The 57671-nt window shown below is 61.5% G+C and carries 43 protein-coding genes, 2 tRNA genes and 3 rRNA genes (2 of these 48 only partly in view); 34 read left to right on the top strand and 14 right to left on the bottom strand.

Translation table 11 applies throughout. The annotated features are described in order from the left end of the window. Positions 1-608: the 3' portion of a ChaN family lipoprotein gene (locus AC3RCM_RS23630; protein ID WP_492629177.1), read on the top strand. 277 nt of this gene lie to the left of the window's left edge; the window shows 608 of its 885 coding nt (coding positions 278-885); its start codon lies beyond the left edge, outside the window; the stop codon is at positions 606-608. A 180-nt stretch (positions 609-788) separates the two neighbouring features. On the opposite strand, the gene AC3RCM_RS23625 is transcribed toward AC3RCM_RS23630, so the two are convergent. Continuing rightward, on the bottom strand, positions 789-1067 hold the full coding sequence (locus tag AC3RCM_RS23625) for a TfoX/Sxy family protein (protein ID WP_010955337.1): 279 nt from the start codon (positions 1065-1067) through the stop codon (positions 789-791). Positions 1068-1225: 158 nt separating this feature from the next. Further along, positions 1226-2788 (bottom strand): bifunctional aminoglycoside phosphotransferase/ATP-binding protein, encoded by a 1563-nt coding sequence (locus tag AC3RCM_RS23620; RefSeq protein WP_198747994.1) that lies wholly within the window; start codon positions 2786-2788, stop codon positions 1226-1228. Between the two features lie 115 nt (positions 2789-2903). Here AC3RCM_RS23620 and mrcB point away from each other — a divergent pair, with 115 nt between their 5' ends. From mrcB to yfiB, 20 genes are all read left to right on the top strand, one after another. Then, positions 2904-5225 (top strand): penicillin-binding protein 1B, encoded by a 2322-nt coding sequence (gene mrcB / locus AC3RCM_RS23615; protein WP_064491451.1) that lies wholly within the window; start codon positions 2904-2906, stop codon positions 5223-5225. A gap of 15 nt (positions 5226-5240) precedes the next feature. After that, complete coding sequence (locus AC3RCM_RS23610) at positions 5241-6041, top strand: tetratricopeptide repeat protein (RefSeq protein ID WP_492629176.1); 801 nt, start codon at positions 5241-5243, stop codon at positions 6039-6041. After that, the gene (locus AC3RCM_RS23605; RefSeq protein ID WP_003250034.1) at positions 6041-6373 is read left to right on the top strand and encodes a YqcC family protein; all 333 of its coding nucleotides are present in this window, start codon (positions 6041-6043) and stop codon (positions 6371-6373) included. The genes AC3RCM_RS23610 and AC3RCM_RS23605 overlap by 1 nt, the downstream gene beginning before the upstream one ends. A gap of 408 nt (positions 6374-6781) precedes the next feature. Next, on the top strand, positions 6782-8506 hold the full coding sequence (locus tag AC3RCM_RS23600; RefSeq protein WP_064491454.1) for an acetolactate synthase 3 large subunit: 1725 nt from the start codon (positions 6782-6784) through the stop codon (positions 8504-8506). 1 nt (position 8507) lies between these two features. Further along, positions 8508-8999 (top strand): acetolactate synthase small subunit, encoded by a 492-nt coding sequence (ilvN, locus tag AC3RCM_RS23595; RefSeq protein ID WP_003250040.1) that lies wholly within the window; start codon positions 8508-8510, stop codon positions 8997-8999. A 56-nt stretch (positions 9000-9055) separates the two neighbouring features. Further along, the gene (gene ilvC / locus AC3RCM_RS23590) at positions 9056-10072 is read left to right on the top strand and encodes a ketol-acid reductoisomerase (RefSeq protein ID WP_003250043.1); all 1017 of its coding nucleotides are present in this window, start codon (positions 9056-9058) and stop codon (positions 10070-10072) included. A gap of 150 nt (positions 10073-10222) precedes the next feature. Beyond that, positions 10223-11074 (top strand): CDP-diacylglycerol--serine O-phosphatidyltransferase, encoded by an 852-nt coding sequence (pssA, locus tag AC3RCM_RS23585; protein WP_003250045.1) that lies wholly within the window; start codon positions 10223-10225, stop codon positions 11072-11074. A gap of 79 nt (positions 11075-11153) precedes the next feature. Further along, positions 11154-12167, top strand: coding sequence for a protein-methionine-sulfoxide reductase catalytic subunit MsrP (gene msrP / locus AC3RCM_RS23580; RefSeq protein WP_104887047.1), 1014 nt, complete (start codon positions 11154-11156; stop codon positions 12165-12167). Continuing rightward, on the top strand, positions 12167-12778 hold the full coding sequence (gene msrQ / locus AC3RCM_RS23575; RefSeq protein ID WP_064491452.1) for a protein-methionine-sulfoxide reductase heme-binding subunit MsrQ: 612 nt from the start codon (positions 12167-12169) through the stop codon (positions 12776-12778). Before msrP ends, msrQ begins: the two co-directional genes overlap by 1 nt. Before the next feature lie 964 nt (positions 12779-13742). Beyond that, positions 13743-15279 (top strand): 16S ribosomal RNA (locus AC3RCM_RS23570). A gap of 77 nt (positions 15280-15356) precedes the next feature. After that, positions 15357-15433 (top strand) — tRNA-Ile (locus AC3RCM_RS23565). A 6-nt stretch (positions 15434-15439) separates the two neighbouring features. Then, positions 15440-15515 (top strand) — tRNA-Ala (locus AC3RCM_RS23560). Positions 15516-15749: 234 nt separating this feature from the next. Continuing rightward, positions 15750-18642 (top strand): 23S ribosomal RNA (locus AC3RCM_RS23555). A gap of 131 nt (positions 18643-18773) precedes the next feature. Further along, positions 18774-18889, top strand: a 5S ribosomal RNA gene (gene rrf / locus AC3RCM_RS23550). The 16S, 23S and 5S rRNA genes sit together here with 2 tRNA genes alongside, the layout of an rRNA operon. Before the next feature lie 188 nt (positions 18890-19077). After that, positions 19078-22560 (top strand): exodeoxyribonuclease V subunit gamma, encoded by a 3483-nt coding sequence (gene recC / locus AC3RCM_RS23545; RefSeq protein WP_064491014.1) that lies wholly within the window; start codon positions 19078-19080, stop codon positions 22558-22560. Further along, complete coding sequence (gene recB, locus AC3RCM_RS23540; RefSeq protein WP_104887048.1) at positions 22557-26231, top strand: exodeoxyribonuclease V subunit beta; 3675 nt, start codon at positions 22557-22559, stop codon at positions 26229-26231. The genes recC and recB overlap by 4 nt, the downstream gene beginning before the upstream one ends. Further along, entirely contained in the window at positions 26228-28303 is a 2076-nt protein-coding gene (recD, locus tag AC3RCM_RS23535; protein WP_492629175.1) for an exodeoxyribonuclease V subunit alpha, read from the top strand. Before recB ends, recD begins: the two co-directional genes overlap by 4 nt. A 100-nt stretch (positions 28304-28403) precedes the next feature. Beyond that, positions 28404-28970, top strand: a complete 567-nt coding sequence (gene yfiR, locus AC3RCM_RS23530; protein WP_064491011.1) for a regulatory sequestration protein YfiR — start codon at positions 28404-28406, stop codon at positions 28968-28970. Further along, positions 28967-30238, top strand: a complete 1272-nt coding sequence (gene dgcN / locus AC3RCM_RS23525; protein ID WP_104962573.1) for a diguanylate cyclase DgcN/YfiN — start codon at positions 28967-28969, stop codon at positions 30236-30238. The genes yfiR and dgcN overlap by 4 nt, the downstream gene beginning before the upstream one ends. 4 nt (positions 30239-30242) lie before the next feature. Next, on the top strand, positions 30243-30734 hold the full coding sequence (gene yfiB / locus AC3RCM_RS23520) for an outer membrane lipoprotein YfiB (RefSeq protein WP_049587103.1): 492 nt from the start codon (positions 30243-30245) through the stop codon (positions 30732-30734). 665 nt (positions 30735-31399) lie between these two features. On the opposite strand, the gene AC3RCM_RS23515 is transcribed toward yfiB, so the two are convergent. Then, positions 31400-32350: a LysR family transcriptional regulator gene (locus tag AC3RCM_RS23515; protein WP_064491009.1), complete on the bottom strand. Its 951-nt coding sequence runs from the start codon at positions 32348-32350 to the stop codon at positions 31400-31402. Between the two features lie 132 nt (positions 32351-32482). Between AC3RCM_RS23515 and AC3RCM_RS23510 the strand changes: the two genes are divergently transcribed. Both AC3RCM_RS23510 and mmsB read left to right on the top strand, forming a co-directional pair. Next, the gene (locus AC3RCM_RS23510) at positions 32483-34009 is read left to right on the top strand and encodes a CoA-acylating methylmalonate-semialdehyde dehydrogenase (RefSeq protein WP_003251574.1); all 1527 of its coding nucleotides are present in this window, start codon (positions 32483-32485) and stop codon (positions 34007-34009) included. Between the two features lie 10 nt (positions 34010-34019). After that, positions 34020-34907, top strand: coding sequence for a 3-hydroxyisobutyrate dehydrogenase (mmsB, locus tag AC3RCM_RS23505; protein ID WP_010955321.1), 888 nt, complete (start codon positions 34020-34022; stop codon positions 34905-34907). 192 nt (positions 34908-35099) lie between these two features. On the opposite strand, the gene AC3RCM_RS23500 is transcribed toward mmsB, so the two are convergent. Both AC3RCM_RS23500 and AC3RCM_RS23495 read right to left on the bottom strand, forming a co-directional pair. Next, positions 35100-35444, bottom strand: a complete 345-nt coding sequence (locus AC3RCM_RS23500) for a cupin domain-containing protein (RefSeq protein WP_003251579.1) — start codon at positions 35442-35444, stop codon at positions 35100-35102. A 141-nt stretch (positions 35445-35585) separates the two neighbouring features. Further along, positions 35586-36467 (bottom strand): LysR family transcriptional regulator, encoded by an 882-nt coding sequence (locus tag AC3RCM_RS23495; protein ID WP_104962562.1) that lies wholly within the window; start codon positions 36465-36467, stop codon positions 35586-35588. Positions 36468-36544: 77 nt separating this feature from the next. On the opposite strand from AC3RCM_RS23495, the gene AC3RCM_RS23490 reads away from it, so the two are divergent. Continuing rightward, the gene (locus AC3RCM_RS23490; RefSeq protein WP_492629174.1) at positions 36545-37309 is read left to right on the top strand and encodes a sulfite exporter TauE/SafE family protein; all 765 of its coding nucleotides are present in this window, start codon (positions 36545-36547) and stop codon (positions 37307-37309) included. Here the strand turns inward: AC3RCM_RS23490 and AC3RCM_RS23485 are convergent. Next, positions 37299-37613 (bottom strand): putative quinol monooxygenase, encoded by a 315-nt coding sequence (locus AC3RCM_RS23485; RefSeq protein WP_064491006.1) that lies wholly within the window; start codon positions 37611-37613, stop codon positions 37299-37301. The two genes, AC3RCM_RS23490 and AC3RCM_RS23485, sit on opposite strands and share 11 nt — an antisense overlap. Before the next feature lie 163 nt (positions 37614-37776). On the opposite strand from AC3RCM_RS23485, the gene mdaB reads away from it, so the two are divergent. The 3 genes from mdaB (at position 37777) to ggt (ending at position 41232) form a co-directional block, all read left to right on the top strand. After that, complete coding sequence (mdaB, locus tag AC3RCM_RS23480; protein WP_049587100.1) at positions 37777-38367, top strand: NADPH:quinone oxidoreductase MdaB; 591 nt, start codon at positions 37777-37779, stop codon at positions 38365-38367. A gap of 183 nt (positions 38368-38550) precedes the next feature. Next, positions 38551-39447, top strand: a complete 897-nt coding sequence (locus tag AC3RCM_RS23475; protein ID WP_010955316.1) for a LysR family transcriptional regulator — start codon at positions 38551-38553, stop codon at positions 39445-39447. A 117-nt stretch (positions 39448-39564) separates the two neighbouring features. Next, positions 39565-41232 carry a gamma-glutamyltransferase gene (ggt, locus tag AC3RCM_RS23470; RefSeq protein ID WP_010955315.1) on the top strand — a complete coding sequence of 556 codons (1668 nt, stop codon included), beginning with the start codon at positions 39565-39567 and terminating at the stop codon, positions 41230-41232. A 139-nt stretch (positions 41233-41371) separates the two neighbouring features. Here ggt and AC3RCM_RS23465 read toward each other — a convergent pair whose 3' ends face one another. Next, positions 41372-43291 carry a methyl-accepting chemotaxis protein gene (locus AC3RCM_RS23465; protein WP_492629173.1) on the bottom strand — a complete coding sequence of 640 codons (1920 nt, stop codon included), beginning with the start codon at positions 43289-43291 and terminating at the stop codon, positions 41372-41374. Positions 43292-43462: 171 nt separating this feature from the next. After that, complete coding sequence (gene ypfJ, locus AC3RCM_RS23460; protein ID WP_020193242.1) at positions 43463-44347, bottom strand: KPN_02809 family neutral zinc metallopeptidase; 885 nt, start codon at positions 44345-44347, stop codon at positions 43463-43465. 200 nt (positions 44348-44547) lie between these two features. Between ypfJ and pcaH the strand changes: the two genes are divergently transcribed. After that, positions 44548-45267 carry a protocatechuate 3,4-dioxygenase subunit beta gene (pcaH, locus tag AC3RCM_RS23455; RefSeq protein WP_009682255.1) on the top strand — a complete coding sequence of 240 codons (720 nt, stop codon included), beginning with the start codon at positions 44548-44550 and terminating at the stop codon, positions 45265-45267. Positions 45268-45277: 10 nt separating this feature from the next. Further along, on the top strand, positions 45278-45883 hold the full coding sequence (gene pcaG / locus AC3RCM_RS23450) for a protocatechuate 3,4-dioxygenase subunit alpha (RefSeq protein ID WP_010955312.1): 606 nt from the start codon (positions 45278-45280) through the stop codon (positions 45881-45883). Positions 45884-46020: 137 nt separating this feature from the next. Here pcaG and trmA read toward each other — a convergent pair whose 3' ends face one another. The 3 genes from trmA to AC3RCM_RS23435 all read right to left on the bottom strand — a co-directional run bounded on the left by trmA (position 46021) and on the right by AC3RCM_RS23435 (position 49848). Continuing rightward, positions 46021-47106, bottom strand: a complete 1086-nt coding sequence (trmA, locus tag AC3RCM_RS23445) for a tRNA (uridine(54)-C5)-methyltransferase TrmA (protein WP_004575991.1) — start codon at positions 47104-47106, stop codon at positions 46021-46023. Continuing rightward, positions 47103-48398, bottom strand: coding sequence for an NCS2 family permease (locus AC3RCM_RS23440; RefSeq protein ID WP_492629172.1), 1296 nt, complete (start codon positions 48396-48398; stop codon positions 47103-47105). The genes trmA and AC3RCM_RS23440 overlap by 4 nt, the downstream gene beginning before the upstream one ends. 229 nt (positions 48399-48627) lie before the next feature. Beyond that, positions 48628-49848, bottom strand: coding sequence for an MFS transporter (locus AC3RCM_RS23435; protein WP_010955310.1), 1221 nt, complete (start codon positions 49846-49848; stop codon positions 48628-48630). A 343-nt stretch (positions 49849-50191) separates the two neighbouring features. On the opposite strand from AC3RCM_RS23435, the gene AC3RCM_RS23430 reads away from it, so the two are divergent. Genes AC3RCM_RS23430 through AC3RCM_RS23420 form a run of 3 tightly spaced genes read left to right on the top strand, consistent with a single transcriptional unit; the run spans position 50192 to position 52804 of the window. Beyond that, a complete protein-coding gene (locus AC3RCM_RS23430; protein WP_010955309.1) occupies positions 50192-51628 on the top strand; it encodes a cytochrome ubiquinol oxidase subunit I in 1437 nt (478 codons plus the stop codon). A 3-nt stretch (positions 51629-51631) separates the two neighbouring features. Next, positions 51632-52639 (top strand): cytochrome d ubiquinol oxidase subunit II, encoded by a 1008-nt coding sequence (gene cydB / locus AC3RCM_RS23425; RefSeq protein WP_492629171.1) that lies wholly within the window; start codon positions 51632-51634, stop codon positions 52637-52639. A 9-nt stretch (positions 52640-52648) separates the two neighbouring features. Beyond that, complete coding sequence (locus tag AC3RCM_RS23420; RefSeq protein WP_003251614.1) at positions 52649-52804, top strand: DUF2474 domain-containing protein; 156 nt, start codon at positions 52649-52651, stop codon at positions 52802-52804. A gap of 105 nt (positions 52805-52909) precedes the next feature. Here the strand turns inward: AC3RCM_RS23420 and AC3RCM_RS23415 are convergent, their stop codons facing one another. Together AC3RCM_RS23415 and AC3RCM_RS23410 are read right to left on the bottom strand one after the other, a co-directional pair. Further along, positions 52910-54034, bottom strand: coding sequence for a methyltransferase (locus AC3RCM_RS23415; protein WP_064491002.1), 1125 nt, complete (start codon positions 54032-54034; stop codon positions 52910-52912). 96 nt (positions 54035-54130) lie between these two features. Further along, the gene (locus AC3RCM_RS23410) at positions 54131-54838 is read right to left on the bottom strand and encodes an autoinducer binding domain-containing protein (RefSeq protein ID WP_064491001.1); all 708 of its coding nucleotides are present in this window, start codon (positions 54836-54838) and stop codon (positions 54131-54133) included. A gap of 215 nt (positions 54839-55053) precedes the next feature. On the opposite strand from AC3RCM_RS23410, the gene AC3RCM_RS23405 reads away from it, so the two are divergent. After that, entirely contained in the window at positions 55054-55830 is a 777-nt protein-coding gene (locus AC3RCM_RS23405; RefSeq protein WP_014592355.1) for a ferredoxin--NADP reductase, read from the top strand. 532 nt (positions 55831-56362) lie between these two features. Here AC3RCM_RS23405 and mscL read toward each other — a convergent pair. Continuing rightward, complete coding sequence (gene mscL, locus AC3RCM_RS23400) at positions 56363-56782, bottom strand: large-conductance mechanosensitive channel protein MscL (RefSeq protein WP_020193520.1); 420 nt, start codon at positions 56780-56782, stop codon at positions 56363-56365. Between the two features lie 176 nt (positions 56783-56958). On the opposite strand from mscL, the gene radA reads away from it, so the two are divergent. Further along, positions 56959-57671: the 5' portion of a DNA repair protein RadA gene (gene radA, locus AC3RCM_RS23395; protein ID WP_003251626.1), read on the top strand. Its footprint extends 658 nt past the window's final position; 713 of the gene's 1371 nt are visible here — the first part of the coding sequence; its start codon is at positions 56959-56961; the stop codon falls past the right edge of the window.

Here is a 57671-nt window from a genome sequence, read left to right as displayed (position 1 = left end):
AGCGCATTCAGGGCAGCCTGTTGCTGGAGATGCTGCAGCCCAGCCAGCAATCGCGGGTGGACAAGCTGGTGGGGCAGCCTTTGCCGGAAGACTTGCCCAAGGCACTGGCCTGGCAGGAGGGCTGGGATTGGCAGTTGTACGGGCCGATTGTCACCGAAGCCTTGCAGCATCGGGTGACGTTGCTGGCAGCCAACCTTTCGCCTGCCGAGATGCGTCAGGCCTATCGACAGCCGGCTCCGGTGCAGGGCGAAAAGTCCAATGCACCTGCGGTAAAGGCTGCCTTGCTGGAGCAGGTGCGCGCCGGGCATTGCGGGATGCTGCCGGAAAGCCAGTTACCGGCGATGCTGGCCGTTCAGCAGCAGCGCGACCGGCGCATGGCCGAGCGCTTGCAGGCGGCACCGCAACCGGCACTGCTGTTTGCCGGGGCTTACCATGTGCGCAAGGACCTGGGCATACCCTTGCATCTGGCTGACCTGGGGGCATCGGGGGAGAGCAAGGTATTGCTGCTGGCTGAGGTGGGCGAGCGAATCGAGCCTGGCGAGGCTGATTATGTGTGGTACACGGCAGCGATGCCGGAGCAGGATTATTGTGCGCAGCTGCGGCGCTGATCCTGAAAAGGCACAGGCAAAAAAAGACCCGGCAAATTGCCGGGTCAATAACCGTGATTAGCCTGATGAGGAGATAATCTGAGAGTCCGAACCAGGGGCTCTTAGCTTATCCAACCAGTCTCGCGACCAGTTGCGATAATCATAACAATTCTCATTTAGCCGTCAATCCCTTTACCCCGATTATTTGGGTTTTTTTTGCGTAGGGTTTTTCGCGTCCAATTGTTGGTTGAGTGCTTCCTTGCGTTCGAGCGGCAAATCGTTCCAGTGCATGTCCAGCAGGGCGCCTTCAATGGCATACAACAGCACCTTCGATGCACGGAACCCTCGTGTCTTCACGGCCTGGTACGCACCCACCGCGCCCAGGCGGCGCAAATCCGATGCACTGTGGATGCCGGCCGCATGCAGCCACTGCGCAGAAGTCTTGCCAAGGTTCTTCAGATGCTGCAATTCATCGTTCATCGAGCCTCCTTGCGATGGCTGAACGGGAATGGGGGGATAAATCGCGAGCAGGTCTGAGAGGAGTGTAGCGGGCGTTGGGAAATATGCGGCTTTTTGCCATCGGGGGATGAGCGGCCTGTGCCTGCCCCTTGGCGGGCAGGCACAGGAAGGTGACGAACTTACAGGCCAGGCAACCGCTGGCGAATCTGCTCGATCACCTGATCCATGCTGCCGGCAGCCTGGGTATCGACGCGGGTGCTGTGCACCAGCTCCTGCGCATCCAGCGCCTCACGGCTGGCCTGTTGGGCCTTGATCACCTCCAGCGTGGCATCCGACGGGTCGCTGTTTTCGGCCTGGCGCTGCTCCAGCCAACTGGCGATGACCGCCTCTGGCGCGTGGCAGTCGAGGATGAGGAACGGCACGCCGGTCTGGCTGGCAACGTCTGCCGCAGCCTGGCGTTGTTCACGCTTGAGGTAGGTGGCGTCCAGCACCACCGGGAAGCCGGCGCGCAGCACCGTCGCTGCTACCTCGTGCAGGCGCTGATAGGTCGCTGCGCTGGCGTCCTGGTCGTATATGCCGGTACTCAGCTGGCCGGCGTCGGCCTGCTGTTGTTCGCCGAACAGGCGCTTGCGCTCTACGTCCGAACGCACGCGCACTGCACCCAGGGCCTCGACCAGGCGCATGGCCACGTGACTTTTGCCCACCGCCGAAACACCATGGGTGATGGCCAGCAGGCGCGACGGGATGGCGCTGTAGCTTTCGGCCAGGTTGGCGTAGTTGCGGTAGGTGCGCAGGGTGGTGGCACGCTGCACGCCATCAGCGTCGGCCGGCATGCTGAACAGTGCGACCTTGGCCCGCACCAGCGCGCGATAGGCTTTGTAGAAGTTGAGCAGTTCCAGGCCTTCGTAGTCCCCCGTCAGTTCCAGGTACTGGCTGATGAAGCGCCGGGCCAGGCACTTCAGGCCGCGGTCTTCCAGGTCCATGGCCAGGAAGGCGGTGTCGGCGTAGACGTCGGTCAGTCGGAAAGGCTCGTTGAACTCGATGCAATCGAAGATCACCACCTTGCCATCGATCAAGGTGGCATTGCCCAGGTGGATGTCACCGTGGCACTCACGGATGAAGCCCTTGGCCTTGCGCTTTTCCAGCAGGCCATGCAGGCGCTCGAAGCTGCTGCGGGCCCAGGCCTGCAGGGCGTCGAGTTGCTGCAGATCGGCTTTGTCGCTGAGGAATGGGCGAATCTGCTCGAAGTTCTGCTCCACCGGGGCCATCACGCTGTCTGGCGTGCCCAGCGGGTGTTCCATCGGCACACGTGGGGCCTGCAGGTGAAACTCGGCAATCTGCCGGGCCATCTGGTCGATGTGCGTGGCGTTCAGTTCGCCATTGGCCTGCAGGGTGTTGAGCATCTGGCCCTGGGGGAACTGGCGCATCTTCAGCACATACTCGATGGCTTCACCTTCGCCACCGATCTGCGGTGCGTCGACGCTACCGGTGATCGGCAACACTTCCAGGTACAGGCCTTCGGTCAGGCGTTGGTTCAGGCGCAATTCTTCGTTACAGAAATGCTGGCGCTGGTCCAGTCCGGTGAAGTCCAGGAAGCCGAAATTCATCGGTTTCTTGATCTTGTAGGCGTATTCGCCAGTGAGCAGGACCCAGGAGATATGCGTCTCGATGAGCTGAAACCCCTCCACGGAGTGAGGGTACAGGGCAGGGTTCTGCAACGCAGTAATAAGAGCTTGGCTCACGGCAAATCCTTCCGGGGCAAGGGAATTCGAATGCGCCATTATGGTCAATGGTGCCGTCCCTGCCTACCGCCGGGCCGTCTGCCCAGCCTTTATAAAGTGCGTATAATCCGCCGCCATGACCCGAACCCGAAATCCCCGCACCCCTCAGAAACGCCCGACCGGCCGCTCCCGCGCCTGGCTGGGCTGGGCTTTGAAGCTCAGCCTGGTTGGCCTGGTGATCGTTGCCGGCTTCGCGGTTTACCTCGATGCCGTCGTCCAGGAAAAGTTCTCCGGCAAGCGCTGGACCATCCCGGCCAAAGTGTATGCCCGACCGCTGGAGCTGTTCACCGGCCAGAAGTTGAGCAAGAACGACTTCCTCACCGAGCTCGATGCGCTCGGCTACCGTCGCGAAAGCGCGGCCAACGGCCCGGGCGCTGCGTCCGTCAACGGCAATACCGTCGACCTCAATACCCGTGGCTTCCAGTTCTACGAGGGCATGGAACCGGCGCAGTTCGTCCGCGTGCGCTTCTCTGGCGATTACGTTGCGGGCCTTTCCGGTGCCAACGGCAAGGCGCTTGACGTGGTGCGGCTGGAGCCGCTGATGATCGGCGGCATCTATCCGAAAAATCTCGAAGACCGCATCCTGATCAAGATTGATCAGGTACCCAAATATCTGCTCGAAACCCTGGTGGCAACGGAGGACCGCGAGTTCTACAGCCACTTCGGCGTGTCGCCAAAGTCCATCGTCCGGGCCATGTGGGTCAACACGTCGTCCGGCTCGATGCGCCAGGGTGGCAGTACCCTGACCCAGCAGTTGGTGAAGAACTTCTACCTCAGCAGCGAGCGCAGCCTCAGCCGCAAGCTGACCGAGGCGATGATGGCGGTCCTGCTCGAACTGCACTACGACAAACGCGAAATCCTTGAGGCCTACCTCAACGAGGTGTTCGTCGGCCAGGACGGTCAGCGCGCGGTGCACGGCTTTGGTCTGGCTAGCCAGTTCTTCTTCAGCCAGCCGCTGTCCGAGCTGAAACTGCATCAGATCGCCCTGCTGGTGGGCATGGTCAAAGGCCCGTCCTACTACAACCCGCGGCGTCATCCCGAGCGGGCCCTGGCTCGCCGCAACCTGGTGCTCGACCTGGTGGCCGAACAGGGCGTGGCCAGCCAGGCAGAAGTCGATGCGGCGAAGAAAATGCCGTTGGGCGTGACCAAGCGTGGCAGCCTGGCCGACAGCTCGTTCCCAGCCTTCCTCGACCTGGTCAAGCGACAGTTGCGCCAGGACTACCGCGACGAAGACTTGACCGAAGAAGGCCTGCGCATCTTTACCAGCTTCGACCCGATCCTGCAGATGAAGGCCGAAACCTCGATGAGCGAGACCTTCAAGCGCCTGGCGGGCCGCAAGGGGGCAGACGATGTGGAAGCGGCGATGGTCGTGACCAACCCTGAGACCGGTGAAGTACAGGCGCTGATCGGTAGCCGCCAGGCAGGCTTCGCCGGCTTCAACCGAGCCATCGATGCTGTGCGGCCGATCGGCTCGTTGGTCAAGCCGTCGGTATACCTGACTGCGCTGGAGCAGCCGAGCAAGTACACCCTGACCAGTTGGGTGCAGGACGAGCCATTTTCGGTCAAAGGGGCTGACGGCCAGGTCTGGCGCCCGCAAAACTATGACCGCCGCCCGCATGGCACGATCTACCTGTACCAGGGGCTGGCCAACTCCTACAACCTGTCGACCGCCAAGCTCGGCCTGGAAGTGGGTGTGCCGAACGTGATCAAGACCATTGGTCGCTTGGGCGTGAATGTCGACTGGCCTGCGTTCCCGGCCATGTTGCTGGGGGCAGGTGGCATGTCGCCGATGCAGGTGGCAACCATGTACCAGACCATCGCCAACGGCGGCTTCAACACGCCGATGCGCGGCATCCGCAGCGTGCTCACCGCCGAGGGCGAGCCGCTCAAGCGCTACCCGTTCCAGATCCAGCAAACCTTCGACCCAGGTGCCATTTACCTGGTGCAGAACGCCATGCAACGCGTAATGCGCGAAGGTACAGGGCGCTCGGTGTACAACACCTTGCCACGCTCGCTGACCCTGGCGGGCAAGACCGGTACCAGTAACGACTCGCGTGACAGCTGGTTCTCCGGCTTCAGTCAGGATCTGCTGGCCGTGGTGTGGATGGGGCGTGACGATAACGGCAAGACACCGTTTACCGGCGCCACCGGCGCCTTGCAGGTGTGGACCAGCTTCATGAAGAAGGCCGACCCGCTGCCGCTGGATATGCCGCAACCGGACAACGTGGTGCAGGCCTGGATCGACCCCTACAGTGGCCATGGGTCTGATGCCAGCTGTCCGGGAGCGGTGCAGATGCCGTATATTCGCGGGAGCGAACCGCCCGCCGGCGCGACCTGTGGCGGCGAGGAAAATCCGGCTGAGTCGGTCATGGACTGGGTCAAAGGCTGGATGAATTAAGCACAGGCTGCATTGATGAGGTGTGATGTGAACAAGTGGCTGTTTCCTGCCGTGACGGCGTTGGCTGTGCTCCAGGGGTGCTCCAGCGTCCCGCGTGGCAATATTCCGGTGGTCGATTCGAGCACCCGCGTGTCCAACAGCGAACGCGTGACGGCCAACCGCTCGGCGGGTGGCTATAACGCCGGCACCGCCCAGGCGCAGACGCTGCTGGAGGATTCCGGTGTCACCGTGATGATCCCGCAGGGCGCAGGCGCATCGGGCATCCAGACGTTCCCGGCGTCCAATGGCGCTGCGCCGATCAGTACCTCGCCGATCACGCCTGGGCCGATCAGTACAGGGCCTGTCAGTTCGGCACCGATGACCACCAATCCCAACCCGATTGCCGATGAACCCTTCGACATTGCCGCGATGAACAGCACCCCGCAAAGCGCCAGTGCGCCAACCGGTATTCCGCGCAGCGCCGCCGCCGGTGGCCTGTCGGCCGACGAGCAGCTGGACGGTCCTGTGCTGGCACTGTTGACCACTGCGCAGACGCAGCAGGGCAGCGGCGACTTCAACGGCGCCGCTTCGAGCCTTGAACGTGCCCAGCGCATTGCTCCGCGTGAGCCGCAGGTGCTGTATCGCCTGGCCCAGGTGCGCCTTTCGCAAGGTGATGCGGCGCAGGCCGAGCAGTTGGCGCGCCGCGCCCTGACTTACGCCAACGGCCGCCCAAGCCTGCAGGCAGAGCTTTGGAACACGATCGCCCAGGCCCGTGAAAAGCAGGGTGACAGCGCTGGGGCTGCGCTGGCCCGGCAAAAGGCGCGGGTCAATTCGTGATGATCGAGCAACGCGTGCTGGATATTGCCGACCACCTGCTCTTGATCGAGCGCGAGCTGCAGGTGCAAGGCTGGTGGGATGACGAGCCGCCAAGCGACGAGGCACTGGCCAGTACGGTGCCGTTCGCCGTGGATACCCTCAGTTTTGAGCAGTGGCTGCAATGGATCTTCCTGCCCCGCATGAAGATCATCATCGAGCTGGGCCACCCGCTGCCCAATGCATCGAGCATCCTTGTCATGGCCGAAACCGTGTTTACCGACCGGCCGGAGCAAAGTCGTGAGCTACGCCGCCTGTTGGCAGCTTTTGATCAATTGATCGCTCCTTCCGCCTGATTTCTTCAGTTTTTCCGTCAAGGGCCGCAGATTGTGGCCCTTTTTTTTGGAAATCTTCTTAATTCTGCTGCTGAAGCGATTTTTAGTGGTGGCAGGAATTCATCTTGAGGAAAAATTGGCAATAATTTTTCTTGACTTGTTGGCGCCGAATCACAAGAATCCAACTTCCGCTGTAGAGGGACTGCCAGAAGCAGACCCGCTAAGCAGATCATGAGGTGCACACCCGCGCCGACCTGTTACACCCCGCAACGCGTTACCTCGCGCTGGGTGGGAAACCCCCGCAACACTCTGGGGATCTCCCAATACTTGCTCAGTCAGTGCTGACGTTCGCTCATGCTCTGCTTGGCAGTAAACCTATTAAGACCCGTCCAGTGAGGGCGGTATTCTGGCGTTTTAGAGGTGAACAACGTGGAGCTTTTATCTGGCGCTGAGATGGTCGTCCGCTTCTTGCGTGACGAAGGCGTTAAGCACATCTACGGGTACCCTGGTGGTGCTCTCCTGCATGTTTACGACGCACTGTTCAAAGAACCGGAAGTGGAACACATCCTGGTTCGTCACGAGCAGGCGGCCACCCATATGGCGGACGGCTACGCTCGCGCCACCGGCAAGGCCGGTGTGGTGCTGGTAACCTCCGGTCCTGGCGCGACCAATGCCATTACCGGCATTGCCACCGCCTACATGGACTCGATTCCGATGGTCATCCTGTCCGGCCAGGTGCCTAGCACCATGGTGGGCACCGATGCCTTCCAGGAAACCGACATGATCGGTATCTCGCGGCCGATCGTGAAGCACAGCTTCATGATCAAGAATCCGACCGAGATCCCTGAAGTTCTGAAAAAAGCTTTCTACCTGGCGCAATCCGGTCGTCCAGGTCCAGTCGTGGTCGACATTCCAAAAGACATGACCAACCCGGCTGAGAAGTTCGAATACGTCTACCCGAAAAAGGTCAAGCTGCGCTCCTACAGCCCGGCGGTCCGCGGTCACTCCGGCCAGATCCGCAAGGCTGCCGAGATGCTTCTGGCGGCCAAGCGTCCGGTCGTCTACTCCGGTGGCGGTGTGATCCTCGGCGGTGGCTCCGAAGCCCTGACTGAAATCGCCAAGTCGCTGAACCTGCCGGTCACCAATACCCTGATGGGGTTGGGTGGCTTCCCGGGTACCGACCGCCAGTTCCTCGGCATGCTCGGCATGCATGGCAGCTACACCGCCAACATGGCCATGCATCATGCCGATGTCATCTTTGCCGTCGGTGCGCGTTTCGACGACCGCGTTGTAAACGGCCCGGCCAAGTTCTGCCCGAACGCCAAGATCATTCACATCGACATCGACCCGGCGTCGATCTCGAAGATGATCAAGGCCGACGTGCCAATCGTCGGCCCGGTCGACAGCGTGCTCAACGAAATGCTCGGCATCCTCAAGGAAATCGGCGAGCAGCCTGACAAGGCGGCGCTGGATGCCTGGTGGAAGCAGATTGACGAATGGCGTGGCAATGGCGAGTTGTTCCCTTACGACAAGGGCGATGGCAACGTCATCAAACCGCAAAAAGTCATCGAGACACTGTGCGAAGTGACCAATGGCGATGCCTTCGTCACTTCCGACGTGGGCCAGCACCAGATGTTTGCCGCGCAGTACTACCGCTTCAACAAGCCAAACCGCTGGATCAACTCCGGTGGCCTGGGCACCATGGGCTTCGGCTTCCCGGCGGCGATGGGCGTCAAGCTCAACTTCCCGGATCAGGACGTGGCCTGTGTGACCGGTGAAGGCAGCATCCAGATGAACATCCAGGAGCTGTCCACCTGCATGCAATACGGCCTGCCGGTGAAGATCGTCAACCTGAACAACGGTGTGTTGGGCATGGTCCGCCAGTGGCAGGACATGGCCTACAACGGTCGTCACTCGCACTCGTACGTCGAGTCGCTGCCTGACTTCATCAAGCTGGCCGAGGCCTATGGCCATGTGGGTATCCGCATCACCAGCCTGAAGGACCTCAAGCCGAAGCTGGAAGAAGCGTTTGCGATGAAGGACCGTCTGGTGTTCATCGACATCGCGGTTGACCGCAGTGAGCACGTCTATCCGATGCAGATCAAGGATGGCTCGATGCGTGACATGTGGCTGAGCAAGACGGAGCGTACCTGATATGCGGCACATCATTTCCCTGCTGCTGGAAAACGAACCAGGTGCGTTGTCCCGCGTGGTCGGCCTGTTCTCCCAGCGCAACTACAACATTGAAAGCCTGACTGTAGCGCCAACCGAAGACCCGACCCTGTCGCGTCTGACGCTGACCACCGTTGGCCATGACGAAGTGATCGAACAGATCACCAAGAACCTGAACAAGCTGGTCGAAGTGGTCAAGCTTGTCGACCTGTCGGAAAGCGCTCACATCGAGCGTGAACTGATGCTGGTCAAGGTCAAGGCCACCGGTGCCCAGCGTGCCGAGATCAAGCGCACCACGGATATCTTCCGTGGCCAGATCGTCGACGTGACCGCCAGCGTGTACACCGTGCAGCTGAGCGGTACCAGCGACAAACTGGACAGCTTCATCCAGGCGATCGGCACTGCATCGATTCTGGAAACCGTGCGCAGCGGCGTTACCGGCATTGCCCGTGGCGACAAAGTGCTCAGCATCTAAATCCAAAAAATTAGCGATGGCTCCGCAGGGGCCGAGATATAACCAGGGGTATTTTCATGAAAGTTTTCTACGATAAAGACTGCGACCTTTCCATCATCCAGGGTAAGAAAGTCGCCATCATCGGTTACGGCTCCCAGGGCCACGCTCAGGCGTGCAACCTGAAAGACTCCGGTGTAGACGTTACCGTCGGTCTGCGTAAAGGTTCGGCTACCGTTGCCAAGGCTGAAGCCCACGGCCTGAAAGTTGCCGACGTTGCTACCGCTGTCGCTGCGGCTGACCTGGTCATGATCCTGACCCCGGACGAGTTCCAGGGCGCTCTGTACAAGAACGAGATCGAGCCGAACATCAAGAAGGGCGCTACCCTGGCCTTCTCTCACGGCTTCTCGATCCACTACAACCAGGTTGTTCCGCGTGCCGACCTCGACGTGATCATGATCGCGCCGAAAGCCCCGGGCCACACCGTTCGCTCCGAGTTCGTCAAAGGCGGCGGCATCCCTGACCTGATCGCTATCTACCAGGACGCTTCCGGCAACGCCAAGAACGTCGCACTGTCCTACGCTTCGGGCGTAGGTGGTGGCCGTACCGGTATCATCGAAACCACCTTCAAGGACGAAACCGAAACCGACCTGTTCGGTGAGCAGGCTGTTCTGTGTGGCGGTACCGTCGAGCTGGTCAAAGCCGGTTTCGAAACCCTGGTCGAAGCTGGCTACGCGCCGGAAATGGCCTACTTCGAGTGCCTGCACGAGCTGAAGCTGATCGTCGACCTCATGTACGAAGGCGGCATCGCCAACATGAACTACTCGATCTCCAACAACGCCGAGTACGGTGAGTACGTGACTGGCCCGGAAGTCATCAACGAAGAATCCCGCAAGGCCATGCGCAATGCCCTGAAGCGCATCCAGGACGGCGAGTACGCGAAGATGTTCATCTCCGAAGGTGCTACCAACTACCCATCGATGACCGCCAAGCGCCGCAACAACGCCGCTCACGGCATCGAAATCATCGGCGAGCAGCTGCGCTCGATGATGCCGTGGATCTCTGCTAACAAAATCGTCGACAAGACCAAGAACTAAGTCTTATCGAAAGATGAAAAACGCGGCTTCGGCCGCGTTTTTTCGTTCTGGCATCCAGCTTCTGGTATAAAGCAGACCAGTGGCTCGCTGTCAGAACCTGTTTCGCGGGCCCGTGTCGAACATTTTCCATCCTGTTGCAAGGTACCCTCCATGAGCGAACGTCCCGAAGAGCCGAACAAGCCCTCCGACGCCGAAAGCCTGCTACCTGTCGATGAGCACGTTGAAGAAGGGCATGACGCCGAAGGCCGCAAGGTGCGCCACCGCGGCATCTACCTGTTGCCCAACCTGTTTACCACCGCCAACCTGTTTGCCGGTTTCTATTCCATCATCAGCTCGATGAGCGCACAGAGCGCCCTGAGTGCCGGCGACCCGCGCGAGGCGAGCAAGTACTTCGCTTTTGCCGCTATCGCCATCTTCGTGGCCATGGTGCTCGACGGCCTGGACGGCCGCGTTGCGCGCATGACCAATACCCAGAGTGCCTTCGGTGCCGAGTATGACTCGCTGTCGGATATGGTCGCCTTCGGCGTGGCCCCGGCTTTGCTGGCCTTCGGCTGGGCGCTGGGTGACATGGGCAAGGTCGGCTGGATGGTTGCCTTCATCTATGTGGCCGGTGCCGCGTTGCGCCTGGCGCGCTTCAATACCCAGGTCGGTACCGCCGACAAGCGCTACTTCATCGGCCTGGCCAGCCCGGCTGCCGCAGGTGTGGTGGCGGGCACCGTATGGGCGTTCAGTGACTATGGCATCCAGGGCTCCAAGCTGTCGTTCCTGGTCGCGCTGCTGGTGGCTGCTGCTGGCATGCTGATGGTCAGCAACATCAAGTACAACAGTTTCAAGGAGCTGGACCTCAAGGGGCGCGTGCCGTTTGTGGCGATCCTGGCGGTGGTGCTGGTATTTGCCGTCGTGTTCAGCGACCCACCGCGTATCCTTCTGTTGATCTTCCTCGCCTATGCAGCATCGGGGCCGATCCAGTTCCTGCTGAAGGCGCGCCGTCGCAAAGCGTGAAAATCACTTAACGCTGGAATAACCTCACGGCTCCATAGTCTTACTGGTACATCCGTTACTCAGTGCTATGGAGCCGTTCATGCTTATCAAGCTTCCCAGGTCTTCCGAGTGCAAGGCGTCGGAGATCACCCCCGAAGGCATTTACCTTTCCCGTCGTACCCTGCTGGGTGGCTCATTGGCTGGCTTGGCGCTAGGCGCATTGCCGGGCGGGGTGGGTGCAGCGCAAATGTCGCGTTATGCCGATGTGCAGGCTGGGGCCGCGCCGGCCTGGTTCACTGACAAGCTCGCGGCCACGCGCTGGCAGGCGGTGACGGTGAAGGACGAGGCGATCACGCCGTTCAAGGATGCCACTCACTACAACAACTTCTACGAGTTCGGGCCCGACAAGGGCGACCCGGCGGCCAATGGCGGCAGCCTGAAGACCGAACCGTGGTCCATTGTGGTGGATGGTGAGGTGGGCAAGCCCGGACGCTATGCACTGGAGGACTTCGTCAAACCCTATCAGCTTGAGGAGCGGATCTATCGGCTGCGCTGCGTAGAGGCGTGGTCGATGGTCATTCCGTGGCTGGGGTTCCCTTTGGCTCAGGTGCTCAAGCAGGTCGAGCCGACTTCCAGTGCGCGTTATGTGCGTTTCGAAACGCTGAAGGATCCGCAGCATATGCCTGGGCAGCGTTCTGGCTTCGCCTTGATCGACTGGCCTTATAGAGAAGGGTTGCGTCTGGATGAGGCGATGCACCCGTTGGCAATTCTCGCGGTGGGTATGTACGGCCGGGAACTGCCCAACCAGAACGGTGCGCCGTTGCGTTTGGTGGTGCCTTGGAAGTATGGCTTCAAGAGCATCAAGTCGATTGTGCGCATCAGCCTGGTAGCGGAGCAGCCGGGTACTACCTGGGAAGGGCTGGCGCCGGATGAATATGGTTTCTATGCCAATGTGAACCCGACAGTCGACCACCCGCGCTGGAGCCAGGCGCGCGAACGTCGTTTGCCCAGCGGGTTGTTCAGCCCCAACGTGCGGGAGACACAGATGTTCAATGGCTATGCCGATGAAGTGGCGTCGCTGTATACAGGGCTCGATCTGCGGAAGAACTACTGATGCGTTACCCCTGGTTTCGCTTGGCCATCTTCATCGTAGGCTGCCTGTTCCCGGTGTGGTGGCTATATGAAGCGGCGATGAACCTGCTGGGGCCTGATCCCGGGAAGATCATGATGGATCGCCTTGGGCTTGGGGCGCTTACCTTCTTGTTGGTGACCTTGAGCATGACCCCACTGCAGAAGCTGACGGGCTGGTCTGGCTGGATCGTGGTTCGCCGGCAGCTGGGGTTGTGGGTGTTCGCTTATATAGTGCTGCACATCCTCTGTTACCTGTTCTTTATTCTTGGGCTGGATTGGGGGCAGTTGGCGGTGGAGCTGCGCAAGCGGCCCTACATTATCGTGGGGGCGCTGGGGTTCCTGGGTTTGCTGGTGCTGGCGGTCACCTCGAACCGGTACAGCCAACGGCGGCTTGGGGCGCGGTGGAAGAAGCTGCACAGGTTGGTGTATGCGGTGCTTGGGTTGGGCTTGTTGCATTTCCTTTGGATCGTGCGCTCGGACCTTCGGGAATGGGCCATCTATGCGTTTATTGGGGCTGTGTTGATGGTATTGCGGATACCTGCTGTTGCGCGGGCTCTTCCCAGGGTTGCCAGGAAGCAGGGTAGGGCGGTTTGAGAGTGGGGTGGGGCTGCCAAGGGTCTGCCTTGAGATAGCAATGGCTGTGGAGAGGGCCCGCCTTTGTTTCTCTGGCGTCTGTGAGATCGAGCGCCGCGCGCGTCCGGCTCGAGACATCCATCGCCTGTGAGACCGAGCGCCGCCCGCGTCCGGCTTGAGACATTCACCGCCTATGAGACCGAGCGCCGCCCGCGCGGCGCTTCGCGGGTAAACCCGCTCCTACGTTTGTTTCGGGCCAGTCCCTCCTGTGCCTGGCGCGCGCGACCGCCTTGTTGGTACGACGCGATATCGAGACAGGCACCAAGGCGTTCGCGCGCGAATCCCACAGGCATAATTGGCCCGAAACAAACGTAGGAGCGGGTTTACCCGCGAAGCGCCGCGCGGGCGGCGCTCGATCTCACAGGCGCTGAAACTGTTGTGGCGAACACTTGGCAGCCCTGATACGGTCTTTCCCCCTTATATTTCACTTTCTTGAAATTAAAGGTTGACGCCCTCTCGAATCCCCTTATAATGCGCCCCACTTCCAGCGACAACGGAATGACAAACTCCTTGAAATTCAATGAGTTAGACAGTTATGAAGGTGCTGAAAGGGCTACGATCAAATGATCGCCAGCGGTTGAGATGATGGTTGACAGCGCTTCCAAGTGCTGTATGATTCGCCTCCCGCTACGAGAGATCGCAGCGAGCCAAGTGTTTGAAGCTAAACGAGTTTCTCGAAAAAAACTTCAAAATAAACGCTTGACAGGCTCTGAGGAATGCGTAGAATGCGCGCCTCGGTTGAGACGAAAAGCTCTTAACCAAACGCTCTTTAACAAATCGAATCAAGCAATTCGTGTGGGTGCTTGTGAGTACGGACTGATAGTCAAAAAGATTATCAGCATCACAAGTGGCCATGCGAGAAATCACATAGTCATTTGAGATTGCTGAGCCAAGTTTAGGGTTTCTTAAAAACCCAAGCAGTATTGAACTGAAGAGTTTGATCATGGCTCAGATTGAACGCTGGCGGCAGGCCTAACACATGCAAGTCGAGCGGATGACGGGAGCTTGCTCCTTGATTCAGCGGCGGACGGGTGAGTAATGCCTAGGAATCTGCCTGGTAGTGGGGGACAACGTTTCGAAAGGAACGCTAATACCGCATACGTCCTACGGGAGAAAGCAGGGGACCTTCGGGCCTTGCGCTATCAGATGAGCCTAGGTCGGATTAGCTAGTTGGTGGGGTAATGGCTCACCAAGGCGACGATCCGTAACTGGTCTGAGAGGATGATCAGTCACACTGGAACTGAGACACGGTCCAGACTCCTACGGGAGGCAGCAGTGGGGAATATTGGACAATGGGCGAAAGCCTGATCCAGCCATGCCGCGTGTGTGAAGAAGGTCTTCGGATTGTAAAGCACTTTAAGTTGGGAGGAAGGGCAGTAAGTTAATACCTTGCTGTTTTGACGTTACCGACAGAATAAGCACCGGCTAACTCTGTGCCAGCAGCCGCGGTAATACAGAGGGTGCAAGCGTTAATCGGAATTACTGGGCGTAAAGCGCGCGTAGGTGGTTTGTTAAGTTGGATGTGAAAGCCCCGGGCTCAACCTGGGAACTGCATCCAAAACTGGCAGGCTAGAGTACGGTAGAGGGTGGTGGAATTTCCTGTGTAGCGGTGAAATGCGTAGATATAGGAAGGAACACCAGTGGCGAAGGCGACCACCTGGACTGATACTGACACTGAGGTGCGAAAGCGTGGGGAGCAAACAGGATTAGATACCCTGGTAGTCCACGCCGTAAACGATGTCAACTAGCCGTTGGAATCCTTGAGATTTTAGTGGCGCAGCTAACGCATTAAGTTGACCGCCTGGGGAGTACGGCCGCAAGGTTAAAACTCAAATGAATTGACGGGGGCCCGCACAAGCGGTGGAGCATGTGGTTTAATTCGAAGCAACGCGAAGAACCTTACCAGGCCTTGACATGCAGAGAACTTTCCAGAGATGGATTGGTGCCTTCGGGAACTCTGACACAGGTGCTGCATGGCTGTCGTCAGCTCGTGTCGTGAGATGTTGGGTTAAGTCCCGTAACGAGCGCAACCCTTGTCCTTAGTTACCAGCACGTTATGGTGGGCACTCTAAGGAGACTGCCGGTGACAAACCGGAGGAAGGTGGGGATGACGTCAAGTCATCATGGCCCTTACGGCCTGGGCTACACACGTGCTACAATGGTCGGTACAGAGGGTTGCCAAGCCGCGAGGTGGAGCTAATCTCACAAAACCGATCGTAGTCCGGATCGCAGTCTGCAACTCGACTGCGTGAAGTCGGAATCGCTAGTAATCGCGAATCAGAATGTCGCGGTGAATACGTTCCCGGGCCTTGTACACACCGCCCGTCACACCATGGGAGTGGGTTGCACCAGAAGTAGCTAGTCTAACCTTCGGGGGGACGGTTACCACGGTGTGATTCATGACTGGGGTGAAGTCGTAACAAGGTAGCCGTAGGGGAACCTGCGGCTGGATCACCTCCTTAATCGACGACATCAGCCTGCTGATGAGCTCCCACACGAATTGCTTGATTCATTGTCGAAGACGATCAAGACCCTATATAGGTCTGTAGCTCAGTTGGTTAGAGCGCACCCCTGATAAGGGTGAGGTCGGCAGTTCAAATCTGCCCAGACCTACCAATATGCGGGGCCATAGCTCAGCTGGGAGAGCGCCTGCCTTGCACGCAGGAGGTCAGCGGTTCGATCCCGCTTGGCTCCACCACTTGCTTTACCTTGATCAAACTCAGAAATGAGCATTCGCGTCGAATGTTGATTTCTGACTTTTGTCAGATCGTTCTTTAAAAATTCGGATATGTGATAGATATAGACTGAACACCAGTTTCACTGCTGGTGGATCAGGCTAAGGTAAAATTTGTGAGTTCTGCTCGAAAGAGCAACGTACGAATTTTCGGCGAATGTCGTCTTCACAGTATAACCAGATTGCTTGGGGTTATATGGTCAAGTGAAGAAGCGCATACGGTGGATGCCTTGGCAGTCAGAGGCGATGAAAGACGTGGTAGCCTGCGATAAGCTTTGGGGAGTCGGCAAACAGACTGTGATCCAGAGATCTCTGAATGGGGGAACCCAGCCAGCATAAGCTGGTTATCTTGTACTGAATACATAGGTGCAAGAGGCGAACCAGGGGAACTGAAACATCTAAGTACCCTGAGGAAAAGAAATCAACCGAGATTCCCTTAGTAGTGGCGAGCGAACGGGGACCAGCCCTTAAGTTGATTTGAGATTAGTGGAACGCTCTGGAAAGTGCGGCCATAGTGGGTGATAGCCCCGTACACGAAAATCTCTTGTCAATGAAATCGAGTAGGACGGAGCACGAGAAACTTTGTCTGAATATGGGGGGACCATCCTCCAAGGCTAAATACTACTGACTGACCGATAGTGAACCAGTACCGTGAGGGAAAGGCGAAAAGAACCCCGGAGAGGGGAGTGAAATAGAACCTGAAACCGTATGCGTACAAGCAGTGGGAGCCTACTTTGTTAGGTGACTGCGTACCTTTTGTATAATGGGTCAGCGACTTATATTCAGTGGCGAGCTTAACCGAATAGGGGAGGCGTAGCGAAAGCGAGTCTTAATAGGGCGTTTAGTCGCTGGGTATAGACCCGAAACCGGGCGATCTATCCATGGGCAGGTTGAAGGTTAGGTAACACTGACTGGAGGACCGAACCGACTACCGTTGAAAAGTTAGCGGATGACCTGTGGATCGGAGTGAAAGGCTAATCAAGCTCGGAGATAGCTGGTTCTCCTCGAAAGCTATTTAGGTAGCGCCTCATGTATCACTGTAGGGGGTAGAGCACTGTTTCGGCTAGGGGGTCATCCCGACTTACCAAACCGATGCAAACTCCGAATACCTACAAGTGCCGAGCATGGGAGACACACGGCGGGTGCTAACGTCCGTCGTGAAAAGGGAAACAACCCAGACCGTCAGCTAAGGTCCCAAAGTCATGGTTAAGTGGGAAACGATGTGGGAAGGCTTAGACAGCTAGGAGGTTGGCTTAGAAGCAGCCACCCTTTAAAGAAAGCGTAATAGCTCACTAGTCGAGTCGGCCTGCGCGGAAGATGTAACGGGGCTCAAACCATGCACCGAAGCTACGGGTATCATCTTACGATGATGCGGTAGAGGAGCGTTCTGTAAGCCTGTGAAGGTGAGTTGAGAAGCTTGCTGGAGGTATCAGAAGTGCGAATGCTGACATGAGTAACGACAATGCGAGTGAAAAACTCGCACGCCGAAAGACCAAGGTTTCCTGCGCAACGTTAATCGACGCAGGGTTAGTCGGTCCCTAAGGCGAGGCTGAAAAGCGTAGTCGATGGAAAACAGGTTAATATTCCTGTACTTCCAGTTATTGCGATGGAGGGACGGAGAAGGTTAGGCCAGCCTGGCGTTGGTTGTCCAGGTTTAAGGTGGTAGGCTGAAATCTTAGGCAAATCCGGGATTTCAAGGCCGAGAGCTGATGACGAGTTGCCTTCAGGCGACGAAGTGGTTGATACCATGCTTCCAAGAAAAGCTCCTAAGCTTCAGATAACTGGGAACCGTACCCCAAACCGACACAGGTGGTTAGGTAGAGAATACCAAGGCGCTTGAGAGAACTCGGGTGAAGGAACTAGGCAAAATGGCACCGTAACTTCGGGAGAAGGTGCGCCGGCGAGGGTGAAGGACTTGCTCCGTAAGCCCATGCCGGTCGAAGATACCAGGCCGCTGCGACTGTTTATTAAAAACACAGCACTCTGCAAACACGAAAGTGGACGTATAGGGTGTGACGCCTGCCCGGTGCCGGAAGGTTAATTGATGGGGTTAGCGCAAGCGAAGCTCTTGATCGAAGCCCCGGTAAACGGCGGCCGTAACTATAACGGTCCTAAGGTAGCGAAATTCCTTGTCGGGTAAGTTCCGACCTGCACGAATGGCGTAACGATGGCGGCGCTGTCTCCACCCGAGACTCAGTGAAATTGAAATCGCTGTGAAGATGCAGTGTATCCGCGGCTAGACGGAAAGACCCCGTGAACCTTTACTATAGCTTTGCACTGGACTTTGAATTTGCTTGTGTAGGATAGGTGGGAGGCTTTGAAGTGGGGACGCCAGTTCTCATGGAGCCATCCTTGAAATACCACCCTGGCAACTTTGAGGTTCTAACTCAGGTCCGTTATCCGGATCGAGGACAGTGTATGGTGGGTAGTTTGACTGGGGCGGTCTCCTCCCAAAGAGTAACGGAGGAGTACGAAGGTGCGCTCAGACCGGTCGGAAATCGGTCGTAGAGTATAAAGGCAAAAGCGCGCTTGACTGCGAGACAAACACGTCGAGCAGGTACGAAAGTAGGTCTTAGTGATCCGGTGGTTCTGTATGGAAGGGCCATCGCTCAACGGATAAAAGGTACTCCGGGGATAACAGGCTGATACCGCCCAAGAGTTCATATCGACGGCGGTGTTTGGCACCTCGATGTCGGCTCATCACATCCTGGGGCTGAAGCCGGTCCCAAGGGTATGGCTGTTCGCCATTTAAAGTGGTACGCGAGCTGGGTTTAGAACGTCGTGAGACAGTTCGGTCCCTATCTGCCGTGGACGTTTGAGATTTGAGAGGGGCTGCTCCTAGTACGAGAGGACCGGAGTGGACGAACCTCTGGTGTTCCGGTTGTCACGCCAGTGGCATTGCCGGGTAGCTATGTTCGGAAGAGATAACCGCTGAAAGCATCTAAGCGGGAAACTTGCCTCAAGATGAGATCTCACTGGGATCTTGAATCCCCTAAAGGGCCGTCGAAGACTACGACGTTGATAGGTTGGGTGTGTAAGCGCTGTGAGGCGTTGAGCTAACCAATACTAATTGCCCGTGAGGCTTGACCATATAACACCCAAGCAATTTGCTGACGCAGATTGCGGTGGTGAAGACGAAAGACCCGAAAATTCGTAAGACCACAAATATCGCATATCCGAATTCGCTGGGCTGTCCATCTGGACATTCTGGCAACAGAATTTCTTGACGACCATAGAGCATTGGAACCACCTGATCCCATCCCGAACTCAGTAGTGAAACGATGCATCGCCGATGGTAGTGTGGGGTTTCCCCATGTGAGAGTAGGTCATCGTCAAGATTCATTTCGCAAAACCCCTATCTGCACATGCAGGTAGGGGTTTTGTCTTTGTGGGCAAAAAAACTCGACCTGCGCGAATCACTGCGGGAGCGGACACGCCCGCTCCCGTGGCCTGATGGCATTCGGCCGTTTCCTGTACGCGTGATATCGTTCCCCTCTCAGCCATCAGTGCCTCCAGAGATCTTCCGATGCTCAACACCGCCCATCTCCACCCTGGCTTCATGATCGTCCACGGCAACCGCCTCGACGACCTGCGTAGCCTGGTAGTGAGCTGGATGCGTCGCTACCCGCTGGCGCCTCTGGAAAACGAAATTGCCCTGGTTCAAAGCAATGGCATTGCCCAATGGCTCAAGTTGGCCCTGGCTGAAGATCCGCTAGACGATGACCTGGGCGGCTGCGGCATCGCTGCTGCAATCGATGTACAACTGCCCGGTAGCTTTATGTGGCAGCTCTACCGCAGCGTGCTTGGCCGTAGCGAAATCCCCGAAGTGTCTCTGCTCGACAAGGCACCCCTGACCTGGCGCCTGATGCGCCTGTTGCCAGCACTCATCGAGCGCCCGCATTTCGAGCCACTGCGGCGCTTCCTCACCGATGACAGTGACTTGCGCAAGCGCTACCAGCTCGCCGAGCGCTTGGCCGACCTGTTCGACCAGTACCAGGTCTACCGCGCCGATTGGCTCAAGGACTGGGCCACTGGTGAGCACGTCATCAACACGGCCCGCGGCGAGTGCAAAGTTCTGCCGCCAGGCAACCGCTGGCAAGCCGAGTTGTGGCGAGCATTGCTGGAGGATGTTGGCGAGCAAGGCATGGCGCAAAGCCGCGCCGGGGTACACCAACGTTTCATCGAGCGCATCAACAGCCTGGAGCAGGCGCCTGCCGGGCTGCCACCGAGGGTGATCGTGTTCGGTATCTCTTCGCTGCCGGCCCAGGCCCTGGAAGCACTGGCAGGCCTGTCGCGTTTCAGTCAGGTATTGCTGTGCGTACACAACCCATGCCGCCACCACTGGGCCGATATCGTTGCCGACAAGGACCTGTTGCGCCACCAGTACAAACGCCAGCAACGCAAGCAAGGCATGCCCCTGCAACTGGACGACCAGACGCTGCACCAGCATGCCCACCCATTGCTGGCTGCCTGGGGTAAACAAGGCCGCGACTACATCAACCTGCTCGACAGCTATGATGACCCGGGCAGCTACCAGGGCGTGTTCAGCGACGGCCGCATCGACCTGTTCAGCGACGGTTCGCCCACCACGCTGCTCAACGAACTGCAGGACGACATCCTGGAATTGCGCCCGCTCGCCGAGAGCCGCGAACGGTGGCCGGCAGTCGACACCACAAAAGACCGCTCGATCCGCTTCCATATCGCGCACAGCCCGCAACGTGAAGTGGAGATCCTCCACGACCAGCTGTTGGCCCGCTTCAGCGCCGACCCGACTTTGCGCCCGCGCGACGTGATCGTCATGCTGCCGGACATCGACACTTACGCGCCGCATATCCGCGCCGTCTTCGGCCAGTTGCAGCGCAACGACCCACGCTACATCCCGTTCACCCTGACAGACCAGGGCCAGCGTGGTCGCGAGCCTTTGCTGATCGCGCTTGAGCATTTGCTCAAACTGCCTGATAGCCGCTTCGCGGTCAGCGAAGTGCTCGACCTGCTGGACGTGCCGGCAGTCCGCGCCCGCTTCGGCATCCGCGAAAACGACCTGCCCACGCTGCACCGCTGGATCGAGGGCGCTGGCATCCGTTGGGGCCTTGACGCCGAGCAGCGGGCGAGCCTGGGCTTGCCCGCCGGGCTCGAACAGAACAGTTGGCGTTTCGGCCTGCGCCGCATGCTGTTGGGTTATGCCGTGGGGGTGGGTGAGGCCTGTGATGGCATTGAACCCTACGATGAAATCGGTGGCCTGGACGCGGCGTTGATCGGCCCGCTGGTCGCGTTGCTCGATGCGCTCGAAGTCGCCTGCCAGGCCCTGTCCGAGCCAGCCACCGTCAGCCAGTGGGGCGAACGACTGCATGCCTTGCTGCACGTGTTCTTCCTCGCCGAGGACGAGGGTGATGAATTCCTGTTGATGCAGTTGCAGGATCTGCGCGATAGCTGGCTTGAGGTGTGCGAGACCGTCGGCCTGCACGACCCGCTACCGCTTACCGTGGTGCGTGAAGCCTGGCTGTCGGGCCTCGATCAGGGCAAGCTGTCGCAACGTTTCCTCGCCGGCTCGGTCAACTTCTGCACACTCATGCCCATGCGCGCGATCCCGTTCAGGGTGGTCTGCCTGCTGGGCATGAACGATGGCGATTACCCGCGTGCGCAGCCACCGCTGGACTTCGACCTGATGGCCAGCGACTATCGCCCCGGTGACCGCTCACGCCGCGAAGACGACCGTTACCTGTTGCTTGAAGCGCTACTGTCAGCACGTGACCAGCTGTATGTCAGCTGGGTCGGGCGCAGTATCCGCGACAATAGCGAACGCCCGGCCTCGGTGCTGATCGGCCAGTTGCGCGATCACATCGCTGCGGGCTGGCATTTGGCCGACGCGCAGCAGGGCCAGCCCGCGAAACCGGGCGAGCAACTGTTGCACGCACTGACCCAGGAGCACCCGCTGCAGCCGTTCAGCCCTCGGTACTTCCAGAAGGGCAGCCCACTGTTCAGCTATGCCCATGAATGGCAGGTGCTGCACCAGCAGGGTGAGACAGACGCGCAGAGCGAGCCGGGCTTGCCGCCTTATCAGGACGCTGAAGCCCTGAGTCTGCACCAGCTGAATGACTTCTTGCGCCACCCGGTACGCCACTTCTTCAGCCAGCGCTTGAAGGTGTACTTTGAGGCGCTGGAAGCGCCGACCCCGGACGAAGAGCCCTTCGTCCTCGATACCCTGCAACGCTACGGCGCCAGTGAAAGCCTGCTTGGCGCCGCCTTGGCCGAACCGGACAACGCCGAACAAGCCTTGCGCGCCCAGGCCCGACGCCTGCAGGCCTGCGGTTTGCTGCCGCTAGCCGGTTTCGGCGAACTGCTGCAAAACGAGTTGATCGAACCGCTGCCGGACCTGCTGCAACGTCACCAGCAATTGCTGCAACGCTGGCCACAGCTGGTCGAGGGCGCTTTGCCAGTGCATTTCGAGCACGGTCAGCACCGACTTGAGGGCTGGCTGGGCCGGGTGTTCCAGGCGGAAGATCAGAGCCTTCTCAGCATCACCACAGTACCCAACACCATCAGTGCCGGGCGCAACAACCTGAAGTGGCACCGCCTTATCGCGCCCTGGGTTACGCACCTGGCGGCCTGTGCGGCGGGCTACCCCTATAACAGTGCATTGGTAGCCAGTGACCTGACCCTGTTGCTTGCACCGCTGCCGCAAGCGCAGGCCGCGCAACTGCTGGGCGACCTGTTGGTGGCCCGTCAGGCGGCAATGAACGCGCCGTTGCCAGTCGCGGCCAAGACCGCGTTCGCCTGGTTGGCCCAGGACGATGCGGATAAAGCCATGGCCGCAGCAGCTCGCGCCTACGAAGGCGACGAACGCACCAGCTTTGGCGAACGGAGTGAAAGCATTGCCTTGGCCCGCCAGTTCCGGGACTTTGCAGCACTCACCGCTGACGAAACGTTTGAAGGCTGGTGCGAAACCTTGTATCGCCCGTTGTTTACCGCCCCTTGGCAGACCTTGGGCAACCCGGAGAAAGGCGCATGACCCAGGACCGTCCTCTGGCACTGAGTTTCCCCCTGCACGGTAGCCAGCTGATCGAGGCCAGCGCCGGTACGGGCAAGACCTTCACCATTTCGGCGCTGTACCTGCGCCTGATCCTCGGTCACGGTGGCGAACAGGGCTTCGAGCGCGAGCTGCTGCCACCGCAGATCCTAGTGGTGACCTTCACCGATGCCGCCACCAAAGAGCTGCGCGAGCGTATCCGCGCCCGCCTGGCTGAAGCCGCACGGTTCTTCCGTGGCGAACTGGAAGGCGCCGATCCACTGTTGCACCAACTGCGTGACGATTATCCACAAGAGAACTGGCCGCGTTGCGCCGGCCGGTTGGAAATCGCCGTGCAGTGGATGGACGAGGCTGCGGTATCGACCATCCATGGCTGGTGCCAGCGCATGCTGCGCGAGCATGCCTTCGACAGCGGCAGCCTGTTCACCCAGACCCTGGAAACCGACCACAGCGAGTTGTTGGGCCAGGTCATGCGCGATTACTGGCGGCGCTTCTGCTATGGGATGCAAGGGGACGCACTGGCCTGGGTGCGCGGCAACTGGGGGAGCCCCGACGCCTTGCTGCCGCGCATTCGCCCATTGTTTGGCCGTGTGCGCGCCCAGCAGAATGGGCCAGAGCCCGCCGCATTGATCCAGGCATCGTTGCAGCAACGGGGTGCACAGTTGGCCCGGATCAAGGCGCCGTGGGCACAGTGGGCTGAGGAACTGCGGCAAATCTGCCGCGATGCGCTGGCCGCCAAACAGGTCGACGGCCGCAAGATGCAAGCCCGTTACTTCGAGCCCTGGTTCGACAAGCTCTGCGCTTGGGCCAGCGATGAGCAACTGGTAGAGCTCGACTTGGGCACCGGCTTTACCCGGCTGACCCCGGCGGGCATGGCCGAGGCCTGGAAGGGAGAACCTCCCGAGCACCCAGCCCTCAACGCCATGCAGCACTTGCAGCAGCAACTGCAGGCACTGGACAGCCCGGATGCCCCGCTGCTCGAGCACGCCGCCAGTTGGGTATCGGCGCGTTTCGAAGTGGAGAAGCGCCGGCGTGCAGAAATGGGCTTCGACGACATGCTCGTGCGCTTGCAGCACGCGCTCGCCAGCGAGGCCGGCGAGCGCCTGGCCAGCCTGATTCGTGAGCAGTTCCCGGTAGCGCTGATCGACGAATTCCAGGACACCGACCCGGTTCAGTACGGCATTTTCGAGCGCATCTACCAGATCAGCGAAAATCGCGCAGAAACCGGTCTGTTCATGATCGGCGACCCCAAGCAGGCGATCTACGCCTTTCGGGGTGCCGACATCTACACCTACCTAGCCGCGCGACGCGCTACCAGCGGCCGCCTGCACAGCCTGGACACCAACTACCGCTCCAGCAAAGCCATGGTGGCGGCGGTCAATCAGGTGTTCCTGCAGGCCGAGGCGCGTGAAGCGGGGCGGGGTGCATTCCTGTTCCGCGAGGCTGATGACAACCCGCTGCCATTCATCGAAGTGCGCGCCAAGGGGCGTGGCGAACAGCTGCTGATTGACGGTGAAGTCGGTGCAGCCCTGCAATGCTGGCAGCTGGAAAGTGAAGAGCCAGTCTCCAGCAGCGTTTACCGCCAGCAACTGGCCGCCAGTTGCGCCAGCCATATTGTGGCCTTGCTCAATGGCGGCCAGCAGGGCACGGCGGGCTTCCAGAATGCCGAAGGCGAATTGCGCGCCTGCTTGCCCTCGGACATTGCCATCCTGGTGCGCGATGGCCATGAGGCGCAGATGGTCCGCGCCGAACTGGCCGCACGCGAGGTGCGCAGCGTCTACCTGTCCGACAAGGACTCGGTGTTTGCCGCCCAGGAAGCCCACGACCTGCTGGCCTGGCTCAAGGCCTGCGCCGAGCCTGACTCGGAGCGCCTGCTCAAGGCTGCTCTGGCCAGCCTTACACTGGGCCTGTCGCTGGCTGCGCTGGACCGGCTTAACCAGGACGAGCGGGTCTGGGAAAGCTGGGTGATGCGTTTTCGCCTGTACCGCGACACCTGGCAGCGCCAGGGGGTGTTGCCGATGTTGCGCCACCTGCTGCATGACTTCCAGCTACCGCGCACGCTGATCCGCCGCAGTGATGGCGAGCGGGTGCTGACCAACCTGCTGCACCTGGCCGAGCTGCTGCAGCAGGCCGCTGGCGAACTGGACGGCGAACAGGCGCTTATCCGCCACCTGGCCGAGCATCTGGCCAGTTCCGGGCAGGCCGGTGAAGAGCAGATCCTGCGCCTGGAGAGCGACGAACAGTTGGTCAAGGTGGTGACCATCCACAAGTCCAAGGGCCTGGAATATCCCTTGGTCTACCTGCCATTCATCTGCACCAGCAAACCGGTGGATGGTAGCCGTCTGCCGCTGGCCTGGCATGACAGCGAAGGTAACGCCCACCTCACTCTCACACCCGATCAGGAGCAGATCGAGCGTGCTGACGACGAGCGCTTGGCCGAAGACCTGCGCCTGCTCTACGTGGCCCTGACCCGCGCCCAGCATGCTTGCTGGCTGGGTGTCGCCGACCTCAAGCGCGGTAATCAGAAGAGCTCGCAGCTGCACCGCTCGGCGTTTGGCTACCTGCTGGGGGGCGGCCTTGCCTTGGCTGGCTCGGCGCAGCTGGCGGACTGGTTGCAGGCTTTGGCGGCAAGTTGCCCGCACATCACTTGCCCAGGCCTGCCGCAGGCGGATGAGCAGATGTATCGCACGCCACACGCCGAACGTGAGCTGCTGCCAGCACGCAGGCCACGCCATGCGGCTGCCGAGCACTGGTGGATCGCTTCCTACAGTGCCCTTCGTGTCGGCGATCAGACCCTCGGTGCCGACAGCTCGCAGGCCCAGCAACTGCTGGACGACGAGGTGCCCGATGCCCAGGTGTTGCGCGAGGTCCCGGCCGACAGCGGCGATATCCATCGCTTCCCACGGGGGCCTAACCCCGGCACCTTCCTCCATGGTTTGCTGGAGTGGGCAGGCCGTGAGGGCTTCAGCGAGGTCAGCGGTAACCCTCAACTGATTGAGCGCACCGTTGGCCAGCGCTGCAATCGCCGTGACTGGGCCGGCTGGATCCCCACCCTGAGCCACTGGATGCAACGTTTGCTGGGCGAGGCGTTGCCGCTGCCGGGCAGCGACCAGAGCGTAACGCTGGGCCAGCTGCGTCATTACCAGATTGAAATGGAGTTCTGGTTCGCAAGCCACCGGGTCGACGCAGAACAACTCGATCGCCTGGTGGCACGCCACACCCACCCCGGTCTGGCGCGCCCAGCTGCGCAGCCGACCGTGCTCAACGGCATGTTCAAAGGGTTCATCGACCTGGCGTTCGAGCTGGACGGGCGTTACTACGTGACCGACTACAAGTCCAACTGGCTGGGTGCGGACATCCAGGCCTACGATGCCATGGCCATGGAAAAGGCGATTCTTGAGCACCGCTACGACCTGCAGTATGTGCTGTACCTGCTGGCCCTGCACCGCCAGTTGCGCGCGCGGCTGGCGGACTACGATTATGACCGCCATGTTGGCGGCGCCCTGTTCATCTTCCTGCGCGGTGCCAGCAGCAGCGGCCACGGCGTGTACCACGCCAAGCCACCGCGTGAGCTGATCGAAAGCCTCGATGCGTTGTTCCGTGGCGAGCACGCGCCGGTACAGCAGGACCTGTTTGCCGGAGTTGCGCCATGAGCCGAAGCCTTGTCGACCTGTTGCCCACTCCGTTGCACGCCGAGCACCTGCTGGCGCTGGCACCACAGCACAGCAGCGCTGACCTGCTGCAATTACTCGACCGCTGGGTTGAGCGGGGCTGGCTACGAGCCCTGGACCGCGCGTTCGTGTCGTTCCTGGAAGAGCGCGCCCCCGGCAGTGATCCCTTGCTATTGCTGGCAGCGGCGCTGGCCAGCCACCAACTGGGGCACGGACATGTCTGCCTCGACCTGCAACAAACCTTGGCCGAGCCGGATTTCGCCCTGTCGTTGCCGCCGGAAGGTGACGCCCTTATCGGCCCTTTGCTACTGCCATCGCAACTGCTGGCCAACCTTGACTTGAATGCCTGGCTTCAGCGCATCAGCGCCAGCCCGCTGGTGGCCGCAGGTGATACGCCTGGCCAGCAATCGCGGCCACTGGTACGCAGTGGCGAGCGCCTTTACCTGCGCCGTTACTGGAGTTACGAGCGGCGCATCGACCATGCCCTGCGCCAGCGCCTGAGTCAGGCCGAAGCACCGCCTGCGGACCTGCCAGAGCGCCTGGCGCAACTGTTCGAGGGCGGCGCGCCAGCTGGCCAGGTGGACTGGCAGAAGCTCGCCTGCGCCTTGGCCACCCGGGCCGGTTTCAGCATCATCACTGGCGGACCCGGCACCGGCAAGACGACCACCGTGGTGCGCCTGCTGGCGTTGCTGCAGGCGCCGGCAGTGGAGCAGGGCAGGCCACTGCGCATCCGCCTGGCGGCACCGACCGGCAAGGCCGCTGCGCGCCTGACCGAATCCATTGGCCAGCAAGTCGAGCGTCTGCAAGTCAGCGCCGAAGTACGCGGGCAAATCCCCACTGAAGTCAGCACCGTGCATCGCCTGCTCGGCAGCCGCCCGGGCTCGCGGCACTTCCGCCATCATGCTGGCAACCCGTTGCCGTTGGACGTGCTGGTGGTCGACGAAGCGTCGATGATCGACCTGGAAATGATGGCCAACCTGCTCGATGCCTTGCCGCCGCGGGCGCGTCTGGTGCTGCTGGGCGACAAGGACCAGTTGGCCTCGGTCGAGGCCGGCGCGGTACTGGGTGACCTGTGCCGGGATGCTGAGGAGGGCTTTTACTCGCCGGCGACTGCAGCGTGGCTTCAGCAGGTCAGTGGCGAGTCGCTGGCCGGCAGTGGCCTCAAGGCCGGCGATGAGCAGCGTCACCCGCTGGCCCAGCAGGTGGTGATGCTGCGTTTTTCACGGCGTTTCGGTGAAGGCAGCGGTATTGGCCAGCTGGCCAGACTGGTCAATCGTCAGGACGCTCACGCGGCGCGCAACCTGCTGGCCGCGCCGCCTGCCGACGTGCACAGCCTGTCGCTCAAGCACGAACAGGATCGTGCTTTCGACCGCCTGTTACTCGACGGTCTGAACCGCGGTACCGATGGGCCGCAAGGCTATCGCAGCTACCTGCGCACCCTTGGCCGTTACCGGCCGGCACTTGATACCGCCTTTGACGACCCCGCCTGGGAGCAATGGGCGGGCAAGGTGTTGCGCAGTTTCGAGGATTTCCAGTTGCTGTGCGCGGTGCGCCGGGGCGCCTGGGGTGTCGAAGGCCTCAACGAGCGGGTGGCGCGAGTGCTGCACAATGCCGGTCTGATCGACAGCCAGCAGCCCTGGTACGAAGGACGCCCGGTGCTGGTGACCCGCAACGACTACGGCCTTGGCCTGATGAACGGTGACATCGGTATTGCCCTGCGCCTGCCGGATGAGCATGGCCAGCCGCTGCTGCGCGTGGCCTTCCCGCGCAACGACGGCAGTGGTGGTGTGCGGTTCGTTCTGCCGAGCCGGCTCAACGAAGTGGAAACGGTATTCGCCATGACCGTGCACAAGTCCCAGGGCTCGGAGTTCAGCCACACTGCCCTGGTGCTGCCGGAGGCGCTCAACCCGGTGCTGACCAAGGAATTGGTGTACACCGGCATCACTCGGGCCAAGCACTGCTTCAGCCTGGTCGAGCCACGCCAAGGCATTTTCGAAGAAGCGGTGGCGCGCAAAGTACGGCGTATTTCCGGGTTGATGCTCGAGCAGGTCTAGGGCCATGAAACCCATTACACGTGGCCGCACGCTCCTACAATAAAGCGGCCATGTGCTATCGTTGCGCCGATATCGGAAGGGGCTTCAAGGGATTTCCCACATGAACGTGGCCGCAAGGCGAGTGACAAGCTGTGCGCTTTCGCTATTGCTGGCCGTCCTGTTCCTTTCTGCAGGCGCTGCCCGGGCAGACCCCGGCACAACCTCCGCCCAGGCACAGCAACGCGCCAAGGCAGTCACCCAGGTAGTACTGGGTATCTTCAGTTACGCCCGCTGGCCCGTCGAACCTTCTCCTTTACGCCTGTGCCTGGTCGGCCCGACCGAGTACGCCGACGATCTCATCAAGGGCCATGTCCAGGAGTCCGGCCGGCCGCTGCAGGTGCGGCGCCTGCTGGCAGAAGACACCCAGGTCGCCCAGGCCTGCGATGCCCTCTACATTGGCAAGCTTGACCAGGGCCAGCGCGATCGGCTGTTCCAGCGTATCGGCGGCCACCCGGTGCTGAGCATCAGCGAGGCGGATGACCCCTGCACGGTCGGCAGCCTGTTCTGCCTGCGGGTCAGCGACCAGCAGGTGGCCTTTGAAGTCAATCTCGACTCGGTGGCACGCTCTGGCGTGCGCATTCACCCCAGCGTGCTGCAATTGTCGCGGCGCCGGGCGGAGCAGCCATGAAGCCGACCCGCAAGCGTACCGTGCGCCCGACCCTGCGCTCGGTGCTGGGCCGTGGCCACCTCAGCGTCGCCTTGCTTGCCGTTGGCCTGGCGGGTATCTCCCTCACCCTGCTGGGCGTGCTCGCCCTGCGAGTCTATGCCAACCATAACCTGCAGTTGATCGCCCGCTCGATCAACTACACCGTAGAAGCGGCTGTGGTGTTCGATGACAGCGCCGCCGCCAATGAATCGCTGGCGTTGATTGCCAGTACCGAAGAAGTGGCCGAGGCCAAGGTCTTCAACAACGAGGGCGAGCAACTGGCGCACTGGCAACGCGACAATACCGGCATGCTTGCGCAGCTGGAGGTGCAGGTTGCCAGCGCCTTGCTGGATGAGCCGGTCATTCTGCCGATCGTGCACCAGCAACAGCAGGTCGGGCATATCGAACTGGCAGGCCAGGGCAGGAGCCTGTTGCTGTTCCTGCTCAGTGGCTTGGCCGGTATCCTGTTCTGCACGGTCCTCAGCGCCCTGGCTGCCCAGTATCTGTCGCGGCGCCTGCTCAACGATATCACCCGCCCGCTGCGTGGCCTGGCCAGTGTCGCCCATGCCGCCCGCCGCGAGCGCAGCTTCGACCGGCGCGTGCCAGAAGCGCCGATTGCCGAGCTGAACGAGCTGGGTAACGACTTCAATGCCCTGCTGGATGAACTGGAGGTGTGGCATAGCCACCTGCAGAGCGAAAACCAGACCCTGGCCCATCAGGCCAGCCACGACAGCCTGACCGGCTTGCCCAACCGCGCCTTCTTTGAAGGGCGCCTGAGCCGCAGCGTGCGAAATGCGGCGCGCCAGCAGGACCACCTGGCAGTGCTGTTCCTCGACAGCGACCACTTCAAGCAGATCAACGACACCCTCGGCCACGCCGTGGGTGACGAGGTGTTGATCAGCGTGGCCGAACGTGTGCGCGCCCAGTTGCGCGAGCAAGACCTGGTGGCGCGCCTGGGGGGCGACGAGTTTGCCGTGTTGTTGACGCCTTTGCATACGCGCAAGGATGCCGAACACATTGCCGAGAAGATCGTTGCCAGCATGAGGCTGCCGGTGCAACTGGACAGTGGCCGCAGTGTTTCCACCTCGCTGAGTGTCGGTATTGCCTATTACCCGGATGACGGCGCTGACCCCGCCAGTCTTCTGAATGCCGCCGATGCGGCAATGTACCAGGCCAAGCGCGAACGCCGTGGCCATTGGCAAGTGGCGCAGACGGAACGGTCCGCCAATGAAATCAGGAACAGGAGTTGAACCCGTGATGCACGCTTTACGTTTTCCGCTTTGGGCCTTGTTGTTCGCCATGCTGGCGCTGACGGGGTGCCAGAGCGCACCCCAAAAGGGCCTTACCCCAGAACAGATTGCCGTGCTAAAGCGCGAAGGTTTCACCCCGACCGATGAAGGTTGGGCCTACGACTTGTCTGGCAAAGTGCTGTTCGGCAGCGATCTGGACAGCCTCAACGGCCAGAGCCAGGCGATTGTCGAGCGCATCGGCAAGGCGCTGCTGGGCGTGGGTATCCAGGGCGTGCGGGTGGACGGGCATGCCGACTCGTCGGGCAAGGCGGCGTATAACCAGCAGCTGTCCGAGCGCCGCGCGCAAAGTGTGACCAAGGCGTTGGTGGGGATTGGCATGCAGGCGCAGAACATTCAGAGCCGCGGCCTGGGCAGCAGCCAGCCGGTAGCGGACAACCGCACCAGCGCCGGGCGTACCGAGAACCGTCGGGTGTCCATCGTGGTAGCGTCCTACTGATCGTTGCCGCTCGGGCTGTCACATAGTCCCTGTAGGTGCGGGCAACGCGGTGCCTGGCACCGGCTTCGCCGGTGTTCGCGGGCAAGCCCGCTCCCACAGGATCTGTGCTTGTCCTTGGAAATGTGCAGGCCCATCGGTCACATATCCCCTGTGGGAGCGGGCGTGCCCGCGAAGCAGGCAAGGCGGTATCTGGCACCGGCTTCGCCGGTGTTCGCGGGCAAGCCCCCACAGGATCTGTGCTTGTCCTTGAAAATGCGCAGGCCCGTCGGTCACATATCCCCTGTGGGAGCGGGCGTGCCCGCGAAGCAGGCGACGCGGTATCTGGTACCGGCTTCGCCGGTGTTCGCGGGCAAGCCCCCACAGGATCTGTGCTTGTCCTTGGAAATGCGCAGGCCCGTCGGTCACATATCCCCTGTGGAAGCGGGCGTGCCCGCGAAGCAGGCGACGCGGTGTCTGGCACCGGCTTCGCCGGTGTTCGCGGGCAAGCCCGCTCCCACAGGATCTGTGCTTGTCCTTGGAAATGTGCAGGCCCGTCGGTCACATATCCCCTGTGGAAGCGGGCGTGCCCGCGAAGCAGGCGACGCGGTATCTGGCACCGGCTCCGCCGGTGTTCGCGGGCAAGCCCCCACAGGATCTGTGCTTGTCCTTGAAAATGCGCAGGCCCATCAGTCCTGGGCAAAGTGCATCTCGCGGGTTTGCCCCATCAACAACGGCGCATTCGCCTCGGTCACCCCGCGGATGTAATCCCACAGCAGGGTAATGCGCTTCAACTTGCGCAAATCCTCCCGGCAATACATCCAGAACTGCCTCGTCACCTCGATCTCCTCCGGCAACACCGTGACCAATCGCGGGTCCTGCGCGGCGAGGAAGCACGGCAATATCGCCAGCCCACGCCCCTGCAACGCTGCCGTGTACTGCGCGATCACGCTGGTACTGCGCAAATGTGCGCTGGCGTTGGGGATCAGGTTGGCCAGGTACAGCAGCTCGGAGCTGAACGCCAGGTCATCCACGTAACTGATGAAGGGGTGTTTGGCCAGGTCCGTCACCTGGCGGATCGGCGCGTGGCTGTCCAGGTAGCCCTGGGTGGCATATAGCCGAAGGCGGTAATCGCACAGCTTGCAGCACACATAAGGCCCATGCTCGGGCCGCTCCAGCGCGATGACGATGTCCGCTTCACGCTTGGACAGGCTGATGAAGTGCGGCAGCGGCAGGATGTCCACCGAAATTGCCGGGTAGGCGTCGACGAAGTGGCTTAGCTGCGGCGTGATGAAAAAGCTGCCAAAGCCCTCGGTGCAGCCCATGCGCACATGGCCCGACAACGCCACCCCCGACCCGGACACCTGCTCGCACGCCATGTGCAGTGTGCTCTCGATCGATTCGGCATAGCCCAGCAGGCGCTGGCCCTCGGCGGTCAGCACAAAGCCGTTGGTGCGCGACTTTTCGAACAGCAAGGTGCCCAGCGCACCCTCCAGCGAGCTGATGCGTCGCGACACGGTGGTGTAGTCCACGCTCAGCCGTTTGGCGGCACTGCTGGCCTTGCGGGTGCGAGCCACTTCGAGGAAGAACTTCAAATCGTCCCAGTTGAGCGCGCTCAGGGATGTGAGGTCTTTTTGCATGATGATCCGGTTTTTTTGTGCGTTCTTGTTGGATGTTTGCACATCTATACTCGAAACAAGCCTCAGGACGCCACCCCGCGTTTGCCCGGCGCTGGCGATCTCGTCCCGACAACAATTCCAAGGAGAACGCAGATGAACGCACCGCAATCCCCTAACAGCACCAAGGTCGAGCAGGTCAAGCTGCTGATCGACGGCCAGTGGGTCGAGTCCAAAACCACCGAATGGCGTGACATCGTCAACCCGGCCACCCAAGAGGTGCTGGCGCGCGTACCGTTCGCCACCGTCGAGGAAGTCGATGCAGCCGTGGCCGCTGCTCACCGCGCTTTCCAGACATGGCGTAACACCCCGATCGGCGCGCGCATGCGCATCATGCTCAAGCTGCAGGCGCTGATCCGCGAACACACCAAGCGCATTGCCCAGGTGCTCAGCGCCGAGCAGGGCAAGACCCTGGCCGACGCTGAAGGCGATATCTTCCGCGGCCTGGAAGTGGTCGAGCACGCGGCGTCCATTGGCACCCTGCAGATGGGCGAATTTGCCGAGAACGTCGCCGGCGGTGTCGATACCTACACCTTGCGCCAGCCGATCGGCGTATGCGCTGGCATCACACCGTTCAACTTCCCGGCAATGATCCCGCTGTGGATGTTCCCCATGGCCATCGTCTGCGGCAACACCTTCGTGCTCAAACCGTCCGAGCAGGACCCGCTGTCGACCATGCTTCTGGTCGAGCTGGCGCTGGAAGCCGGCGTACCGGCGGGCGTGCTGAACGTGGTGCACGGCGGCAAGCAGGTGGTGGATGCCATTTGCACCCACCAGGACATCAAGGCGATTTCCTTCGTGGGCTCTACTGAAGTCGGTACGCACGTTTACAACCTCGGCAGCCAGCATGGCAAGCGTGTGCAGTCAATGATGGGGGCCAAGAACCACGCGGTGGTGTTGCCTGATGCCAACCGCACGCAAACCATCAATGCGCTGGTGGGGGCTGCCTTTGGCGCGGCGGGCCAGCGCTGCATGGCGACCTCCGTGGCCGTGTTGGTGGGCAAGGCCCGCGAATGGTTGCCGGATATCAAGGAGGCCGCCAGCAAGCTCAAGGTCAATGCTGGCTGTGAGCCGGGCACCGACGTTGGCCCGGTGGTTTCCAAGCGTGCCAAGGAGCGTGTGCTGGGCCTGATCGAAAGCGGTATCAAGGAAGGCGCCAAGCTCGAGCTCGACGGCCGTGACGTCAAGGTGCCGGGCTACGAGCAAGGTAACTTCGTCGGCCCGACCCTGTTCTCGGGTGTGAAGACTGACATGCAGGTGTATACCCAGGAAATCTTCGGCCCGGTGCTGGTGACCCTGGAAGTCGACACGCTCGACGAGGCCATCGCCCTGGTCAACGCCAACCCGTTCGGCAACGGCACCGGCCTGTTCACCCAGAGCGGCGCGGCAGCACGCAAGTTCCAGAGCGAAATTGATATTGGCCAGGTCGGCATCAACATCCCGATCCCGGTACCCGTACCGTTCTTCAGCTTCACCGGCTCTCGTGGCTCCAAACTCGGTGACCTGGGGCCGTACGGCAAGCAAGTGGTGCAGTTCTACACTCAGACCAAGACCGTCACTGCTCGCTGGTTCGATGACGACAGCGTCAACGACGGTGTGAACACCACCATTAGCCTGCGCTAAGGAGTACGTCATGCGTATCGCATTCATCGGCCTGGGCAACATGGGCGCGCCCATGGCCCGCAACCTGATCAAGGCCGGGCATCAGCTGAACCTGTTCGACCTGAACAAGGCCGTGCTGGCCGAGCTGGCAGAACTGGGCGGGCAGATCAGCCCCTCGCCCAAGGACGCGGCGGCCAACAGCGAGCTGGTGATCACCATGCTGCCGGCCGCAGCCCATGTGCGTAGCGTGTACTTGAACGAGGACGGCGTACTGGCCGGTATTCGTCCTGGCACGCCGACCGTTGACTGCAGCACCATCGACCCGCAGACCGCACGTGACGTGTCCAAGGCCGCAGCGGCAAAGGGCGTGGACATGGGGGATGCGCCGGTTTCCGGTGGTACTGGCGGCGCGGCGGCCGGCACCCTGACGTTCATGGTCGGCGCCAGTACCGAGTTGTTCGCCAGCCTCAAGCCGGTACTGGAGCAGATGGGCCGCAACATCGTGCACTGCGGGGAAGTCGGTACCGGCCAGATCGCCAAGATCTGCAACAACCTGCTGCTAGGCATTTCGATGATCGGCGTGTCCGAGGCCATGGCCCTGGGTAACGCGTTGGGCATCGATACCAAGGTGCTGGCCGGCATCATCAACAGTTCGACCGGGCGTTGCTGGAGTTCGGATACCTACAACCCGTGGCCGGGCATCATCGAAACCGCTCCGGCATCGCGTGGTTACACCGGTGGCTTTGGCGCCGAACTCATGCTCAAGGACCTGGGGCTGGCCACCGAAGCGGCACGCCAGGCACACCAACCGGTGATTCTCGGTGCCGTTGCCCAGCAGTTGTACCAGGCCATGAGCCTGCGAGGCGAGGGTGGCAAGGACTTCTCGGCCATCGTCGAGGGTTATCGCAAGAAGGATTGATGCAAGAGGTGGATTTCATCGCGGGCCAGGCGGCCTTCCCTCTGTAACTGCGCACCAGAGGGAAGGGCGTCTGCTCCGCGATTTTTTTTGTCCACGCTTACAGGTAGTGCGCGGCCGTGGTAGGAGCGGGTTCACCCGCGAATGCTACAGAAGCCTCACCGCCGCATTAGCAGGTAAACCCGCGCCTGCAAGTCAGGCGAAGACGAAATACTTACGTACAGTCTCGACCACTTCCCACGTACCTTTCATGCCTGGCTCGATCACGAACACATCACCCGCTTTCAGGTGCTTGGGCTCTTCGCCTTCCGGGGTGATGATGCAGTAGCCATCGAGGAAGTGGCAGAACTCCCATTTATCGTAGTTGACCTCGAACTTGCCTGGGGTGCAGATCCAGGTGCCCATGATCTTGCTGCCGTCGGCCGACAGGTAGGCATTGAGGTTGACGGTGTGCGGATCGCCGCCGATGCGCTTCCACTTGGTGGCGTCCACGACCGGCGTCGGGCAGGTTTCGCGCAGGACGGTGATGAAATCGGACATGGCACAACTCCTGGTGACTGGCTGAATGACTGGTCACCATAGGCCCAACGGCCGAGCCGCAGTTGCCTGGGCTCGACGTCCAGGTGTCTGGCCGCGCTATGGCAGGCGGTTTACCTCGACAGTGGTGTGCGCCCTTGCGCATCAGCCGGTAAAGGTGGCTACCAGTTCTGCGGCATAGCCTGGTAATGCCGCAAAATCCCGCGCGCACACCAGCAACCGGCGGTTGGCCCATGGCTCCTGCAGCGCCACCCAGTGCAACGGCAGCATGCCTTGCCAGCGCTGTACTGCTGCCAGCGGCACCACCCCGATTCCGGCCCCGCCCGCGACCATGCGGATCACCCCATCAAACCCCTCCGCACGCACCCGAACCTGCATGCGCTGCCCCTCGTGCAGCGCTTGCTCTTCAAGGTACAACCCCAATGCACTGCCGGCCCCCAGGCCGACATAGCCATGGGCCAGGCTGTCGACGAAGCTTGGCGCCAGCGCACTGGCCAGGGGGTGGCCCTGTGGCGTCACCAGCACCAGCGGGTCATCTCGAAACGGCCGGGTCTGCAGGTGCTCGCTGGGGGCGGCTGTGGACACGATGCCCAGGTCGGCCATGCCTTGGGTAATTGCCTGCACGATGCGCAAACTCGGCAGCTCTTGCACATCCACGCTGACGCCCGGGTTTTCAGCCAGGTAGCTGGCCAGCAGTTCGGGCAGGTATTCGGTCAGCGCTGCGGTGTTGCACAGCAGACGCACCTGGCCTTGCTGCCCTTGCGCGTATTGGCCCAGGTCGAACTGCAGGCGTTCGACCTGCTGCGTTATCAGCCGTGCATGCTGCAACAGTGCCTGGCCAGCCGGCGTTGGTTGTACGCCACGGCGGTTACGTTCCAGCAAGGGAATGCCCAGCGATGCTTCCATGGCGCGAATGCGCGCACTGGCTGCTGGCAGTGACAGATGGCTGCGGCCGGCGCCAGCGGTGATGTTGCCGCACTCCAGGGTGTGCTGGAACAGCTTGAGGTCGATCAGGTCGAAATGCATATGGCTCTGTCCGGGCAAGAGGCTGGCTGAGTATATGGCAGATTCTCACGTCGCCCGGTGCACGGCATCATCGGCCCATGACGACCTTGCTTGCTTTCTACCAGAACATTGGCCCGGCACTCTCGTTGCTGGTTGTACTGACCTTTCTGCTGGCTGGCGCAGTGAAGGGGGTCATCGGCCTGGGCCTGCCGACCATTGCCATGGGCCTGTTGGGCCTGGCTATGCCACCGGCGCAGGCTGCCGCGTTGTTGATCGTGCCCTCGACACTCACCAACCTGTGGCAGCTGGCCAGCGGCGGGCATCTGCGAGGGTTGTTGGTCCGCCTGGGGCCGATGCTGGCATTGATTTTTGTCGGCACTTTGCTGGGCAGCGCCTGGCTGGGAATCAACAGTGGCCCCTGGGCTGCGCACGCGCTGGGGGGCGCCTTGCTGGTCTATGCGTTGTATGGGTTGGTCGGCCCGGGCTTGCAGGTAGCCCCGGGACACGAGCGCTGGCTGGGACCGCTTTGCGGGCTGGTCACGGGTGTGGTCACCGCGTCGACCGGAGTGTTCGTGATGCCAGCGGTGCCTTACCTGCAGAGCCTGGGCTTGAGCCGCGAGCAGATGATCCAGGCCCTGGGCCTGTCGTTCACGGTGTCGACCCTGGCCTTGGCCCTAGGCCTGGCCGGGCAGGATGCCTTGGGTGGCCAGGCGCTGGGGGCGTCGCTGCTGATGCTGGCGCCGGCCTTGCTCGGCATGCTGGCGGGCCAGTGGCTGCGTCAGCGGATCAGCGCGCTGCTGTTCAAGCGTTGCTTTTTCATCGGCCTGGCCGCCCTCGGCGGCCACCTGCTGATCAGCGGCTAGCGGACGAAGCGCTGAGCATGTCGACCCTCTGGATATCGAAATCGCGCTCCAGGTAATCCATGCGGCTTTCGAAGAAGGCGGCCATGTGCGGGAGGGCCGAGTGCACGTCCAGCGCGGCCTTGTCGGCCCACACTTCGAAGAACACAAACAGGCTCGGGTCCTGCTGGTCGCGCAGCATGTGGTACTCGATGCAGCCGGGTTCCTGGCGGCTTGGCTCGACGTAGGGACGCAACAGGTTTTCAAACGCATCAGCCATTTCCGGGCGGGTCTTGGCTTTGAGGATAAAGGCGAACGGCTCACTCATGGGGCGCTACTCGGTGATGGGTGGTGAGTCGATTCTACGGCAATAATGCATCGCTCATTCGTGACTTCTGGTCAATTGTATTTTGCCCCGTCACCGCTGTATCCCGCCCCCGCGAGCCTCTAACCTGCCGGCATCAATTTTTGATTCGGCCGTGGAGGCCAGCATGAAAAAGATCCTTCTGCTCAATGGTGGTAAACAGTTCGCTCACTCCGAAGGCCGCCTCAACGCGACCTTGCACGAAGCGGCCATCGCTCACCTGGACCGCGCCGGTTTCGATGTGCGCCAGACGTTCATCGACGGCGGCTACGATGCCCAGGAAGAGGTGGAGAAATTCCTCTGGGCCGATGTGGTGGTCTATCAGATGCCCGGCTGGTGGATGGGCGCGCCGTGGACCGTGAAGAAGTACATCGACGAGGTGTTCACTGCCGGTCACGGCAGCCTGTATGCCAATGACGGTCGTACCCGTTCTGACCACTCGCAGAAATACGGCAGCGGTGGTCTGGTGCACGGCAAGCAATACATGTTGTCGCTGACCTGGAACGCGCCGCAGCAGGCGTTCGATGACCCGAGCGATTTCTTTGAAGGCAAAGGGGTGGATGCCGTGTATTTCCCGTTCCACAAGGCCAACCAGTTCCTGGGCATGACCGGCCTGCCGACCTTCCTGGCTGTGGATGTGATGAAGCGCCCGGATGTGCCGGCGGCGTTGGCAGCTTATGAGGCCCATCTGGACAAGGTGTTTGGCAAGGCACAGTAATTTTATGTCTGTACCGGCCTCTTCGCGGGCTTGCCCGCTCCCACAGGTATTACGCAGGTTTCAAGGACTTTGCAGTACTTGTGGGAGCGGGCAAGCCCGCGAAGAGGCCCGTACAGGCGCTGCTGGACTTGGCCTCGACAAGCGGTTATCTAATCCTTGCACAGACCAACCACAGGCCCTGATGTGAAAACCCGATCCGAAGAACTCCAGGTATTCGTCGCCGTCATCGACTGCGGCTCGATTTCCGCTGCTGCCGAGCAGATGGGCCAGACCCCGTCTGCCGTCAGCCGCACCTTGTCGCGTCTGGAGGGCAAGCTGGGCACCACGCTGGTCAACCGCACCACCCGGCGCATGGACCTTACCGAAGAGGGGCGCTACTTTCTTGAGCGCGCGCGGCTGATCCTGCAGCAGATGGACGAGATGGAAGAGCGTCTGTCGATGAACCGCCAGACCCCGACCGGGCGATTGCGCATCAATGCCGCTGCGCCGTTCATGCTGCATGCCATCCTGCCCTGGATCGGCGAGTTCCGCCGCCAGTACCCAGGCATCGAACTGGAGCTCAACACCGACGACCTGATCATCGACCTGCTGGAGCAGAGCACTGATGTGGCGATACGCATCGGAGAGCTGGCCGACTCCAGCCTGCACGCGCGCAGCCTGGGTTGCAGTCCGGTGCAGGTGCTGGCCAGTCCGGCCTACCTGGAGCAGCACGGCACGCCACGGCAGGTCGAGGACCTGGCCAACCACTGTCTGCTCGGCTTCAGCCAACCTGAGTCGCTCAATCACTGGCCGCTACGCCACGCTCAGGGCGATCGCTGGAGCATCCGCCCGACGCTGGTCGCTTCCAGCGGCGAAACCCTGCGCCAGTTGGCGTTGGCCGGGGAGGGCATCGTCAGCCTGTCGCACTTCATGACCCACGAAGATATCCGCACAGGGCGCCTGCAGGTGCTGCTGAGCGAGGCCAACAATGGCTACCGTCAGCCGATCCACGCGGTGTATTACCGCAACACCCAGTTGGCGCTGCGCATCCAGTGCTTCCTGGATTTCATCCAGCGCAAGCTGGCGATGTACGCCTGCTGAGTTGCCTGATCGCGACAAATCCTGTCCACAGGCGGCGAAACTTCCGCCGGTTGATTGCACAGTCGAAGCGCTTCGGCCTTACTGACTGCTCAACAAAAACAACACCAAGGAAGTGTCATGCGTATTGTCCCGTTCCAGTACCTGGCTCTCGCAGCCGCGATCCTGAGCTGTTCCTCGGTTTACGCCGCCACCCTGGAGGGCGGCGCGGTGGCCGCCCCCGATCAATATGGCGCACAGGTGGCCGCCGATATTCTGAAAAAGGGCGGCAACGCGGTGGACGCGGCAGTGGCGACCGCCTTCACCTTGGCGGTGACTTACCCGGAGGCCGGTAATATCGGCGGTGGCGGCTTCATGACCCTGTTCGTCGATGGCAAGCCTTACTTCCTCGACTACCGCGAAGTCGCGCCCAAGGCCGCCACGCGCAACATGTACCTGGACGACAAGGGCGAGGTCATCGAGAACCTCAGCCTGGTGGGGGCACGCGCCGCAGGCGTACCCGGCACGGTAATGGGCCTGTGGGAGGCGCACCAGAAGTTCGGCAAGCTGCCCTGGAGCGAGTTGCTGACCCCGGCCATCGGCTATGCGAAAAACGGCTTCAAGGTGGCGGAAAAGCAGTACCAGTACCGCAACGATGCCCAAGGCATGTTCAAGACGGCGACCAACTTCAACGATTACTTCGGCAACATGAAGGTCGGCGAGCTGTTCAAGCAGCCGGAAATGGCCCAGACCCTGGAGCGTATAGCCGACAAGGGCGTGAGCGAGTTCTATCAAGGCAAGACCGCCGATTTGCTGGTGGCGCAGATGCAGGCTGACAAAGGCCTGATTACCAAAGAAGACCTGAAGGATTACAAGGCGGTATGGCGTGAACCGATGGCCGTGAGCTGGCGTGGCAATGTGGTGTATACCGCGCCACCGCCGAGCTCGGGCGGTGTGGCGCTGGCCCAGTTGCTGGGCATCAAGGAAGACCGCGCGGCCGACTTCAAAGGGGTGGCGCATAACTCGGCGCAATACATCCACCTGTTGGCCGAGATCGAAAAGCGGGTGTTCGCCGACCGCGCCGATTACCTGGGCGACCCGGCCTTCACCAAGGTGCCGGTGGACCAGCTGGTGGCCAAGGATTACCTGGCCAAGCGCGCAGCTCAGGTCAACCCGAAGGCCATTTCCGACACCGACAAGGTCAAGCCGGGCCTTGAACCGCACCAGACCACGCATTTCTCGATCGTCGACAAGCAGGGCAACGCGGTCAGCAATACCTACACCCTCAACCTCGACTACGGCAGTGGTGTGGTGGTGAAGGGCGCCGGTTTCTTGCTCAACGACGAGATGGATGATTTCAGCGCCAAGCCGGGGGCGGCGAACGCCTTTGGCGTGGTCGGCGGTGATGCCAACGCGATCGAACCGGGCAAGCGCATGCTGTCGTCGATGAGCCCCAGCCTGATGACCCGCGATGGCAAGGTCGAGCTGGTTATCGGTACCCCGGGTGGTTCACGGATCTTTACCTCGATCTTCCAGGTGATGAACAACCTGTACGACTACGGCATGCCGCTGGACAAGGCGGTGGCGGCGCAGCGCGTGCACCATCAGTTGCTGCCCAAGGACACCATCTACTTCGACAGCTATGCGCCACTGACCGGGCCGGTAGCTGATGAGCTGAAGAAGATGGGCTATGTGCTGGAGGACCAGGGCTGGGAGATGGGCGACATCCAGGCGATCCGCGTCGATGGGGCGAAGCTTGAGACCGCTTCCGACCCACGTGGGCGTGGGGTGGGGATGATCGTCAAGTAGTACCTGTCAGAACGCCGGGAGGGCTTTGCCCTCCTATCGCGACACAAGGCCGCTCCCACGAGGACCTGCGTACGTCGATCAATGTGGGGTGCGGCCTTGAATCGCGAAAGGGCCGCAAAGCGGCCCCAGGTGCCAACGGTCAGACGCGGAACTGGCTGACCAGTGTCTGCAACTGCCCACCCAACCGCGCCAGCTCCACACTCGACGCTGCCGTCTCGTCACTGGCTGCTGCGGTTTGCTCCGAAACATCACGCACATTCAGGATGCTTCGGCTGATCTCTTCAGCCACCGCACTCTGTTGCTCTGCCGCCGCAGCAATCTGCTGGTTCATCGACTGGATGCTCGATACCGTACTGGTGATGCTCTCCAGCGATGACCCGGCCTTTCGCGCCAGTTCGACGCTGCTGTCGGTCAGGGCACGGCTGCCCTGCATGGCATTCGCCACTTGCTGGGTACCGTGCTGCAGGCTGGCAATCAGCTCTTCGATCTCTTCGGTAGACTTCTGCGTGCGTTGGGCCAGGCCGCGCACTTCGTCGGCAACCACGGCAAAGCCACGGCCTGCCTCGCCGGCACGCGCCGCCTCGATCGCTGCGTTGAGCGCCAGCAGGTTGGTCTGTTCGGCCACCGACTTGATCACGTCCATCACGCTACCAATTTTCTGGCTTTCCTGCTGCAGCAGGTTCATGGCCTCGGTGGAGCGGTGCATGTCTTCGGCCAGGCGTTCGATCTGGCCGATCGCTTCGCCCACTACGCGGTCGCCGGCACGGGCTTCGTCATCGGCTCCGGTGGCTGCATGTGAGGCCTGCTCGGCATTGCGCGCCACTTCCTGAACGGTAGCGGCCATTTCGTGCATGGCGGTGGCCACCTGGTCGGTCTCGACTTTCTGGCTGTTGGCTCCCGCGCTGGTCTGTTCGGTGACTGCCGACAGTTCTTCGGCGGCGCTGGCAATCTGGGTGACGCCATCGCGGATGCCGCTGATCAGCTCGCGCAGGGTGGTGCCCATGCGCGCGATGCCTTGCTGCAGCACGCCCAGTTCGTCACGGCGGGTGACGCGCATGTGCTGGGTAAGGTCGCCACTGGCGATTTTTTCCACGGCCACCAGGGTGTCTTGCAACGGGCGCGTGATCTGGCGGGTGATCAGCACCGCCGCCAGCACGCCGACCAGCAGCGCCAGCAGTGTGGCGATGGCCTGCAGGCTGCGGGCCTGGGTGCTCTCGATGTCACGGCGCTCCAGCTGGATCTGGTACAACGCGTCGCTGCGCTTGACGATGTCGGCACCCTGCACGGTCATTTCGGCACGCGAGGTGGTGATGTTGGCAACCGCGTCGCGGAACTGGCGTACGGCGTCACGATAGGCCAGTACTGCGTTTTCGAACTGTTGCAGGCGCGCATCTTCGCTGGGCAGCTGGCGCTTGAGGTTGTCGGTATCGGCCAGTGCTGCATCCAGCTGGCGCAAGGCGGCCTGCTCGTTGGCGCTGCTGTTGTCGGCGATGTAGCCACGCACATCGATGCGTACCTGCAGCAGTTGCTGGCGGGCCTTGCTGATCAGCCGGTACTGGGCCAGGCGCACGCTGTCAGCCTCGGGGCGAGCCATCACCTCCTGGCTGAGCGCATCCATGGCCTGGTCGGCGCGGATGGCCGAGCTGTCCATGGAAACGCGCGCTGCGCGGGTGGCGTCGTAGCCCTGGCGCATCTTGTTCAGCGACAGCTTGTAGGCACTGATGGTATCGCCCAGCTCACCCAGCAGCTTGACGTTCTCCGGGCTTTTGAAGGTGGAGGCCAGGTAGGCCTGCTGCTTGCTGAATGCGTCCAGCTTGGCCAGGGTGTTGGCGGCGGCGGTATCGTCGCCGTTGGCGATCATGTACTGCAGGCGCGCAATGCGCAGATCGGTGAGGTCCTTGTTCAACTGGCCAATATCGCCCATCCAGTTGCTACGGTCGATCAGGCTGCCCAGGCTGGTCCAGCCGGTGAGGGCCAGCAGGCCAGTGAGGACCAGCACCAGGCCGAAGCCCAGGCCGAGTTTAAGGTTGACGCTGATGTTGGCGAACCAGCTGTTCATGCACGCTCTCCAGAAGTTGATTTCGCTCTCTTGATCTTCGATCGCCAGGCGTTGTTGTTCTGGATGCCCGCTGATTCGTGCAGGTGTTATCGGCCGTGATTGGGGAAGCTGAAACGCTTTTTCAGCAAAATATCAGCAGATGGTCTCACTTGGTCCCTGTTGGGCCCGGGATCAGAGGGTGCGTGCGCTGAAGGTGTCGCAGCGGTTCACTTCACCTTCGGCAAACCCGATCTTGAACCAACGCACCCGCTGCGCGGAAGTACCATGGGTGAACGAGTCCGGCACTACGCGGCCGCGGCCTTGCTGCTGCAGGCGGTCGTCGCCAATGGCATTGGCCGCATTCAGCGCTTCCTCGACATCGCCTGGCTCCAGCCAGTTCAGGCGTTTCTGCGCCTGGTAGGCCCATACCCCGGCCAGGCAGTCAGCCTGCAACTCCTGGCGCACCAACAGGCCGTTGTCGCCCTCCATGCGCTGGCCGGCGCGTCGTGCGGCATCGATCTTGGCCGAAACGCCCAGCAGGGTCTGCACATGGTGACCGATTTCGTGAGCTATTACGTAGGCCTGGGCGAAGTCGCCCGCTGCAGCGAAGCGGGTTTCCATTTCGCGGAAGAACGACATGTCCAGGTACACCCGCTGGTCCGCCGGGCAATAGAACGGCCCTACCGCTGCCGAGGCAAAACCACAGGCCGAATTGACCTGGCCACTGAACAGGACCAGTTTGGGGTCACGGTATTGTTTGCCGGCCTGGGCGAACAGGGCTTTCCAGGTGTCCTCGGTGTCGCCCAGAATCGAGGCGACGAACTCGGCCTGCTGGTCGTTGGCCGGGGGGGCCTTGGCGCTTGTACCACTGGGGGCCGTTTGCTGTTGCTCCAGCTGGCCGGTGAGCTGGCCAAGAATCTGCAGTGGGTCCTGCCCGGTGAGCCAGCCGATGCCGACGATCAGCAGAATCGCCCCGAGCCCCAGCCCCTTGCCGCCGCCGAAGCGCATGCCGCCACCGCCACCTTCGCCCCGAGCATCGACCACGTTGTCGCTGCGTCGGCCTTTTCGCCATTCCATGAATGCTCTCCCGAGCGTGAAACAAGAAGTCAAAGATTAGTTCAGGAAAGCGGCAGGTGTCAGGCAAAGGTGTTAAGCCATAACCATTTGGTTATGTATGAGGTGGTCGATTTCAATATTCATCGCGCGCGACCTGCCCGAAACTGCAAGTCCGCCTGCCACGCCCAGGCGTTCTCACAATTCCAAGAGAGGAAACCGGCATGCCCGCCCAGGACAACAGCCGCTTCGTGATCCGTGATCGCAACTGGCACCCTAAAGCCCTTACGCCTGACTACAAGACCTCCGTTGCCCGCTCGCCGCGCCAGGCACTGGTCAGCATTCCGCAGTCGATCAGCGAAACCACTGGTCCGGACTTTTCCCATCTGGGCTTCGGCGCCCACGACCATGACCTGCTGCTGAACTTCAATAACGGTGGCCTGCCCATTGGCGAGCGCATCATCGTCGCCGGCCGTGTCGTCGACCAGTACGGCAAGCCTGTGCCGAACACTCTGGTGGAGATGTGGCAAGCCAACGCCGGCGGCCGCTATCGCCACAAGAACGACCGCTACCTGGCGCCGCTGGACCCGAACTTCGGTGGTGTTGGCCGGTGCCTGACCGACCGTGACGGCTACTACAGCTTCCGCACCATCAAGCCGGGCCCGTACCCATGGCGCAACGGCCCGAACGACTGGCGCCCGGCGCATATCCACTTCGCCATCAGCGGCCCATCGATCGCCACCAAGCTGATCACCCAGTTGTACTTCGAAGGTGACCCGCTGATCCCGATGTGCCCGATCGTCAAGTCGATCGCCAACCCGCAAGCCGTGCAGCAGTTGATCGCCAAGCTCGACATGAGCAACGCCAACCCGATGGACTGCCTGGCCTACCGCTTCGACATCGTGCTGCGCGGCCAGCGCAAGACCCACTTCGAAAACTGCTGAGGACCCCGCCATGCCAATCGAACTGCTGCCGGAAACCCCTTCGCAGACTGCCGGCCCCTACGTGCACATCGGCCTGGCCCTGGAAGCCGCCGGCAACCCGACCCGCGACCAGGAAATCTGGAACTGCCTGGCCAAGCCAGACGCCCCGGGCGAGCACATTCTGCTGATCGGCCACGTATACGACGGAAACGGCCACCTGGTGCGCGACTCGTTCCTGGAAGTGTGGCAGGCCGACGCCAACGGTGAGTACCAGGATGCCTACAACCTGGAAAACGCCTTCAACAGCTTTGGCCGCACGGCTACCACCTTCGATGCCGGTGAGTGGACGCTGCAAACGGTCAAGCCGGGTGTGGTGAACAACGCTGCTGGCGTGCCGATGGCGCCGCACATCAACATCAGCCTGTTTGCCCGTGGCATCAACATCCACCTGCACACGCGCCTGTATTTCGATGATGAGGCCCAGGCCAACGCCAAGTGCCCGGTGCTCAACCTGATCGAGCAGCCGCAGCGGCGTGAAACCTTGATTGCCAAGCGTTGTGAAGTGGATGGGAAGACGGCGTACCGCTTTGATATCCGTATTCAGGGGGAAGGGGAGACCGTTTTCTTCGACTTCTGAGGTGAAGCTTGGGGCCGCTATGCGGCCCATTCGCGGGCAAGCCCGCTCCTACAACGATCTGCGTACACCGACGCCGATCAATGTGGGAGCGGGCTTGCCCGCGAATGGGCTGCAAAGCAGCCCCGGCGATACAACGATCAGCGCCGAACCAGCAGAACCCCACTCTCCATATGGTGGGTATACGGGAACTGGTCAAACAATGCACAGCGCTCGATGCGGTGGGTGTCCTGCAACTGGGCAATGTTCGCTGCCAGCGTTTCCGGGTTGCACGAGATGTACAGAATGCGCTCGAAACGACGGGTCAGCTCGCAGGTATCCGGGTCCATCCCCGCACGCGGTGGGTCGACGAACACTGTACCGAACTGATAACTCTTCAGGTCGATGCCTTCCAGGCGCCGGAACGGCCGCACTTCATTCAGTGCCTGGGTCAGCTCCTCTGCCGACAAACGTACCAGCCGCACGTTATCCACAGCGTTTTCGTCAAGGTTGCTCAGTGCGGCATTGACCGACGTCTTGCTGATTTCGGTGGCCAGCACCTGGCGTACGCGCGTGGCCAGCGGCAGGGTGAAGTTACCGTTGCCGCAATACAGCTCCAGCAGGTCATCCTCACGCTCGCCAATGGCCTCGAAGGCCCAGCTGAGCATCTTCTGGTTCACTGCGCCGTTGGGCTGGGTGAACGCACCCTCCGGCTGGCGGTAACTGAACACGCGGCCAGCCACATCGAGTTTTTCCACTGCGTAGTCGCGGCCGATAACCAGGCGTTTGCCCTTGGAGCGGCCGATGACGCTCACCCCCAGCGCTTCAGCCAGTTGCCGTGCTTCCACTTCCCAGGCCTCGTCCAGCGGGCGGTGATAGCACATCGTGATCATCGCATCGCCAGCCAGGGTGGTGAGGAACTCCACCTGGAACAGGCGGTTGCCCAGTTCTTCGCTGGCCTGCCAGGCTGCCTTCAGGCGTGGCATCAACGCGTTGATGCGTTCGCTGGCAATGGGGAAATCGTCGATCAGGATTGCCTTGTGCTTCTCGCCCGGGGCGAACATGGCGTAGTGGCGCTGGCCATCCTCGCGCCACAGGCGGAACTCGGCGCGCAGGCGGTAATGCTCGCGCGGTGAGTCGAAAACAGCCGGTTCCGGCGCGCCGAACGGTGCCAGCAGCTCGCGCAGCCGGGCCACTTTGGCATCCAGCTGGGTGGCGTAGGAGGAGGGGTCGAAAGCAGCACTCATGCGTTGAACCAGCCTAGCTTGATGACGAACAGGATGGAAAGGATCACCAGGGCCGGGTTCAGGTCGCGACGGCGGCCGGAAATCAGTTTGACGGCGGTCCAGGCGATGAAGCCGAAGGCGATGCCATTGGCGATCGAGTAAGTCAGCGGCATGGCCAAGGCAGTTACCACCACCGGTGCGGCTTCGGTGACGTCGTCCCAGTTTATTTCCGCCAGGCCCGAGGCCATCAGTACCGCGACGAACAGCAGCGCTGGAGCGGTGGCGAAGGCGGGCACGCTACCGGCCAGTGGGGCGAAGAACAGCGCCAGCAGGAACAGCACAGCAACCACGATGGCCGTCAGGCCGGTGCGGCCACCGGCGCTCACGCCCGCAGCGGACTCGATATAGCTGGTGGTGGTCGAGGTGCCCAGCAGGGAGCCGGCCATGGCGGCGGTGCTGTCGGCGATCAGGGCGCGGCCCATCTTCGGCATGTGGCCGTCCTTGCCCATCAGGCCGGCGCGCTTGGCCACGGCGATCAGGGTACCGGAGTTGTCGAACAGGTCGACGAACAGGAACGCGAAGATCACGCTGATCAGGCCCACGTCGAGGGCACCGGCGATGTCCAGCTGCAGGAAGGTGGGTGCCAATGAAGGTGGCATCGACACGATCCCGCCGAACGGCGTGACGCCCATGGCGATCGATGCGACGGTGACGGCCAGGATGCCGATCAGCACCGCGCCGCGAACTTTCAGCGACTCAAGGCCGACGATCAGGAAGAAGCCCAGTGTGGCGAGAATCACCGAAGGCTGCTTGAGGTCGCCCATGCCCACCAAAGTGGCTGGGTTATCGACGACGATGCCGGCGTTATGCAGGGCGATCAATGCCAGGAACAGGCCGATGCCGGCGGCAATCGCCGAACGCAGCGGCAGCGGAATGCTGTTCACGATCCACTCGCGGATGCGGAAGATCGACAGCAGGAAGAACATCACTGCTGACAGGAACACGGCACCCAGTGCCACCTGCCAGGTGTGGCCCATGTGCAGCACTACGGTGTAGGTGAAGAACGCGTTCAGGCCCATGCCCGGTGACAGGGCGATCGGGTAGTTGGCAATCAGGCCCATGGTGGCGGAGCCGATGGCGGCTGCCAGGCAGGTGGCGACGAAGATCGCGCCCTTGTCCATGCCGGTCTCGCCGAGGATGCTCGGATTGACGAACAGGATGTAGGCCATGGCCAGGAAGGTGGTGACGCCCGCGAGAATCTCGGTGCGCACGTTGGTGTTGTGTGCTCTTAGTTGAAACAGCCTTTCCAGCATGCCCGCTCCCCAAGGCGCCCCCGGCGCCATGAATGTATCGACCCCATCAGCAAAGCACAGACCGTACCGGATGCTGTGGTTTTGTGTGGGGAGGAAAAAAGCCGCGCATCATACCAGCATGCATGGCGGGGGCCTATGGCCGTTGGGGAATGGGTTTTTCTGGCCCTGCGCGGGGTACGCCCCCTGTAGGCGCGGGCTTGCCCGCGAAGCGGCGGGCACAGGTGACCCATCACCCGTTATGCAACCGATCCCGCTTGGCCAGGGTAGGGAACAGTTTTATCCACACCCCGGTCACCACCAAGGTGCCCACCCCGCCCAGCACTACCGCCGGCACTGTACCAAACCAGTGCGCGGTCACCCCCGATTCGAACTCACCGAGCTGGTTCGAGGCACCGATGAACAGGCCGTTCACTGCGCTCACCCGCCCACGCATTTCATCCGGTGTCTCCAGCTGCACGAACGAGCTGCGAATGACCATGCTGATCATGTCTGCCGCACCCAGTACCACCAGTACCGCCAGCGAGAACCAGAACGAGGTCGACAGGCCGAAGGCGATGGTCGCCACGCCGAACACCCCGACCGCAGTGAACATCGTCCGCCCGACGTTGCGCTGGAACGGGAAGCGCGCCAGCCAGAGCGACATCAGCAACGCCCCCACCGCTGGCGCGGAGCGCAACAGGCCAAGGCCCATCGGCCCGGTCAGCAGGATGTCTTTGGCAAATACCGGCAGCAACGCGGTGGCCCCGCCCAACAATACGGCGAACAGGTCCAGCGAGATGGCGCCGAGGATGTCGGGCCGGCTGCGAATGAAACGGATGCCAGCCAGCAGCGATTCGATGCTGGCGCGCCCGCGCTGGGCGACCTGGCCGCGCGCCTGCAGGCTCAGGGTCAGCACGCAGGCAATGGCGTACAAGGCCACCGTCGGGCCGTACACCCACATGCTGCCAAAGGCATACAGGAAACCGCCCACCGCCGGCGCCACGATGGTCGCCGACTGGGTGGCCGAGGCCGACGCCGCCACTGCCCGCGGGAACAGCCCGGCCGGTACCACATTGGGCAACAGCGCCTGGGTTGCCGGCATTTCGAATGAGCGGCTGGCGCCGAGCAGGAAGGCCAGGGCAAAGATCAGTTCGCGGGTGACGTTGTCGGTGGCACTGCCCACCGCCAGCGCCAGGGCAATCAGCCCCTGAAGGCTCTGGCACAGGGCGGCGACCTTGCGCCTGTCATAGCGGTCGGCGACATGGCCGGTGTGCAGCATGAACAGCACCCGTGGGGCGAACTCGACCAGGCCGACCAGGCCCAGGTCCAGTACGTTGCCGGTCAATTGGTAGAGGTGCCAGCCGATGGCCACGGTGAGCATCTGGAAGCCGCTGGCGGTGAACACGCGAGCCAGCCAGAAGGCCAGAAAAGGACGATGGTGACGCAACAACTGCGGTGCGGAATCGGACATCGGAAACCAGGGGCCTCGGCGCAGTAGAGGGGTGCGCAGCGTATCATCTGTTTGTAACAAACGGTTACTGTTTGCTCAGGTCGGCACTTTTCCACTGCTAATCAAAGAGGGTGAGGCAACAGGTCACGCGGCAATCCACCACACGGCCCACCAGGCCATTCGGGACTATGCTTCCTAGCATTCATTGATCTGGGTCAATCGTTCCAGATCAATGAATTGGCCGTCTGGCCGGAATCCCTGCGATCGAACAGAACAATTCCAACACGCCGTACTCGACCCAGTGGGGGCAGTGGGCGACTGGGGCCACAAGCCCGGACGCCGGATTATCTGAAGAGGAAGCACCATGTTCGGAATAGAGGCCTTAGAGCTCGCCCGAATGCAGTTTGCCTTTACCGTGTCGTTCCACATCCTGTTCCCGGCCATCACCATTGGCCTGGCCAGCTACCTGGCAGTCCTCGAAGGCCTATGGCTGCGGACCCACAACCAGGTCTACCGTGACCTCTATCACTTCTGGTCGAAGATCTTCGCCGTCAACTTCGGCATGGGCGTCGTCTCCGGCCTGGTCATGGCCTACCAGTTCGGCACCAACTGGAGCCGCTTCTCCGACTTTGCCGGCGCCGTTACCGGCCCGCTACTCACCTACGAAGTACTGACTGCGTTCTTCCTCGAGGCCGGTTTCCTGGGCGTCATGCTGTTTGGCTGGAACCGCGTCGGCCGTGGTCTGCACTTCTTCTCCACGGTGATGGTAGCGCTCGGTACGCTGGTCTCGACCTTCTGGATTCTCGCCTCCAACAGCTGGATGCAAACCCCGCAAGGTCACGAGATCATCGATGGTCGGGTGGTGCCGGTGGACTGGTTTGCGGTGGTGTTCAACCCCTCCTTCCCCTACCGCCTGATGCACATGGCCACTGCCGCGTTCGTGTCCACCGCGTTCTTCGTCGGTGCCTCGGCGGCCTGGCACCTGCTGCGCGGGCGTGACAACCCGGCTGTACGCAAGATGCTGTCGATGGCCATGTGGATGGCACTGATCGTCGCCCCGATTCAGGCAGTGATCGGCGATTTCCACGGCCTCAATACCCTCAAGCACCAGCCGGTGAAAATTGCCGCGATCGAAGGCCACTGGGAGAACGTGCCCGGTGAGCCGACGCCGCTGATCCTGTTCGGCATTCCCGACATGGAGGCCGAGACTACCCGGTTCAAGATCGAGATCCCGGCGCTCGGCAGCCTGATCCTGACTCACAGCCTGGACAAGCAGGTGCCGGCGATGAAGGAGTTTCCGCCCGAGGACCGGCCTAATTCGACCATTGTGTTCTGGTCGTTCCGGATCATGGTCGGGCTTGGTTTCCTGATGATCTTCGTTGGCCTGTGGAGCCTGTGGTTGCGCAAACGCGGCACGCTGTACAGTTCACGCCCGTTCCTGCATGTGGCCCTGTGGATGGGCCCATCCGGGCTGGTCGCGTTGCTGGCCGGCTGGTTCACCACCGAAATTGGCCGCCAGCCCTGGGTGGTGTACGGCCTGATGCGCACGGCGGACGGTGTTTCCAACCACAGCTACGCCCAGCTCGGCTTCACCCTTGTGGCGTTCGTGGTGGTGTACTTCGCCCTGTTTGGCACCGGCCTTGGCTACATGATGCGCCTGGTGCGCAAAGGGCCGCAGACCGGCGAGGGTGACGAGCACACACCGGGAGGCCCAGGCCAGAAACGCACGCCGGCACGGCCTTTGTCCGCTGCCGATGATGGCCGCGAGGCCACCTCTGCCAGCCTGAACGAGGGGAACTGAACCATGGGTATCGACCTTCCACTGATCTGGGCCGTGATCATCATCTTCGGCGTCATGATGTACGTGGTGATGGACGGATTCGACCTGGGGATCGGCATGCTCTTCCCCTTCGTCGAGGGCGAGCAGGACCGTGATGTCATGATGAACACTGTCGCGCCGGTATGGGACGGCAACGAAACCTGGTTGGTCCTGGGCGGTGCCGGACTGTTCGGGGCCTTCCCGATGGCCTATGCCGTGGTCCTCGAGGCCCTGTACCTGCCCCTGATCCTGATGCTGATCGGCCTGATTTTCCGGGGCGTGGCCTTCGAGTTTCGCTTCAAGGCCAAGGCCGACAAGCGGCACATCTGGGACAAGGCTTTCATCTGGGGTTCACTGATCGCCACCTTCTTCCAGGGTGTGGCGCTGGGCGCGTTCCTGGAGGGGTTCAAGGTGGTCGACCGGCATTTTGCCGGTGGCACCCTGGACTGGCTGACCCCATTCAGCCTGTTCTGCGGGCTGGGGTTGATCGTGGCCTACACCTTGCTGGGTTGTACCTGGCTGATCATGAAGACCGAAGGGCCGCTGCAGCAGAAGATGCACGATATGGCCCGGCCGCTGGCGCTGGTGCTGCTGGTGGTGATCGGTATCGTCAGCCTGTGGACGCCCATCGCCTACCCGCAGATTGCCGACCGCTGGTTCAGCATGCCCAACCTGATATGGTTCATGCCGGTGCCGCTGCTGGTGCTGGTGACCTTCTACGGGTTGCTCAAAGCGGTGGCACGCAACGCGCACTACACGCCGTTCCTGCTCACGCTGGTACTGATCTTCCTTGGCTACAGCGGCTTGGGAATCAGCCTGTGGCCTAACATCATCCCGCCGTCGATTTCGATCTGGGATGCCGCAGCGCCACCGCAAAGCCAGGGCTTCATGCTGGTGGGTACCCTGTTCATCCTGCCGTTTATCCTCATGTATACCTTCTGGAGCTACTACGTGTTCCGCGGCAAGGTGACCCACGAAGACGGCTATCACTAGGAGGGCCGCATGATGGCTGGCAAGCATGGTTTGGAAGACAAGAAACCGCTGTGGCAGCGACTGGGTTGGCTGTTGCTGATCTGGGCGATGAGCGTCGCAGCGCTGGGTGTGGCGGCCTGGGTGATGCGGCTGTTCATGGGGGCGGCGGGCCTGACCACACACTGATAAAGAGCGGCAGCGGGCTTGCCCGCGAAGCAGGCAACGCGCTAGATGGCACCGGCGTTGCCGGTGTTCGCGGGCAAGCCCGCTCCTACGGGAGCGGTGGCGCGCTTACTTGCGGGCTTTCAGAATGACGAACTTGGGCGTTGCCGCCACCTGCTCCACCCCCCGGAACAACCGCGCCAGCTTGCTGTGATAGCCCAGGTGCCGGTTACCCACGATGTACAGCGCCCCACCTACCACCAGCGCTTCACGCGCCTGCTGGAACATGCGCCAGGCGAGGAAATCGCCTACTACCTGCTGTTGGTGGAACGGCGGGTTGCACAGCACCACGTCCAGCGACTGTTTCTCCAGCCCGGCCAGGCCATCGGCCGCGAAGAAGGTCGCCGGGCGCTCGCCCAACGCTGCCAGCCAGTTCTCCCGCGCCGATTGCACTGCCATGTACGACTCGTCGACCAGGGTGTACTCGGCCTCCGGGTTGGCCAGGGCGCTGGCGATTGCGAGCACGCCGTTGCCGCAGCCCAGGTCTGCCACCCGCGCACGGCCGAGGTCGCGAGGCAGATGCGGGAGGAACGCCCGCGTCCCGATATCCAGGCCTTCACGGCAGAACACGTTGGCGTGGTTGACCAAGTCAAGAGCCGGCGTGTCGAGGCGGTAGCAGCTGGGGTAGGGGGACTTGGCGAGCGGCCGCTCGGCAACCGTTGCTGTCAGCAAACGGGCCTTTTTCAGTGCCAGCGAAGCCTGTACGGGGCCGATGTACTTCTCCATCAGGTCGCCGGCCGCGCGCGGCAGGTGCTTGATCATCGCCCCGGCAATCACCTGCGCACCGGGTGCCAACTGGCCTTGCAGGCGGATCAGTTGTTCTTCCAGCAGGGCCAGGGTCTTGGGCACACGCACCAGCACCCGGTCGAACGGGCCTTGCCAGTGTTCGCTGGCCGGTACGAACGGCACGCTGTCGAACGGCAGGCCATTGCGCGCCAGGTTCTTTTCCAGGGCCAGGTGCCCCAGGTGCGAGTCACCGCTGCTGACCACCTGCATCTGGCCCGCCAGGCTGGCGGCCAGGGCACCGAAGCTGTCATTGAGCACCAGTACCCGGCAATTGGCGTCGGGTGCTTGATCGTGTAGCTGCGCAAGCAGGTACTCGTCGGCGGCATCGAAGGCCTGCAACGGGTCGTTGGCCTGCTCCGGCTGGCGGATCAGGTCGAGTTCGGCGTAGGGGGTGGTCAACAGGGGCATGGCGTCTGGCTCGGGTACGAAACTGCCCGTTGCGGTTCGCGCCGGGCTTTGCCGGGCGATTCTACAGGGCTTTGCCCAAGGTCGCAGGTTCGAAGATCAGATCCAGCCACGCAAGGCGGCAATGGCGATGGCTCCGGCCTTGTTGGCAGCGTTGGTCTTGGTGATCACGCTGCGGATATGGAAATTGACCGTGCTTTGCGACAGCGAGAGGATGGAGGCAACATCGGCAGCGGTCTTGCCGGCGGCAGACCATTTCAGCACTTCCAGTTCGCGCTCGCTCATTTTCGGCTGGGGTGGGCACAGCGCGTTCAGGTGGTGCTCGCCCAGTACCGCGTGAAGGGTGTGGCACAGCCACTGCACACTGCCGGCTTTGTCGTACAGCTCGAGCACATCGATGTGTCCGTTTGGCCGAGCGACACTGATCTGGCTTTCGTTGTGCTGCTGGTCGTGAAGCGACTGTGTCCAGCCGTGGCGCAAGCCATGCTGGCAGGCCATTTCGCGAAATTGCGGGGCTTCCTTGTACAGTTCATCGGTCCACAGCACCGGCGTCGTCGAGCTGTGGCTCAGGTTCGCTGCCGGGTCCTGCTTGTAGAAGTCGTCGCGCTGGTAGCGCTCGATCCACTCAATTGGGTAGTTGCTGTAGAGGTACAGCCTTGGCGTTTGCGTAGCGATCTGAATGCGGATGTTCAGCCCAAGGTAATCCATGTCCAGGTCCTGAGCCAGATGGACTGCGATGTCGAATAGCTTCTGCGGGCTGCGTTCGCTGACGAACGCATGAAGATACTCGGGTTTCCAGTGAAGCATTTGAAACACTCCTAGGGGCGCGCAGGATCCAATCCGTTTGAGTACCCGGATGATTGTAGGAAAAGACCTACCATCCTGTTGGGATTTTTTTGTTATAGCGAACAGGATTTTCTGCGAGTTCGGCACGTTCAACCTGGATGAGGCCCTACAAAGCGGTGGTTTTTATCCTGGCCACTTTAGGCGACACTGTGCACACGCCAACCCTGGAGCCCGATATGACCGCTAGCGCCGAAAAGTTCACTCGCCAGACACTGCTTGATGTTCAGCCACTGACGCCGAACCTCTTCAGCCTGCGGGTTACGCGCGATGCGGGGTTCCGCTTCCGTTCCGGCCAATTCGCCCGGCTAGGTGTGACCAAGGCCGATGGTAGTGTGGTGTGGCGCGCCTATTCCATGGTCAGCGCCCCCCATGACGAGCACCTGGATTTCTTTTCCATCGTGGTGCCAGGTGGTGAGTTCACCAGTGAGCTGAGCCGTTTGGGTGCAGGCGATACGTTGCTGATCGACCGCCAGGCGTTCGGTTTCCTCACCCTCGACCGCTTCGTCGGTGGTCGTGACCTGTGGCTGCTGGCTACCGGTACCGGCATTGCGCCATTCATGTCGATCCTCCAGGACTTTGAGGCCTGGGAGCGCTTCGACAGCATCAAGCTGGTGTATTCAGTGCGCGAAGCGAAGGAGCTGGCCTATGTGGATGAAATTGCCGGGCTGGAACAGCGCGATTATCTGGCCGAGTACGCGGGCAAGTTGCAGTTCATTCCCGTGGTGACCCGTGAACAACACCCTGGGGCGTTGAATCAGCGGATTACGACGTTGATCGAGAATGGCGAACTGGAGAAGGCGGCGGGGCTTGAGCTGTCGCCGGAGCATTCGCGGGTGATGCTGTGCGGTAACCCGGAAATGATCGACGAAACCCGCAAGGTCCTCAAGGCGCGAGACCTGCAACTGAGCCTGAGCAAGCGGCCCGGGCAGGTGGCCGTCGAGAACTACTGGTAAGACCATTGCGGCCGTTGCGGGCCTGTAGGCGCGGGTTTACCCGCGAAAGGGCCGGGCCTGCTGGCCAATCTCCACCCGCCGTTCACCGTTGCTGCCGCCACCGTATTCGGGGGTAATCCGGATCCTACACAGACCGCCGTGTAGGAGCGGGTTTACCCGCGAAGAGGCCGGCCCTGCTGGCCAATTTCCACCCGCCGTTCACCGTTGTCGCCGCCACCGTATTCGCGGGTAAACCCGCTCCTACACCGGATCGGTGGTGGACACACCTCAGTGGTTTAACACAGGCCGCCGTGTAGGAGCGGGTTTACCCGCGAAGAGGCCGGCCCTGCTGGCCAATCTCCACCCGCCGTTCACCGTTGCCGCCGCCACCGTATTCGCGGGTAAACCCGCTCCGATGGTGGACACGCATTGGAGGTTGGACACAGGCCGCCGTGTAGGAGCGGGTTCACCCGCGAACACCGGCAGAGCCGGTGCCATCCACCGCATTGGTTTCTACGCGAGCATGCCCGCCCCCACAGCGCCCCCGGCTATTTCAAGGCAAGCGGTTCTGGTTCTGCGTCTTGAGCAAATCGCGAATCTCGGTCAGCAGCGTCTCTTCAGCCGAAGGCACAGGCGGCGTAGTCGGCGCCACGGCTTCTTCACGTTTGAGCTTGTTGATCGCCTTCACGCCCATGAAGATGGCAAAGGCCACGATCAGGAAGTCGATCACGGTCTGGATGAACTTGCCATACGCCAGCATCACCGCTGGCACGTCACCTTCGGCAGCCTTCAGGGTAATGGCCAGATCGCTGAAGTCCACGCCACCGATCAGCAGGCCCAGTGGCGGCATGATCACGTCGCCGACGAAGGACGAGACGATCTTGCCGAAGGCCGCGCCGATGATGATACCGACCGCCATGTCGACGACATTGCCTTTGACTGCGAAAGCCTTGAACTCGTTGAGCATGCCCATGTTTGGTTCCTTGTAACAAAAGGTAAGGTTAAGGCAGTGTAAGCCACTTAAACGCTTCATGCGTTGTGTTCAGGGCTACTGACTGCAGTTAGAACGAATAGTTTTGTCGCATCCCGAGGCGTTCGAGACACGTCCTGCTCAGCTATCATGGCGAATTTTTCCAGGAGACCTCACCCATGGCCAAGGCCAAGCGCTTGTATGGCTGCACCGAATGCGGCGCGACCTTCCCCAAATGGGCCGGCCAGTGCGGCGAATGCGGGGCCTGGAACACCCTGGTCGAAACCATGATCGAAAGCGGCGGCGCTGCTGCACCCAGTAGCGGCCGCGCTGGCTGGACAGGGCAGCAGGCGCAGATCAAGACCCTGGCCGAAGTCAGTGTCGAGGAAATCCCGCGTTTCACGACCAGCAGCACCGAACTGGACCGCGTGCTGGGTGGCGGCCTGGTGGATGGCTCGGTGGTGCTGATTGGCGGTGACCCCGGCATCGGCAAGTCGACCATTTTGCTACAGACCTTGTGCAACATTGCCGTGGGCATGCCGGCCCTGTATGTCACGGGGGAGGAGTCGCAGCAGCAGGTGGCCATGCGCTCGCGGCGGCTGGGCCTACCCCAGGACCAGCTCAAGGTGATGACCGAAACCTGCATCGAGACGATCATTGCCACGGCGCGGGTCGAGAAGCCGCGGGTAATGGTGATCGACTCGATCCAGACCATTTTCACCGAGCAGTTGCAATCGGCCCCGGGCGGCGTGGCCCAGGTGCGCGAAAGCACAGCGTTGCTGGTGCGTTATGCCAAGCAAAGCGGTACGGCAATCTTCCTGGTCGGCCACGTGACCAAGGAAGGCTCGCTGGCTGGCCCAAGGGTGCTGGAGCACATGGTCGACACGGTGCT

The sequence above is a fragment of the Pseudomonas sp. GW823-FHT05G12 genome (assembly GCF_058795575.1).
Note: the sequence above shows the minus strand (reverse complement) of the source record. Positions and strands in the feature narration are given on the sequence as shown.

What these genes read in the sequence shown, in the direction of transcription:
- AC3RCM_RS23625 (WP_010955337.1), bottom strand. Translation starts at nt 1,067, where the DNA reads ATGAACGATGAATTGCAGCATCTGAAGAACCTTGGCAAGACTTCTGCG.
- cydB (WP_492629171.1), top strand. Translation starts at nt 51,632, where the DNA reads ATGGGTATCGACCTTCCACTGATCTGGGCCGTGATCATCATCTTCGGC.
- ypfJ (WP_020193242.1), bottom strand. Translation starts at nt 44,347, where the DNA reads ATGGAATGGCGAAAAGGCCGACGCAGCGACAACGTGGTCGATGCTCGG.
- pcaG (WP_010955312.1), top strand. Translation starts at nt 45,278, where the DNA reads ATGCCAATCGAACTGCTGCCGGAAACCCCTTCGCAGACTGCCGGCCCC.
- recD (WP_492629175.1), top strand. Translation starts at nt 26,228, where the DNA reads ATGAGCCGAAGCCTTGTCGACCTGTTGCCCACTCCGTTGCACGCCGAG.
- AC3RCM_RS23405 (WP_014592355.1), top strand. Translation starts at nt 55,054, where the DNA reads ATGACCGCTAGCGCCGAAAAGTTCACTCGCCAGACACTGCTTGATGTT.
- AC3RCM_RS23485 (WP_064491006.1), bottom strand. Translation starts at nt 37,613, where the DNA reads ATGAGTGAGCCGTTCGCCTTTATCCTCAAAGCCAAGACCCGCCCGGAA.
- ggt (WP_010955315.1), top strand. Translation starts at nt 39,565, where the DNA reads ATGCGTATTGTCCCGTTCCAGTACCTGGCTCTCGCAGCCGCGATCCTG.
- AC3RCM_RS23435 (WP_010955310.1), bottom strand. Translation starts at nt 49,848, where the DNA reads ATGTCCGATTCCGCACCGCAGTTGTTGCGTCACCATCGTCCTTTTCTG.
- AC3RCM_RS23415 (WP_064491002.1), bottom strand. Translation starts at nt 54,034, where the DNA reads ATGCCCCTGTTGACCACCCCCTACGCCGAACTCGACCTGATCCGCCAG.
- mdaB (WP_049587100.1), top strand. Translation starts at nt 37,777, where the DNA reads ATGAAAAAGATCCTTCTGCTCAATGGTGGTAAACAGTTCGCTCACTCC.
- dgcN (WP_104962573.1), top strand. Translation starts at nt 28,967, where the DNA reads ATGAAGCCGACCCGCAAGCGTACCGTGCGCCCGACCCTGCGCTCGGTG.
- recC (WP_064491014.1), top strand. Translation starts at nt 19,078, where the DNA reads ATGCTCAACACCGCCCATCTCCACCCTGGCTTCATGATCGTCCACGGC.
- AC3RCM_RS23440 (WP_492629172.1), bottom strand. Translation starts at nt 48,398, where the DNA reads ATGCTGGAAAGGCTGTTTCAACTAAGAGCACACAACACCAACGTGCGC.
- msrP (WP_104887047.1), top strand. Translation starts at nt 11,154, where the DNA reads ATGCTTATCAAGCTTCCCAGGTCTTCCGAGTGCAAGGCGTCGGAGATC.
- AC3RCM_RS23490 (WP_492629174.1), top strand. Translation starts at nt 36,545, where the DNA reads ATGACGACCTTGCTTGCTTTCTACCAGAACATTGGCCCGGCACTCTCG.
- pssA (WP_003250045.1), top strand. Translation starts at nt 10,223, where the DNA reads ATGAGCGAACGTCCCGAAGAGCCGAACAAGCCCTCCGACGCCGAAAGC.
- mscL (WP_020193520.1), bottom strand. Translation starts at nt 56,782, where the DNA reads ATGGGCATGCTCAACGAGTTCAAGGCTTTCGCAGTCAAAGGCAATGTC.
- ilvN (WP_003250040.1), top strand. Translation starts at nt 8,508, where the DNA reads ATGCGGCACATCATTTCCCTGCTGCTGGAAAACGAACCAGGTGCGTTG.
- AC3RCM_RS23605 (WP_003250034.1), top strand. Translation starts at nt 6,041, where the DNA reads ATGATCGAGCAACGCGTGCTGGATATTGCCGACCACCTGCTCTTGATC.
- AC3RCM_RS23465 (WP_492629173.1), bottom strand. Translation starts at nt 43,291, where the DNA reads ATGAACAGCTGGTTCGCCAACATCAGCGTCAACCTTAAACTCGGCCTG.
- msrQ (WP_064491452.1), top strand. Translation starts at nt 12,167, where the DNA reads ATGCGTTACCCCTGGTTTCGCTTGGCCATCTTCATCGTAGGCTGCCTG.
- trmA (WP_004575991.1), bottom strand. Translation starts at nt 47,106, where the DNA reads ATGAGTGCTGCTTTCGACCCCTCCTCCTACGCCACCCAGCTGGATGCC.
- pcaH (WP_009682255.1), top strand. Translation starts at nt 44,548, where the DNA reads ATGCCCGCCCAGGACAACAGCCGCTTCGTGATCCGTGATCGCAACTGG.
- ilvC (WP_003250043.1), top strand. Translation starts at nt 9,056, where the DNA reads ATGAAAGTTTTCTACGATAAAGACTGCGACCTTTCCATCATCCAGGGT.
- AC3RCM_RS23515 (WP_064491009.1), bottom strand. Translation starts at nt 32,350, where the DNA reads ATGCAAAAAGACCTCACATCCCTGAGCGCGCTCAACTGGGACGATTTG.
- AC3RCM_RS23610 (WP_492629176.1), top strand. Translation starts at nt 5,241, where the DNA reads ATGAGGTGTGATGTGAACAAGTGGCTGTTTCCTGCCGTGACGGCGTTG.
- mmsB (WP_010955321.1), top strand. Translation starts at nt 34,020, where the DNA reads ATGCGTATCGCATTCATCGGCCTGGGCAACATGGGCGCGCCCATGGCC.
- AC3RCM_RS23500 (WP_003251579.1), bottom strand. Translation starts at nt 35,444, where the DNA reads ATGTCCGATTTCATCACCGTCCTGCGCGAAACCTGCCCGACGCCGGTC.
- mrcB (WP_064491451.1), top strand. Translation starts at nt 2,904, where the DNA reads ATGACCCGAACCCGAAATCCCCGCACCCCTCAGAAACGCCCGACCGGC.
- AC3RCM_RS23410 (WP_064491001.1), bottom strand. Translation starts at nt 54,838, where the DNA reads ATGCTTCACTGGAAACCCGAGTATCTTCATGCGTTCGTCAGCGAACGC.
- AC3RCM_RS23495 (WP_104962562.1), bottom strand. Translation starts at nt 36,467, where the DNA reads ATGCATTTCGACCTGATCGACCTCAAGCTGTTCCAGCACACCCTGGAG.
- AC3RCM_RS23420 (WP_003251614.1), top strand. Translation starts at nt 52,649, where the DNA reads ATGATGGCTGGCAAGCATGGTTTGGAAGACAAGAAACCGCTGTGGCAG.
- yfiR (WP_064491011.1), top strand. Translation starts at nt 28,404, where the DNA reads ATGAACGTGGCCGCAAGGCGAGTGACAAGCTGTGCGCTTTCGCTATTG.
- recB (WP_104887048.1), top strand. Translation starts at nt 22,557, where the DNA reads ATGACCCAGGACCGTCCTCTGGCACTGAGTTTCCCCCTGCACGGTAGC.
- AC3RCM_RS23430 (WP_010955309.1), top strand. Translation starts at nt 50,192, where the DNA reads ATGTTCGGAATAGAGGCCTTAGAGCTCGCCCGAATGCAGTTTGCCTTT.
- AC3RCM_RS23510 (WP_003251574.1), top strand. Translation starts at nt 32,483, where the DNA reads ATGAACGCACCGCAATCCCCTAACAGCACCAAGGTCGAGCAGGTCAAG.